This is a genomic window from Bradyrhizobium sp. BRP56 (genome assembly GCF_020194035.1).
In the GTDB taxonomy this organism is placed as follows: domain Bacteria; phylum Pseudomonadota; class Alphaproteobacteria; order Rhizobiales; family Xanthobacteraceae; genus Bradyrhizobium; species Bradyrhizobium australafricanum.
The window spans coordinates 1-42,856 of record NZ_JADYVV010000081.1; the positions used below are offsets into that span (position 1 = coordinate 1).

At 65.2% G+C, this 42,856-nt stretch carries 36 protein-coding genes and 1 pseudogene; 13 read left to right on the forward strand and 24 right to left on the reverse strand.

Going from position 1 to position 42,856, the window contains the following annotated elements; translation table 11 throughout:
- The first annotated feature begins 48 nt into the window (after positions 1 to 48).
- Both I6F38_RS37295 and I6F38_RS37300 read left to right on the forward strand, forming a co-directional pair.
- Complete coding sequence (locus I6F38_RS37295; protein ID WP_225163907.1) at positions 49 to 1,755, forward strand: methyl-accepting chemotaxis protein; 1,707 nt, start codon at positions 49 to 51, stop codon at positions 1,753 to 1,755.
- 165 nt (positions 1,756 to 1,920) lie between these two features.
- On the forward strand, positions 1,921 to 3,423 hold the full coding sequence (locus tag I6F38_RS37300) for a sensor domain-containing diguanylate cyclase (protein WP_225163908.1): 1,503 nt from the start codon (positions 1,921 to 1,923) through the stop codon (positions 3,421 to 3,423).
- Between the two features lie 46 nt (positions 3,424 to 3,469).
- Here I6F38_RS37300 and I6F38_RS37305 read toward each other — a convergent pair whose 3' ends face one another.
- The 12 genes from I6F38_RS37305 to I6F38_RS37360 all read right to left on the reverse strand — a co-directional run bounded on the left by I6F38_RS37305 (position 3,470) and on the right by I6F38_RS37360 (position 20,353).
- Positions 3,470 to 4,348 carry a transglutaminase family protein gene (locus tag I6F38_RS37305; protein ID WP_225163909.1) on the reverse strand — a complete coding sequence of 293 codons (879 nt, stop codon included), beginning with the start codon at positions 4,346 to 4,348 and terminating at the stop codon, positions 3,470 to 3,472.
- The gene (locus tag I6F38_RS37310) at positions 4,345 to 6,888 is read right to left on the reverse strand and encodes a circularly permuted type 2 ATP-grasp protein (RefSeq protein WP_225163910.1); all 2,544 of its coding nucleotides are present in this window, start codon (positions 6,886 to 6,888) and stop codon (positions 4,345 to 4,347) included. Before I6F38_RS37310 ends, I6F38_RS37305 begins: the two co-directional genes overlap by 4 nt.
- A 20-nt stretch (positions 6,889 to 6,908) precedes the next feature.
- Positions 6,909 to 10,166 carry a transglutaminase family protein gene (locus I6F38_RS37315; RefSeq protein ID WP_225163911.1) on the reverse strand — a complete coding sequence of 1,086 codons (3,258 nt, stop codon included), beginning with the start codon at positions 10,164 to 10,166 and terminating at the stop codon, positions 6,909 to 6,911.
- 224 nt (positions 10,167 to 10,390) lie between these two features.
- A complete protein-coding gene (locus tag I6F38_RS37320) occupies positions 10,391 to 10,894 on the reverse strand; it encodes a GDSL-type esterase/lipase family protein (RefSeq protein WP_225163912.1) in 504 nt (167 codons plus the stop codon).
- Between the two features lie 178 nt (positions 10,895 to 11,072).
- Positions 11,073 to 12,014: an IS481 family transposase gene (locus I6F38_RS37325; RefSeq protein ID WP_225163913.1), complete on the reverse strand. Its 942-nt coding sequence runs from the start codon at positions 12,012 to 12,014 to the stop codon at positions 11,073 to 11,075.
- A 125-nt stretch (positions 12,015 to 12,139) separates the two neighbouring features.
- Complete coding sequence (locus I6F38_RS37330; RefSeq protein ID WP_225163914.1) at positions 12,140 to 13,663, reverse strand: altronate dehydratase family protein; 1,524 nt, start codon at positions 13,661 to 13,663, stop codon at positions 12,140 to 12,142.
- Positions 13,664 to 13,819: 156 nt separating this feature from the next.
- A complete protein-coding gene (locus I6F38_RS37335; RefSeq protein ID WP_018270573.1) occupies positions 13,820 to 14,596 on the reverse strand; it encodes an aldolase/citrate lyase family protein in 777 nt (258 codons plus the stop codon).
- 41 nt (positions 14,597 to 14,637) lie between these two features.
- Entirely contained in the window at positions 14,638 to 15,723 is a 1,086-nt protein-coding gene (locus I6F38_RS37340) for a malate/lactate/ureidoglycolate dehydrogenase (RefSeq protein WP_225163915.1), read from the reverse strand.
- 36 nt (positions 15,724 to 15,759) lie between these two features.
- Entirely contained in the window at positions 15,760 to 16,488 is a 729-nt protein-coding gene (locus I6F38_RS37345) for an ABC transporter ATP-binding protein (protein WP_225163933.1), read from the reverse strand.
- The gene (locus tag I6F38_RS37350; protein ID WP_141339479.1) at positions 16,488 to 18,260 is read right to left on the reverse strand and encodes a branched-chain amino acid ABC transporter ATP-binding protein/permease; all 1,773 of its coding nucleotides are present in this window, start codon (positions 18,258 to 18,260) and stop codon (positions 16,488 to 16,490) included. The genes I6F38_RS37345 and I6F38_RS37350 overlap by 1 nt, the downstream gene beginning before the upstream one ends.
- On the reverse strand, positions 18,257 to 19,132 hold the full coding sequence (locus I6F38_RS37355) for a branched-chain amino acid ABC transporter permease (RefSeq protein ID WP_016841141.1): 876 nt from the start codon (positions 19,130 to 19,132) through the stop codon (positions 18,257 to 18,259). Before I6F38_RS37355 ends, I6F38_RS37350 begins: the two co-directional genes overlap by 4 nt.
- A gap of 75 nt (positions 19,133 to 19,207) precedes the next feature.
- On the reverse strand, positions 19,208 to 20,353 hold the full coding sequence (locus tag I6F38_RS37360) for an ABC transporter substrate-binding protein (RefSeq protein ID WP_225163916.1): 1,146 nt from the start codon (positions 20,351 to 20,353) through the stop codon (positions 19,208 to 19,210).
- Between the two features lie 289 nt (positions 20,354 to 20,642).
- Between I6F38_RS37360 and I6F38_RS37365 the strand changes: the two genes are divergently transcribed.
- On the forward strand, positions 20,643 to 21,638 hold the full coding sequence (locus I6F38_RS37365; protein ID WP_028331738.1) for a GntR family transcriptional regulator: 996 nt from the start codon (positions 20,643 to 20,645) through the stop codon (positions 21,636 to 21,638).
- Between the two features lie 25 nt (positions 21,639 to 21,663).
- On the opposite strand, the gene hpaR is transcribed toward I6F38_RS37365, so the two are convergent.
- Positions 21,664 to 22,197 (reverse strand): homoprotocatechuate degradation operon regulator HpaR, encoded by a 534-nt coding sequence (hpaR, locus tag I6F38_RS37370; RefSeq protein ID WP_225163917.1) that lies wholly within the window; start codon positions 22,195 to 22,197, stop codon positions 21,664 to 21,666.
- A 110-nt stretch (positions 22,198 to 22,307) separates the two neighbouring features.
- Between hpaR and hpaH the strand changes: the two genes are divergently transcribed.
- From hpaH to I6F38_RS37400, 6 genes are all read left to right on the forward strand, one after another.
- Positions 22,308 to 23,114 carry a 2-oxo-hept-4-ene-1,7-dioate hydratase gene (hpaH, locus tag I6F38_RS37375; RefSeq protein ID WP_225163918.1) on the forward strand — a complete coding sequence of 269 codons (807 nt, stop codon included), beginning with the start codon at positions 22,308 to 22,310 and terminating at the stop codon, positions 23,112 to 23,114.
- A gap of 21 nt (positions 23,115 to 23,135) precedes the next feature.
- Entirely contained in the window at positions 23,136 to 23,534 is a 399-nt protein-coding gene (locus I6F38_RS37380) for a 5-carboxymethyl-2-hydroxymuconate Delta-isomerase (protein ID WP_225163919.1), read from the forward strand.
- On the forward strand, positions 23,527 to 25,071 hold the full coding sequence (gene hpaE, locus I6F38_RS37385) for a 5-carboxymethyl-2-hydroxymuconate semialdehyde dehydrogenase (protein ID WP_225163920.1): 1,545 nt from the start codon (positions 23,527 to 23,529) through the stop codon (positions 25,069 to 25,071). The genes I6F38_RS37380 and hpaE overlap by 8 nt, the downstream gene beginning before the upstream one ends.
- A gap of 107 nt (positions 25,072 to 25,178) precedes the next feature.
- Positions 25,179 to 26,162 (forward strand): 3,4-dihydroxyphenylacetate 2,3-dioxygenase, encoded by a 984-nt coding sequence (hpaD, locus tag I6F38_RS37390; protein ID WP_225163921.1) that lies wholly within the window; start codon positions 25,179 to 25,181, stop codon positions 26,160 to 26,162.
- 175 nt (positions 26,163 to 26,337) lie between these two features.
- The gene (locus I6F38_RS37395) at positions 26,338 to 27,210 is read left to right on the forward strand and encodes a fumarylacetoacetate hydrolase family protein (RefSeq protein WP_225163922.1); all 873 of its coding nucleotides are present in this window, start codon (positions 26,338 to 26,340) and stop codon (positions 27,208 to 27,210) included.
- Between the two features lie 24 nt (positions 27,211 to 27,234).
- The gene (locus tag I6F38_RS37400) at positions 27,235 to 28,863 is read left to right on the forward strand and encodes a thiamine pyrophosphate-dependent enzyme (protein ID WP_225163923.1); all 1,629 of its coding nucleotides are present in this window, start codon (positions 27,235 to 27,237) and stop codon (positions 28,861 to 28,863) included.
- 90 nt (positions 28,864 to 28,953) lie between these two features.
- On the opposite strand, the gene I6F38_RS37405 is transcribed toward I6F38_RS37400, so the two are convergent.
- The 10 genes from I6F38_RS37405 to I6F38_RS37450 form a co-directional block, all read right to left on the reverse strand.
- Positions 28,954 to 30,168 carry an MFS transporter gene (locus I6F38_RS37405; protein ID WP_225163924.1) on the reverse strand — a complete coding sequence of 405 codons (1,215 nt, stop codon included), beginning with the start codon at positions 30,166 to 30,168 and terminating at the stop codon, positions 28,954 to 28,956.
- 26 nt (positions 30,169 to 30,194) lie between these two features.
- Entirely contained in the window at positions 30,195 to 30,848 is a 654-nt protein-coding gene (gene alkB / locus I6F38_RS37410; RefSeq protein WP_225163925.1) for a DNA oxidative demethylase AlkB, read from the reverse strand.
- Between the two features lie 13 nt (positions 30,849 to 30,861).
- Entirely contained in the window at positions 30,862 to 31,605 is a 744-nt protein-coding gene (locus tag I6F38_RS37415) for a 2OG-Fe(II) oxygenase (RefSeq protein ID WP_225163926.1), read from the reverse strand.
- Between the two features lie 255 nt (positions 31,606 to 31,860).
- Positions 31,861 to 32,547, reverse strand: a complete 687-nt coding sequence (locus I6F38_RS37420) for a DUF2848 domain-containing protein (RefSeq protein ID WP_225163927.1) — start codon at positions 32,545 to 32,547, stop codon at positions 31,861 to 31,863.
- Positions 32,540 to 33,889, reverse strand: coding sequence for an amidase (locus tag I6F38_RS37425; protein WP_225163928.1), 1,350 nt, complete (start codon positions 33,887 to 33,889; stop codon positions 32,540 to 32,542). The genes I6F38_RS37420 and I6F38_RS37425 overlap by 8 nt, the downstream gene beginning before the upstream one ends.
- A gap of 92 nt (positions 33,890 to 33,981) precedes the next feature.
- On the reverse strand, positions 33,982 to 34,701 hold the full coding sequence (locus I6F38_RS37430) for an ABC transporter ATP-binding protein (protein ID WP_057015727.1): 720 nt from the start codon (positions 34,699 to 34,701) through the stop codon (positions 33,982 to 33,984).
- Positions 34,691 to 35,419 (reverse strand): ABC transporter ATP-binding protein, encoded by a 729-nt coding sequence (locus tag I6F38_RS37435; protein ID WP_225163929.1) that lies wholly within the window; start codon positions 35,417 to 35,419, stop codon positions 34,691 to 34,693. The genes I6F38_RS37430 and I6F38_RS37435 overlap by 11 nt, the downstream gene beginning before the upstream one ends.
- Positions 35,409 to 36,329: a branched-chain amino acid ABC transporter permease gene (locus tag I6F38_RS37440; protein WP_092083308.1), complete on the reverse strand. Its 921-nt coding sequence runs from the start codon at positions 36,327 to 36,329 to the stop codon at positions 35,409 to 35,411. Before I6F38_RS37440 ends, I6F38_RS37435 begins: the two co-directional genes overlap by 11 nt.
- Complete coding sequence (locus tag I6F38_RS37445) at positions 36,322 to 37,245, reverse strand: branched-chain amino acid ABC transporter permease (RefSeq protein WP_225163930.1); 924 nt, start codon at positions 37,243 to 37,245, stop codon at positions 36,322 to 36,324. Before I6F38_RS37445 ends, I6F38_RS37440 begins: the two co-directional genes overlap by 8 nt.
- A 45-nt stretch (positions 37,246 to 37,290) precedes the next feature.
- Positions 37,291 to 38,538, reverse strand: coding sequence for an amino acid ABC transporter substrate-binding protein (locus tag I6F38_RS37450; RefSeq protein ID WP_225163931.1), 1,248 nt, complete (start codon positions 38,536 to 38,538; stop codon positions 37,291 to 37,293).
- 231 nt (positions 38,539 to 38,769) lie between these two features.
- Here I6F38_RS37450 and I6F38_RS37455 point away from each other — a divergent pair, with 231 nt between their 5' ends.
- The 4 genes from I6F38_RS37455 (at position 38,770) to I6F38_RS37470 (ending at position 42,654) form a co-directional block, all read left to right on the forward strand.
- On the forward strand, positions 38,770 to 39,183 hold the full coding sequence (locus tag I6F38_RS37455) for a Zn-ribbon domain-containing OB-fold protein (protein WP_016841161.1): 414 nt from the start codon (positions 38,770 to 38,772) through the stop codon (positions 39,181 to 39,183).
- A gap of 4 nt (positions 39,184 to 39,187) precedes the next feature.
- On the forward strand, positions 39,188 to 40,327 hold the full coding sequence (locus I6F38_RS37460) for a thiolase (protein ID WP_092083354.1): 1,140 nt from the start codon (positions 39,188 to 39,190) through the stop codon (positions 40,325 to 40,327).
- Positions 40,328 to 40,436: 109 nt separating this feature from the next.
- Entirely contained in the window at positions 40,437 to 41,351 is a 915-nt protein-coding gene (locus tag I6F38_RS37465) for an SDR family oxidoreductase (RefSeq protein ID WP_018270553.1), read from the forward strand.
- 190 nt (positions 41,352 to 41,541) lie between these two features.
- On the forward strand, positions 41,542 to 42,654 hold the full coding sequence (locus tag I6F38_RS37470; protein WP_225163932.1) for an SMP-30/gluconolactonase/LRE family protein: 1,113 nt from the start codon (positions 41,542 to 41,544) through the stop codon (positions 42,652 to 42,654).
- Here I6F38_RS37470 and I6F38_RS37475 read toward each other — a convergent pair.
- Positions 42,621 to 42,856, reverse strand: a pseudogene (locus I6F38_RS37475) (hypothetical protein); the annotation flags it as partial. The gene I6F38_RS37470 and the pseudogene I6F38_RS37475 sit on opposite strands and share 34 nt — an antisense overlap.

The window sequence follows — 42,856 nt, forward strand, 5'->3', positions numbered from 1 at the left end:
GCAATGCCCGCCCCCGTCACATTCCCCATCTCCATGTCCCGGCCTCCAATGGCATCCCGATTCTCGCTTGCTGCCAGGCTGTACTCGACGTTTGCACTGATTGCGGCGCTGACCGCGGCCATCACCTTCCTGTCCGAATACAATGCGCGGCGTAATGCCGAGCTGACCGAGGCCGTCGACCTCGCAAGCCGTGCCGCACTCAATGTCGAGCGGGTCAATTCACTGGTCTACGCCGTGGTGATGGAATCCCGCGGCATCTACATGTCGACCGATCCGGCAGCGGTGAAGAAATACGGCGACGGGCTGCTGGCGTTCAACGAACGCATTCTCGGCGTGGTCAAGAACTGGGAAACGCTGGTGCAGGCCGACGACGCCGCCCAGTTCGCGGTGTTCAAGAAGCGCATCGAGCAGTTCATCGATTTCCGCAAGGAGCTGGTACGCCGCGGCATCGAGATCGGCGCCGCAGCCGGGCGGGAGTGGGGCGACAACGACGCCAACCGCGACGTGCGCACCGCGCTGAACAAGGATCTCGAGGCGCTCTCCAAGGTCTATGCCGAGCGCAGCAAGAAGCTGGCGCGGGAGACCGACACCAACCGCACGATGGCGCTGGTGCTGACCGGCCTCGGCGCCGCGGCCTTGATTGTGGTGGTACTCGGCGTGCTGATCATCGCCCGCTCGGTGGCCCGGCCGCTGTCGCAGATCACCACGACGATCAAGCGCGTCGCCGAGGGCACCGACCATGTCGAAGTACCGCATGTCGGGCGCGGCGACGAGATCGGCGCACTGGCACGCGCCATCAAGGTCTTCCAGGAGGCGATGGACCGCAATCGCAGCCTCAACGCGCAGGTCGTACAGGATTCCGAGGCGCGCGACGCGCGCGGCCGGCATATCGAGACCTTCGTCGAAGCGTTCCGTGGCACGATCGGCGAGGTGCTCCGCGTGGTGCACGACAACGCCGCGACGATGCGTCAAACCGCGCAGACCATCGCAATCGTCGCGTCGGACGCCAGCGGCCGCGCGGTGGCGGCGGCAGGCGCCACCGAACAGGCCTCGAGCAACGTCTCCGCGGTGGCGGGCGCAGCCGAAGAACTCTCCGCCTCGGTCGAGGAGATCGGCCGCCAGGTCAAGCAGTCGTCCGGCGCAGTCGATCAGGCCGGTGCGCGCACCGACCGCTCGATCACCGAGATCGAGGGCCTTGCCGCCACCACCCAGCGCATCGACGGGGTGCTGAGCCTGATCCAGGCGATCGCCGAGCAGACCAACCTGCTCGCCCTCAACGCCACCATCGAAGCCGCCCGCGCCGGCGATGCCGGCCGTGGCTTCGCCGTCGTCGCGCATGAGGTCAAGGCGCTGGCCGGCCAGACAGCGAAGGCAACCGCCGAGATCAGCGAGAATGTGGGCCTGATCCAGGCCTCGACCCGCAACTCGGTGGCCGCCGTGCGCGAGATCGGTCAGGCGGTGCGCGAGATCAGCAACGTCACCGCGAACATCGCGAGCGCGATCGGCCAGCAGGACGCGGCGACGCGCGAAATCTCCGCCAATGCCCAGATGGCCGCCCAGGGCAACGAGACCCTGGTCACCAATGTCGGCTCGCTCCGTGACGATATGGACCAAACCAGTAAGGCGGCGGAATCGGTGCTCGCGGCCTCGAACGATCTGACCACAACCGCCGAGACGCTATCGCGCGAGGTCGAGCAGTTCTTCCGCAATCTGCGCGGCGACGCGGCCGACGGCCTGCAGCGGACCGGAACCTGAGCGGCGATGTGGCAGGGCCCTGCGACAGGGCCCCGGCAATCCGGATGGTTAAGACTCTCCCAACGCACGGACACAAATTGCCTCCGCTTCGGGTCGCATTTCTCAATTTGATGCCTCCATAGAAAAGCGTCGCTGCGCGAGGGCGCGGGGAAGTGGAAGCGAGCAATGAACGGGCTTTTGCCAAAGCCGAAGGCAGTGCCGACCAAACGGCTCCTCGCGCTCGGGATCGGCCTCGTTCTCTGCTTTTCGGCGATCTGCGCATCCATCCTCTGGGAGATGGCGGGCAAGGACTATCAGCATGCGAAGCAAGGTGCGACCAACCTCGTCGCCTCCATCGCCAGCGAGATCGACCGTAACATCGACCTTTATGACCTCTCGCTCCAGGCCGTCGCCGACGGCGTGAAGCTGCCGGAGCTCGGCAAGATCAGCCCGGAGCTTCGTCAGGTCGTGCTGTTCGACCGCGCCGCCACAGCCAAGGACCTCGGCTCGATCCTCGTGCTGAATGCGGCAGGGGACGTCACGCTCGATTCCAAGTCAGTGACGCCGCGGGCCGCAAATTTCGCCGATCGAGACTTCTTCCGGGCACATCAGACGCGAGCGGACAGCGGGCTGTTCATCAGCGCTCCGTGGATTACCTCTGACGGCGAATATCTGATCAGCCTCAGCCGCCGCATCAACAATGACGACGGCTCCTTTGCCGGCGTGGTCGCGGGCAGCATGCGGCTCAGCTATTTCCACAATCTGTTTCGCAAGCTGAACTTCGGCTTCGGCGACAGCATGGCGCTGTTCAACAGCGATGGCGTCATACTGATGCGCGCCCCGTTCGACATCAGCAAGATCGGGCAGAGCATCAAGGACTCTCTGGTCTTCAAGCAGTTTCCGGCACGGCAATCCGGCTCCTACGTCACGAAATCGATCGTCGATCATGTCAGCCGGCTCTATGTTTTCCAGGCGGTCGGACACAATCGCCTGCTCATCGCCGAGGGTCTTGCGCTCGACGGCATCTATGCCGACTGGTGGCAGCAGCTCTGGCTGATCGGCAGCGTGGTGGCAGCGCTCTGCGGCTTCTCGATCGTCCTGATGTTCTACCTGGTGGCCGCTCTCAAACGGCGGGCCGCTGCGGAAGACCGGCTCGCGCACCTCGCGAGCACGGATGCACTGACGGGCCTCGCCAACCGCCGCCGCCTCGACGATACCCTTGACGTCGAATGGCGCCGCGGCATGCGCGCAAAGGCGCCGGTCTCGCTTCTGATGATCGACGTCGATCATTTCAAGATCTACAACGACACCTACGGGCATCAGGCCGGCGACGCCGTGCTCACCACCGTGGGACGGTGCATCGCAAGCAGCGCCAAGCGTGCAACTGATCTCGGTGCCCGCTATGGCGGCGAGGAGTTTTCGGTGTTGCTGCCGGGCATCGGCAAGACGGGCGCCCTGGAAATTGCCGAACGGATTCGCACCAAGCTGGCGGCTGCGCGGGAATCCGAGCCTGAATTGCCGACCGTCAGCATCGGATTGTCCTGCCTCGTCCCGGACCACGAGCGCACGTCGCGCGATCTGCTCAAGGCCGCGGACCTTGCGCTCTATCAAGCCAAGCGTGAAGGCCGCGACCGCGTAATCGTCAGCCCGATCGGGTGGGACAAATCGGGCAAGCGGCACGTCGCCTGATCGCGACCGCATTGGCGCGGTCGAACGCTCAGCCCGCCAGTCTCGCTCACTCGACCGGGAGCACGTCAACCGCAACGGCGAGCTTTTGCTTGCGCGCACCAACGATGACGCCATCGACCGGCGAGACGTCGGCGAAGTCGCGGCCGACGGCAAGAATGATATGGTCGCTCCCGACCATCAGATCGTTGGTCGGGTCGAACCCGACCCAGCCGAGCGCGCTGCCGCACCAGACCGAGACCCAGGCATGGGTGGCGTCCGCGCCCTGCAGCCGCGGCCGGCCCGGCGGCGGAATGGTGCGCAAATAGCCGCTGACATAGGCCGCGGGCAGGCCGAGGCCGCGCAGCCCCGCGATCATCACATGGGCAAAGTCCTGGCACACGCCATGTCGCTTTTCGAACACGTCGCGAAGCGGCGTCGAGATCACGGTCGCCTTGGGATCGTATTTGAAGTCGTTACGGATGCGGCGCATCAGGTCGGCCGCCCCGGTGAGGATGCCGCCACCGGGCAAGAAGCTCGCGGAGGCGTAGGCCGTCACGGGTCGTAGCACCGGCACCAGCGCGCTGGCAAAGACGTAGCCGACCGGCGAGGCCGCATCGAGGCTCAACGCCTCGAACGCGTTGTCACGCACGTCTTCCCAGGGCGGACTGGCGGCGTCGCGCGCCGGCGGCTGCCGCGCCACCGAGACCCGCGAGCGGGCATCGATGCGCAGACTGCGATGCGCGGTCTCGATCAGGACGCTTTCAGTGAGCGTGCCGAAGAAGTCGCGCCTTGCGGTGCGTTCCGCGGGCCTCGGACGGATCTCGACCGAATGCGAGATCAACTGCTGCCCGTCGCCAGTGACCGGCTCCAGCCGCAGCGAGCAGCGCGCGAAGCTGACCTGGGTCTCGTAGCTGTAGGTCGTGACGTGACGGATGTCGTAGATCACGCCAACCCCGTGAGCTTCTCCGGCCGGCTGGCATTCGGTCCGTGCGGGAAATAATGCAGCCCGATCGCGTCGGCGAGGTTGAGCAGATCCTGCTCCAGCGCGAACAGCGTCTTGACGTCGAGGCTCGAGGCTTCAGCCGTTGTGAGCATTGCCTCGACCGCGACGGCAAGACGCTGCGGCCGCTCGATCAGGCCATGCTCCTTCAGGCTCGGCAGCGCGGCAATATGCTCGTTCAGCGCCGCGACCTGGAATGCGACCGAGCGCGGATTATAGGGGTCGAGCACCGCCAGATCGCGCACCGGTGCGAGCAGCGGCTGCACCAGATAGCGCGAGCGATAAGTGATCTGGCAGTCGACCAGCGTGAGCAGAACGTCGAGATCCTCATCACCGGCTTCGTCATAGGCGAACTGACGGGCAAAGCGCGTGGTGTTGACGGCGCGCTCGGCGCGGCGGCCCATCTCGAGGAAGCGCCAGCCGGCGGCGCGGTTCATGTTTTCCTGCGCGAGGCCGGCGAAGCTTGCGAGCTCCTGCAAGGTCAGTTCGGCGGCGCTGACGACGCCGTCATCGTCATGAACCTCGATGGCGAGCCGATCAGCCATCTCGGTGATGACCTGCCAGGCGTCCGGCGACAGCCGCTCGCGGAGCGAGGTCGCGGTGCGCTGCGCGGATCGCACCAGCGACAGCGCCGAGCCGAATTTCTCCTCGCTCTGCAACGCTTCGAGCGCGACCTTGGCGAGATTGGCGCGCGCGGTCTGCGAGGCCGCGCCCCAGGCGACCAGCATGCGCTGGATGCGCTCGGCCGAATGCATCGCCGGCGCCGAGCCGTTCGAATTCGCGCGCGCAGGATCGCGCAGCGGCGTGCACAGCGCGCGGATCAGCCGGATGGTGGCCTCGGCACGCTCCAGATAGCGGCCGAGCCAGAACAGATTGTCGGCGGCGCGGCTCGGCAGTACGCCGGCGATGCGGCGGATGCGGACGGTGTCGACCGCCGGCAGCAGGGTTGAGGTCTCAACCGCCTTGTCGGAGACCACCCAGACATCGGCGGACACCGCGCCATCGCCCATCGACACCGCGCGCGCATCGGCCCGATCGGCAATCCGGCAGAAGCCGCCGGGCAGCACGGTCCAGCCGCTCGGCGTCGCCGCCGCGAACACCCGCAACACGAACGGACGCGGCGCGATGCGACCGTTCTCCCATACCGGCGTGGTCGACAGCCGCACCAGCTCCTGACCGACATAATCGATGCCGCGATGGCTGATGGCATCCTTCAGGCGGTCGCGGTCCACGGCTGACAATTCGCCCGGGAGCACCGGTCCGTTGCCGGGAAAATCCGCAACGCCGCGGCCATAGGCGCCTTCGATCGCGAACTCGTCGAGCCGCGACAGCACATGCTCGCGCGCGGATTTCTGGCCGCACCACCAGGTCGCGATGTGCGGCATCATCAGGTCTTCAGAGAGCAGGCGCCGGCACAGATTGGGCAGGAAGCCGAGCAGCGCCCTCGCCTCCATCACGCCGGAGCCCGGCATGTTGGCGACCACGACGCCGCCCTTGCGCAGAACCTCGACAAGCCCGGGCACGCCGAGATAGGAGGACGCGTCGAGCTCGAGCGGATCGAGCATGTTGGAATCGACCCGGCGCAGCAGCACGTCGAGCCGCTTCAGCCCGGCGACGGTGCGGATGTGGACGCGATCGCCTGAGACCGCGAGATCGTCGCCCTCGACCAGCAGGAAACCGAGATAGCGCGCCAGCGTGGCGTGCTCGAAGTAGGTCTCGCTGAACGCGCCGGGCGTCAGCAGGCCGATCCGCGGCTCGTCGCGATCGGCGCTGGCGCGCAGCGAATCGCGGAACGCCTCGAAGAACGGCGCGACGCGCTCGACATTCATCGACTTGTAGAGATTGGAAAAGGCGCGCGACAGCACCAGGCGGTTTTCCAGCGCGTAGCCCGCGCCCGACGGTGCCTGCGTGCGATCGCCGAGCACCCACCAGCGGCCGTCAGGCCCGCGGCCGATGTCGGCGGCATAGAGATGCAGATAGCGGCCCCCCGGCGGCTTGATGCCGCTGACCGCGCGCAGATACTCGCTGCTGCCGGCGATCGCCGCGGCGGGGATGGCGCCGTCGGCAACGAGGCGGCCTTCGCCGTAGAGATCGGCCAGCACCATCTCCAGAAGCTGCGCGCGTTGCGCGACACCAGCGGCGAGCTGGCGCCAGTCCGCCGCGTCGATGATCAGCGGCAGATGGCTGAGCGGCCAGATCCGGTCGGAAGTGTCGCCCGGCGCGCGATAGGTGACGCCGGCCTCATGCAGATGGCGATCGGCGGAGGCGAAGCGGCGCTCGATATCGGCCGGCGACAGCGCGGCAAAGGCGTCGAAAAAGCGCGCCCAAGCCGGCCGCGGCGCGCCGTTGTCGGCAATATACTCGTCGGGAATGCCGGGCAGCCGGACATAGTCGCGGGTCCACTGCGCCATCCGGCGCTGACCGGGACGAGCCCTGCTCTCCTGACTGCTGCCTTGACTATTGCCTTGGCCACCCGATGCGGACATTCCACTTCCCCTTGACACAATTAGTGCAGGAGCGGCGTCCGCAAGTCGAGGGTCAAGGGAAACTCAATTGTGCGTTCCTCGGGCGGCGTCTCGATCTTGCCGGGGGTATGACCGTGCTCCTGGAAGCGCGCCAGCCGCCGCGCCTCGGCCTCGTAGGAATTGACCGGCTTGGTCTCGTAGTTGCGGCCGCCGGGATGGGCGACATGATAGACGCAGCCGCCGAGCGAGCGGCCGTTCCAGGTATCGATCAGGTCAAACGTCAGCGGCGCATGCACGGGAATGGTCGGATGCAGGCCGGAGGCCGGCTGCCAGGCCTTGAAACGAACACCGGCGACCGCCTCGCCGGCACGGCCGGTCTCGGTCATCGGCATCCGTCTGCCGTTGCAGGTGATGACATGGCGCCCCTCGACGAATCCGGTCGCCTTCACCTGCAGACGCTCGACCGACGAATCGACGTAGCGCACGGTGCCGCCCGAGGTGCCCTCCTCGCCCAGCACATGCCAGGGTTCGAGCGCCTGCCGCAGTTCGAGACCGACGCCACCATGATGAACGCGGCCGAAGGCGGGGAAACGGAATTCAAGTTGCGCCTGGTACCATTCCGGCTCGACGTCGTAACCGGATTGCTTGAGCTCGGCGAGCACGCCGAGAAAATCCTCCCAGAGGAAATGCGGCAGCATGAAGCGGTCATGCAGCGCGGTGCCCCAGCGCACGAACCGGCCCTGCTGCGGCTCCCGCCACAGCTTTGCGATCAGCGCGCGGATCAACAGTTGCTGCGCCAGCGACATCCGTGGGTCGGGCGGCATCTCGAGCGCGCGGAATTCGATGAGGCCGAGCCGGCCGGTCGGGCCGTCGGGCGAATAGAGCTTGTCGATGCAGATCTCGGCGCGATGGGTGTTGCCGGTGATGTCGACCAGGATATGCCGGAACAAGCGGTCGACCAGCCACAGCGGCGCGTCCATGCCCGGCGGCGGCACGTGCGACAGCGCGATCTCGAGCTCATAGAGGCCGTCATGCCGCGCCTCGTCGATGCGCGGCGCCTGGCTGGTCGGGCCGATGAACATCCCGGAAAACAGGTAGGACAGCGACGGATGCCGCTGCCAGTACAGCACGAGGCTCTTCAACAGATCGGGCCGGCGCAGGAACGGTGAATCCTCCGGCCTGCTGCCGCCGACCACGATGTGGTTGCCGCCGCCGGTGCCGGTGTGGCGGCCGTCGATCAGGAAACGGTTGGCCCCTAACCGCGTCTTGGCGGAGTCCCCATAGAGGCCGAGCGTGATGTCGACGGCCTCGCGCCAACTCTGCGCCGGCTGCACGTTGATCTCGATCACGCCGGGATCCGGCGTCACCTTGATCACCTCGATGCGCGGATCGAAGGGCGGCGCGTAACCCTCGACGTGCACCTGCAGCTGCAACTCTTCGGCGGCGGCTTCGATCGCTGCGATCAGGTCGAGATAATCCTCGACCTTCTCGACCGGCGGCATGAAAGCGCACAGCACGCCGTCGCGAACCTCGATCGACATCGCGGTGCGCACCGGCAGCGGCTCGGGAATCTCCTTCAAGGCTTGCTGCAGCTCGTCGGAAAGCACGTCGCGCGGCGCCATCGGATCGCGTTCGACGACGTAGGGATAATCGTCCGGCGGCACATATTCGAGCGAGGCGATCGGAAGCCGCAAGCCCAGCGGGGAGTCGCCGGGTGACAGGAACAGATGACTGCGCCGGATCTTCCAGCGCTCGCTGCGCCAGCGTGCCGGCACGCGATCGCCGAGCGGGCTCCAGCGCTGGATCGGCAGCACGTAACCTTTCGGCGTGGTCAGCCCCTCGTCGAACACCCGCGCCATCCGGGCGCGCTCTTCCGGATCGGTCAGCTTGGAATTCGCCGGGCTGACATTGGCCGGCAGGCCGGCCTCACGCTGCAGCCAGAAGGCGGGGTCTTCATAAGCCGGCATGGCATAGTCGGCGCCGAGACCAAGCTTGGTTGCTGTTACTTCGACGAAACGCTGGGCCTCCGCGATCTCGGCCCTGCGCGAATTCTCAATGCCGGCGATCAGCCCGGCATTCTTCCAGATCGGCTTGCCGTCCTTGCGCCAGTAGAGACCGAACGCCCAGCGCGGCAGGCTCTCGCCGGGATACCATTTGCCCTGGCCGTAATGCAGCAGGCCGCCCGGCGCGAACCGCGTGCGCAGCTTGCGGATCAATTCGTCGGCGAGCGCGCGCTTGGTCGGACCGACCGCGGCGACATTCCACTCCGGCGATTCCAGATCGTCGACCGAGACGAAGGTCGGCTCGCCGCCCATGGTCAGGCGCACATCGTCTTTCCTCAGGTCGGCATCGACCTGCTCGCCGAGCCGGTCGAGCCGCGCCCAGGATTCATCGGAGAATGGCTTGGTGATGCGCGGCGCCTCGCCGATGCGCCTGACGCTCATCTCAAAGCCGAACTCGACATTGGCAACGCCTGCGGTGCCGGTCACCGGCGCGGCCGAACGGTAGTGTGGCGTGGCACAGACCGGGATGTGGCCCTCGCCGGTCAGCATGCCGGAGGTGACGTCGAAACCGATCCAGCCCGCCCCCGGTAGATAGACCTCGGCCCAGGCGTGCAGGTCGGTGAAATCGCTCTCGACCTCGCGCGGCCCCTCGAGCGGATCGATGTCCGGCCGCAGCTGAATGAGATATCCGGAGACGAAACGCGCGGCGAGCCCGAGGTGGCGCAGCGTCTGGATCAAGAGCCACGCCGAGTCGCGGCAGGAGCCGGAGCCCGCGGCCAGCGTCTCCTCCGGCGTCTGGATGCCGGCCTCCATGCGGATGACGTAGCTGATCTTTTTCTGTAGCTGCGCGTTCAGCTCGACCAGGAAGTTGACGGTGCTGTCGGCCTGGCGCGGAATCTCCTTCAGGTAAGCCGCGAGCAGTGGCTCGGGCTCATCGGTCTCGAGATAGGACGCGAGCTCGGTCTTGAGATCGCCGGGATATTCGAACGGAAAGCTGTTGGCATAGGGCTCGACGAAGAAGTCGAACGGATTGACCACCGTCATGTCAGCGGTGAAATCGACCTCGACCTTGAGCTCGGTGGTCTTCTCGGGAAAGACGTAGCGCGCCAGCCAGTTGCCCTGCGGGTCCTGTTGCCAGTTCACGAAGTGGTTGGCGGGCGAGACCTTGAGCGAATAGCTCGTGATCGGCGTGCGCGTATGCGGCGCCGGCCGAAGCCGAATGGTCTGGGGCCCGAGATCGATCGGCCGGTCGTATTTGTAGTGCGTGACGTGATGCAGTGCGAATGATATCGACACGGACCGAGGGCTCCAGCAGCTTTTTTGAGCAGAACACTGCTGCCGGTCGACATCAAGCACTAACAACGGGCACGGGGTGCCCAAGGTAAGGGCGCGATCCGTAGCCCGGATGGAGCGAAGCGAAATCCGGGGTCTTCATCCGCAGGAAGAGTCCCGGATTGCGCGGAGCCTGTCCTCGGGCGCGCATTCGCGCGACCCGTGGCTTCATCCGGGCTACGCGATGGCTAGCGGCCGATCGCGCCGGATACCTGCGAAGCAAGCTGCTCGGCGAGCATGTGATAGCCCTCGGGGGTCAAATGCACACCATCGGGCTGATGGGGGAGTCCACCCAGCATCCCATTAGGGAGCATGATCACCGCGATGCCACGGGCGCTGAGCCGACTTTGAATATCCGCGGTCCGGTCAGGGCTGCCCTTGCGCCGGTCATTGCCGCCCGGCTGCAAGATCACCGCACGGGTCCCGTTCGGGACGGCGCGGTCCAGGCGTTGCAGCATCCCTTCCGTAGTGTCGCCATTGATGCCGGCATTCACGATGCGGACGCTCAATCCCTTCGCTCGCAAGATCGCTTCGAGCTGCGCGGGATAGGCCTGGTTGCGCGCCACGCCCTTGCCGTAGGTATTGCTCGCGCCAAGCGCGACTATGGTTGCGGCGTCAGCCGAACCGACGCCGAGACTCAAAGCGGCGAGAAATGCGATGCATCCAGCAATTTCCAACCGACGCGCGCGCATGCTTCCTCCGCCCCATCCGTAGCCCGGATGGAGGGCAGCGTAATCCGGGAAGCTTCATTCGCCAACGTACTTCCTTGTCGTCCCTGCGAAACCAGGGACCCATACCGCGTGATCTATCGATGAAAGACGGTGGCAGACACCTTCCACATAACCACAGCCGGTGGTTATGGGTCCCCGCCTACGTGTTTGGTCCCGTATGATTGGCGAGGGCCCGCATTGGGGCCTGGTAGCGGAGGCATTTGAGCCTGGTTCGATTGTAGTCGTGGACGAATTTGGCGATGAAGGTGTCTCGATCGGCGTGATCGATGAAGGTCCGCCGGGCGCTGCCACGCTTTGTTTCGCGGCCAATGGCTTCGGCGATGCGCCGGTTGAAACGTTCGACGAGTCCGTTGGTCTGCGGATGGTAGGGCTTGGTCAGGCGATGCTGGATGCCGCACTGTCGGCAGAGTTGATCAAAGGGGTGGTCGCCGGAAGGCTTCCCGGGCGGCTTGTTCTTCTTGTCGACGGCGAAGCGGTCGGTGAACTCGGCACCGTTGCCGGTGAGGATAGTGTGAACCTGGTGCGGAAAATCAGCCAGGAAGCGCTTAAGGAAACCGGTCGCGGTGGCCCCGTCCCGCTTGGAATGGACCTCGACAAAGACGTAGCGGGTGGCTCGGTCGATGGCGACAAAGGCATAGCTGGTGCGGCGCTGCAGTGCCGGCAGATACTTCACGTCGATATGGATGAAGCCGATACTGGCATTCTCGAAGACGCCGGCTTTGGGCTTGTCAGGCTTGGCAAGCCGGCTGATGCCATTGCGCTGCAGGCAGCGGTGAATGGCACTACGGGACAGCTTGGCGTTGATGCATCGCCGCATCACCTCAACGATGTCGTCCAGCGGCAATTGGAGCGACGTCCGCAGTTCACAAACGGCCCTTTCTTCAACCGCGGAGAGGCTGGTCGTGAGGTTCTTCGGCCGGTGCGAGCGGTCTTCGACCGTCGTGCGGCTGCGCCAGCGATAAATCGTGGTCTCGCTGACCCCCAATTCGGCCGCCAACTGAGCGACCGACTTCCGGCTGCGCTGGATGTAGGCACGTGTCTTCGGCGTCGTCGTGGCGTTCGCGTGCAAGCTCAGTTCCATGACACGAGGCGCTCCCTAACAAAGGCCACGCCTCGTTCTACACCGATTCCATCCAACCAATCTGCAGGGACCAAACACGAAAGCAGGGACGACGGCGGAGTGTAAGGCTAGATCGTGGCCCAATTCTACATCGTCGCGCCGAGCACCCACGGCGCGAATTCGGCGCCGCCGAAGTCAAAGCTCTCGCTCTTGGTCGGCTGGCCCGAGGCGGTCTTGAGGATGAGGTCGAAGATGCGCTGGCCGCATTCCTGCACGCTCTCCTCGCCGTCGAGGATGGTGCCGCAGTTGACGTCCATGTCGTCTTCCATCCGCTTGTACATCGGCGTGTTGGTGGCGAGCTTGATCGACGGCGCGGGCTTGCAGCCGAACACGCTGCCGCGGCCGGTGGTGAAGCAGACGAGGTTGGCGCCGCCCGCGACCTGCCCGGTCGCGGCGACCGGGTCGTAGCCGGGCGTGTCCATGAACACAAAGCCCTTCTTGGTGACGGGCTCGGCGTAGTTCAGGACGTCGACGAGATTGGTGCTGCCGGCCTTGGCCATCGCGCCCAGCGACTTCTCCAGGATGGTGGTGAGACCGCCGGCCTTGTTGCCGGGGCTCGGATTGGCGTTCATTTCAGCGCCCTCACGCTGGGTGTACTCCTCCCACCAGCGCATCAGGCCGACCAGCTTCTCGCCGACTTCGCGGCTGACGGCGCGGCGAGTCAACAGATGCTCGGCGCCATAGGTCTCGGGCGTCTCCGAGAGGATCACGGTGCCGCCGTGACGGACCAGCAAATCGCTCGCCGCGCCGAGCGCCGGATTGGCAGATACGCCGGAGTAACCATCCGAGCCGCCGCATTGCAGCGCCACGGTGAGCTCGCTCGCCGGCACCGCTTCGCGCTTGACCTTGTTGGCATCGGCGAGAGCCTCCTTCACGAAGGCAACGCCGGCTTCCACCGTCTTGCGGGTGCCGCCGACCTCCTGGATGTCCATCGCGCGCAGACGACCGGCGAGCTTCTGCTCCTGCATCAGGCCGCCGATCTGGTTCACCTCGCAGCCGAGGCCGAGCACGATGACGTTGGAGAAATTGACGTGCCGCGCATAGCCGCCGAGCGTGCGGCGGAGCAGCGCCAAGGGCTCGTCCTGGGTCATGCCGCAGCCGGTCTTGTGGGTCAGCGCGACGACGCCGTCGACATTCGGGTAATCGGCGAGCGGATTGTCGCCGGTGAACGGATTCTTCTTGAACATGTCGGCCACGATGCCGGCGACATGGGCGCTGCAATTCACCGAGGTGAGGATGCCGATATAGTTGCGGGTCGCGACGCGGCCGTCGGCGCGGCGGATGCCTTCGAACGTCGCCGGCAGATCGAAGTTCGGCACCGGCTTGACGTCGACGCCATAGGCATAGTCCTTGGCGAAATCACCCATGCCGCAGTTCTGCGTATGTACGTGCTGGCCGGGCGCGATCGGCTGGGTCGCAAAGCCGATGATCTGGCCGTAGCGCCGGATCGGCTCGCCTTGCTCGATCGGCTTGATCGCGACCTTGTGGCCCGCGGGGATCCGATCGACCGTCGTGACGCCCTCAGTCACCTCAAGCCCCGGCGGCAGGCTCGCGCGCGCGATCAGGACGCTGTCGTCGGCGTGCAGGCGGATCACTTGTGCCGAGGCCATGGGAGTTCTCCTTTGGACTTAGTCACCTCTCCCCGTCCTTTACGGGGAGAGGTCGAATTCTCGCACAGCGAGAATTCGGGTGAGGCGCGAGGCACATTGCCAATTACACCCCGCAAAAGCGGGGCGAGGGAGCAGAGCTAACATCGCGGACAGAACTTACGCCTTGCCGCCGGACTTCTCGCGGGTCGCGTTGACCTGCATCTTGGCGTAGACCTGCATCAGGCCGACCTCGTTCGACAGCGTCACGAGCTTGAAGCCCATGTTGATCGCGCGCACCGCGCCCTCGGCGCCCGAGCAGTGGATGCCCGGATTGAGGCCACGCTTGCCGCACTCCTTGATGATCTTCTCGTAGATCTTGAGGATCTCCGGCTCGTCGCGATCGAGCTTCGGCACCAGGCCGTAGGAGAAGCCGAGATCGGACGGGCCGATATAGACGCCGTCGATGCCTTCGACATCGAGGATCGCTTCCATGTTCTCGACCGCGGTCTTGGTCTCCATCATCGGCAGCAGCACGATCTCGTCGTTGGCGGTCTGCTGATAGGTGCCGGCCGAGCCGTACATGCCGGCGCGGATCGGGCCGTTGGAGCGCACGCCCTTCGGTGGATATTTGGCGTAGGAGACGAGGTTCTTGGCTTCCTGCGGTGTGTTGACCATCGGGCAGATCACGCCATAGGCGCCGCCGTCCAGCACCTTGCCGATGATGCCGGGCTCATTCCAGGGCACGCGGACCATCGGCGTCACCGGATGGGCGTGCATCGACTGAAAGCACTGCACCATCGACTGATAATCTTGCACACCGTGCTGCATGTCGACGGTGACGCTGTCGAAGCCGCATTGCGCAATCACTTCGGCGGAGAATCCCGAGGGGATCGCGAGCCACGCGTTCACCACCGCCTTGCCCGATGCCCAGACTTGCTTGACCTTGTTTGCCATTGATCGCGTTTCCCTTTGCGGTTTATTGGGGGGACGAGCTTTCAGCTGGTCGCCCGCTGGATAGAAACTTCGCTGACGCCGACTTCGCGCGCGGTATTCACTATCGCCGCCCAGGTGTCGTCAGGCAAGGGGATGCCGTTCCTGGTGCGATCGGCACGGGTTTTCCGCTCGGGATCGCCCGGAACCAGCACGGACTCCGTGCCCGCGATCGGCTTGGTGGCGCGGATGAAATCGGTGTAGCGGGTGATTTCGTCGTCGAAGAAATTGCTGGTGTCGATCACCTTGGGGTCGATGTAGAACGCCATCATGCCGTTGGCGAAGCGCCGGTCCGACGACGTCGCGCCGGTGCCGGTCAACGCGCCACCGAGCAGTTCGCAGATGAAGGCGAGACCCGAGCCCTTGTGATCGCCGAAGGCGCGGATCGCGCCAGTTCCCTTGGTGTGGTCGCGCGGTCCGTCCGGCGTGTACGGCCCATACAGCACGTGCGGATCCTCGCTCAGCGTGCCGTCGGCATCGACGAGCGCGCCGATCGGCAGCTTCTTGCCGCCGCGGCTTGCCACCAAGCACTTGCCCTCAGCGACAACCGAGGTCGCAAAATCGAGCACGATCGGATCCTGGCCCTGGCGCGGAATGCCGACGCAATACGGCGCCGTGGACAGGCGCTTCTCGACGCCGCCGTAAGGTGCAACCAGCAGCGAGCCGGCCGCGGTCACGAAATGAATTGAAACAAGACCTTCGGCGGCGGCCATCTCGGCCCAGTCGCCGACGCGGCCGAGATGACCGGAGTTGCGCAGCGCGACCGCGGCGAGCCCCGCCTTCTTACACTTCTCGATGCCGAGTCTGACCGCAACCGGCGTGACGGTCTGGCCATACCCGAACTTGCCGTCGACCACCGCGAGCGACGGCGTGTCGACCACCACCTCGGGAGTCTGGTTCGGCACGATCGAGCCCATCTTCTTCCACCTGACATAGACGGGCACACGGATCACGCCGTGGCTGTCATGCCCGGTGAGGTTCGCTGTCGTCAGGTAGGTCGCGATGCGCTTCGCCTCTTCCGGAGAGGACTCCGAATGGGAAAACACCTCGGAGACGAAGTTGATGAGGTTATCGACCTTGATGGTGACCATGAAAAACCAGCTCGCTCAGTAAAGCACGGGACGTTGTCAGGCGTGGGTCTTGGCGTGGCCGCCGAGATAGGCCGCGGCGATGGCTTCATTGCCCCACAATTCGTCGGGCTTGCCGCCCAGCACAATCCGCCCCGTTTCCAGGACGAAGCCATGATCGGCGACCGAAAGTCCCATGCGCGCATTTTGCTCGACGAGCAAGACCGTGGTGTCCTTCCTGATCTGCGAAATGATGCGGAACACCGCCTGCACGATTACGGGCGCCAGCCCGAGCGACGGTTCGTCGAGCAGCAGCAGCCGCGGCTTGGCCATCAGGCCGCGCGCCACCGCGACCATCTGCAGCTGGCCGCCGGACAGCGTCCAGCCGAGCGCGTTGGAAAAGGCGCGGATGTCCGGAAATAGGTCGAACATCGCGTCGGCCTCGCGCGAGATCTGCGACGCCGGCACCTTCCGGTTCGACGCGCCGAGCATGATGTTTTCTTTCACGGTGAGGCCCGGAAACACGCGGCGGCCTTCCGGCACATGCGAGATGCCGAGCCGGACGATCGCTTCCGGCCCGAGGCCGGCGATCGAGTGGCCGTCGAACATAATGTCGCCTGAGGCGGGCTTGGCGAGGCCTGAGATCGCGCGCAGCGTGGTCGACTTGCCGGCGCCGTTGGCGCCGAGCAGCGTGACCACCTGGCCCTGCTCCACGGCGATGGTGATGCCGCGCAGCGCCTCGATCTCGCCGTAGCGGACCACGAGATTACGGATTTCGAGCAGCGGCATCATTCGCTCCCGAGATAGGCGGAGACGACGTCGGGATGGCGCAGCACCGCCATCGACTCGCCGTCCGCGATGCGGCGTCCGAAGTTCAGCACGGTGATGTGCTGGGCGGCTTCCGACACCAGCGTCATGTCGTGATCGATGATCAGGATGGTGAGGCCCTGGGCAGCGATGCGCTTCAGCAGCTCATGCAACTCCAGCTTCTCGGTCGAGTTGAGACCGGCGGCCGGCTCGTCGAGCAGCAGCAGCGTCGGGTTCGACGCCAGCGCCCGCGCGATCTCGATCAGGCGCTGGTGGCCGTAGGAGAAGCTCGAGATCAATTCGTTGGCGCGGTTGCCGAGGCCGACGAAGGTCAGCGCCTCCATCGCGCGCTCGGTCAGCGCGTCCTCGCCCTTCCCGATCATGGTGTTGCCGGGACGCTCGGCGCCGATCTCGACATTCTCCAGCGCGGTCATCGAACGGAACAGGCGGATGTTCTGGAAGGTGCGTCCGAGGCCGGCCGCCGTGCGCTGGTGCGGCGCCATGTTGGTGATGTCGGTGCCGTCGAGCACGATCCTGCCCGCGGTCGCCTTGTAGAGACCGGACAGCACGTTCAGCGTCGTGGTCTTGCCGGAGCCGTTGGGTCCGATCAGCGCATGCACGCTGCCGCGCTTCACCGCGATATCGACGCCGTCGACCGCCTTGAGGCCGCCGAAATGCTTCGAGAGCCCGGTCACTTCGAGCACGATGTCGCCGCCTGACGTCGCCGGCTTGAGCTGCAAGGCCGCCGCGGCCGGCGGCGCCTTGGTGTGCGCACGCCAACGCGTGAATGCGTCCGACACAAAACCCCAGATACCGTCGGGCATGAAGCGGATGATCAGGATCACGAACAGGCCGTAGATCGCCAGATAAAGTCCCGGCACGCTCTTCAGGAAGCGCAGCCATTCCGGGATCAGGATCAAGAGGCCCGTGCCGATCACCGAGCCGATCGGCGAGGCCACGCCGCCGAGCAGCGACATGGTCAGGAACACGATCGATTCCGCGAACGAGAACTGGTCCGGGCTGACATAGGCGAAGCCGCCGGCGAACAGGCCACCGGCCAGACCGCCGAGCAACGCGCAGAGGCCGAACGCGTAGATCTTGGTGCGGAACACGTCGATGCCGTTGACGCCGGCCGCAAGCTCGTTGTCGCGCACCGCGCGCATGGCGCGGCCAAGCTTGGTGTCCGGTAGATGCCAGACCAGGTAACCGACGATCGCGAGCATCGCGACGCAGAAGGCCAGATAGCTCTGCGAGGACTGGAACAGCTCCGGCCGGCGAATGTTGGCGACGCCGTCCGGCCCGTGGGTCACGCCGATGGCATTGATCATCACCAGCGTCACGATCTGCTGGAACGAGATCGTCACCATCGCAAGGTAGTGCCCGCCCAATCTGAGCGTCGACATGCCGAGGAACGCGCCGGCGATCAGCGTGATCGCGCATGCGCCAACCAGGCAGAGCCAGAAGTTCAGGTGCAGGTCCGCGGTGCCGAGCCCGACCACATAGGCGCCGAAGCCGAAGAACGCGGCCTGCGCCAGGTTGATCTGGCCGCACAGGCCGAGCACGACCGACAGCCCGAACACCGCGATCGAGAAGGTCGTGGCCTGCAGCAGGATGTTGAGGATGTAACCGTCGAACCGCATGCCGGCGGCGAGCGCCACCAGCACCGCGGCGCCGATGAAATACGGCAGATGACGGATGATCAGCGGCTTCGAGCGCACGGCCGGCGCGGGGATCATGTTGTCGGTGGCGCTCATGCTTTCTCCGCGACACGTTCGCCGAAGATGCCCTGCGGCCGGAACACCAGGAAAGCGATCAGCACCAGGAAGGCAAAGCCGTCCTTGTACGGCACTGAAATATAGGCGGCGCCGAACGTCTCGATGACGCCGAGCGCGAGGCCACCGACGATAGCGCCGGCAACGTCACCGAAGCCACCGATGATGGTCGCGGCAAACGCCTTCAGCGCAATCGTCGAGCCCATCTGGATCGAGACGAACAGCACCGGCGCCACAAGGATGCCGGCGAGACCGCCGAGCACGGCCGAATAGATGAAGGTGATCATGATCATGGTGGAAACGGAAATGCCGAGCAGCGAGGCCATTTCCTTGTCCTGCGAGGTCGCCTGCAGCTTCTTGCCGAGCAGCGTCTTCTCGAAGAACCAGAAATTGAACAGCACCAGGAGGATCGTGACGCCGATGATCAAAAGATACTGGCTGTCGAGATAGACCGGGCCGAGCTGGATGCCGGGCGTATCGAACCAGCCCTGCAGCACCTGCGGCTGCGGGCCATAGATCGCAAGCACCGAGTTCGACAGCAGGATCGAGGCGCCAATGGTGGCGATGATCACGGGCAGATAGGTACGATTGCGCAGCGGATAATAGACGCCGAGATTGAAGATGACGCCGAACAACGCCATGCCGGCGAGCGCGATCAGGAACGACAGCCAGTAAGGCCAGCCGAGATCGACCGAGAACACCACCATCAGATAGGCGGCGACCATCGAGAACTCGCCTTGCGCGAAGTTCACCACGTTGGTGGCACGGAAGATCAGCACGAAACCGAGCGCGACCAGCGCGTAGACCGCGCCGATGCCGATTCCGGTAAAAAGCAGTTGGAGGACGAGATCCATGACGAGCGCTCGATCTGAGAATTGTGTCGCGAACGAACGGCCTCTCCGAGGTGGCCCGGAGAGGCCGAACCGCTATCAATCGTTGAAGTCGATATGCTTGTCGTAGACGATCTTGCCCTTGTCGTTCTTCACGACGTTGTAGCCGTGCAGACCGTCGCCGTTCTTGTCGAAGTTGTATTCACCCTCGGCGCCGGCGAATTTCTGCGTCGCAAGGATGGCGTCGCGGATCTTGTTCGGATCGGTCGAGCCCGCCTTGTTGATTGCCGCCGACAGGATGGTGATCGCATCGTACGGCCAGGCGCTCTGGTTGTCGGGCGCGGTCTTGTAGGCATCGCGATAGGCCTTGCCGAACGCCTTCGCGGCATCGCTCGAATCTTCGGCGAAGTCGGCGACGCCGTAGGTGTTGAACAGCGCGGGGCCGGCAAGCTTGGTCGAGGAGACCGCCACCACCGAGGGCGAGCCGATCCAGGGAATGTTGACGCCGAGCTGGCGCAGCTGCCGGGCAAAGATGCCGAGATCGTTCTCGAAGGTGAAGTAGGTGCCGAGCACGTCAGCGCCGGACTGCTTCACGGCCAGCACGACCGGCGTGAAGTCCTGGCTCTGGTTGGCGTAACCCTGGTCGAGCACCGGCGGCGCGCCGAGCTTGGTCAGCGCTTCCGAGAGTGCCTTGCCGCCCGCGGTGCCGAAGGCGTCGGTGGAATGCACGATCGCCCATTTCTTCTTGCCGAGCGTGTTGACGCCGAAGTCGGCGATCACCCGGCCGGAATAATTGTCGTTCGGACGGAAACGGAACAGCCAGGGATTGCCGGAATGGGTGAGATCGGGATTGGTGCCGCCGATCATCACCGGCTTGCCGACCTTGATCACGTCGGGCGCCATCGCCTGCACCTGGGTCGAGCGGATCGAGCCGAGGAAGGCAACGATGTCGGATTGCGCGGCGAGCTTGGAGAATGCCAGCACGATGCCCGGATTGGTGGTCTGATCGTCCTCGATGACGAGCTCGACCTGCTTGCCGAGCACGCCGCCGGCCTTGTTGACCGCGGCCAGTGCCAACTTGGCGCCATTCTGGGCCCACAGCCCCTGCTCCGCAGCGGGTCCGGTCACCGGCACGCACATGCCGATCTTGATGGTCGCACCCTGCGCCCAAGCGCTGCGCATCAGCGCGGGTGCAGCGAGACCTGCCGCCAAGCCAGCGGAAAACTCACGTCTCGTCAGTTTCATTCCATCCTCCCTGTGATGCGCCGAACTTGCTGTCGGCTGCGTTGAGACGAGCTGACGCGTCGATCTGTCGACCCGTCCGCAGCCATCAAACGGCGCGACGAGCAAACGTGAGCACCGCTGCAGCGCACAAGCCGTGCAACGGCGACCATCAATCTGGCGTTTGACCCAGCTAAACATGATTGCACATTGCACGCAATAGTCAAAAGTTCGCTGGCAGAGGTGCGTAAATGCCTGCTACGAGCGACCATGACGCGATCACGTGATAGTGTGGCCAGCGGGCAGCCATTCCATGTCGATTCCACGAGCGAAATCGCAGACCAGACGAAAACAGCCGGCCTACGCGCTGATCAAGAGCGCATTGGCAAAGCACATCCGCGCCGGTGACGTGCCACCTGGCACGGTTCTTTCCGAATCGGCGATCGCGACCTTGTTCGGCTCCAGCCGCTCTCCGGTGCGGCAGGCTTTCGAACAGCTCGAGCATATCGGCCTGGTGCGGCGGTTCGACGGTCGCGGCGTCATCGCCGGCAAGCGCAAGGTCGACCCTCGGCGCGTCCCGATCACACCGGAAATGTTTGGGCTGACCGACGGCCCCGTCGATGCCGTGCGCAGCGACGCCTGGGATACGCTCTACTACAAGCTCGAACGTGAGATCATTTACCGGTCGCTGTTCGGACGCTTCCGCGTCAGCGAGCTCGCATTGGCGCGGCATTTCCGGGTGGGGCGCACGGTGGCGCGCAACCTGCTGCTGCGCGCGCAGGCGATCGGCATCCTCGAGAAGGGCGCCAAGGCGCACTGGTACGTGGTGCCGTTGGACGAGGACCGCCTCCGCGACATCTTCGAGGTGCGCGCAACGCTCGAGCCGCTGCTCCTCAAATCCGCGACGGCGACGATTCCTGCCGCCCTGCTCGACCGCATGGCGGAGCGGCTGCGCGAGGGAATCCAGCACCGCGACCGCGTCGGCGTCGGCGAACTCGATGAGATCGAAGGCGACCTCCATATCCGCTGCCTGGGTTACGGCGCCAATCGCGAGATGATCGAAGCGCTCAAGCGCACCCACTGCGCGTTCGTGATCGGCAAGCACATCCAGGTCGCCCTGACCGCGCCGCAGATCGATTCCTTCATGGACGAGCATCTGGTGATCATCGAGGCCTTGCGCGCGCGGGACGGCGACGCGGCGGCAGCCATCTTGCGCCGCCATATCGAATGGTCCCACTCGAAGGTCGCGGGCTGGATTGCCGAATTCCGCGCCATCAACGTGATTTCGCGCGTGCCCTACATGGCCTGAGGGCGAATGCCGCGCATGATCGCAGCTACTCGTCAGCCTCGATTTCGGCGTCATCGGCCGAGCCCATTCCGGCCAGGCTCGCTTCGAGCGCGCCCAGCATCTCCTGCAATTCGGCAAGCTTGCGCGCCCCGAAGCGCCGGGTGATCTCGGCATAGATCGTCTCCGACGTCGGCGCCACCGCCTCGATCAGCTTCAACCCCTTCGCGGAGATCGAGACCACCGCGCGCCGCGCGTCGTTCTCAGCCGCCTTGCGCTCGATCAACGCGCGGCCCTCGAGATCGCGCAGGATTCGCGACAGGCTCGGGCCAAGCAGAAACGCCATGCGGGCGAGCTCGGTGACCTCGATCTCGTCGACCGCGGTGAGTGCGCGCAGGATTCGCCATTGCTGCTCGGTCAGCCCGTGATTGCGCAGCGACGGACGGAATTGCCGCATCACCGCCTCGCGGGCGCGAAGCAGCGACATCGGCAGCGAGCGCGAGAACTCGCGCATCGGGGTCCGTCGCGCCGCCGCGTCGTCGCCCTGCCCGGGCCGAATGTCGTTCGAATTTTTGCGCGCCATTACCTAATCCTGCGCAACGAAATTTTGCGTCGCAGCATGCCCCGATTCAGTTTGCGGGAATTCATTTAACATGTTAATCATTTCCCGACATCCACTTTTGTGTAGCACGCATGGCCCTCTCCAAGGACGATATCCGCGCTGCCGCCGAACGGCTCGACGGCGCGGAAAAGACCCGCAAGCAAATCCGCCAGCTCTCGCTGGAATACCCCCGCATCACCCTCGAAGACGCCTACGCGATTCAGAAGGCCTGGGTCGAGATGAAGGTGGCGCAGGGCCGCGTCGTCAAGGGTCACAAGATCGGCCTGACCTCGAAGGCGATGCAGAGCGCGCTCAATATCGACGAGCCCGATTCCGGAATCCTGCTCGACGACATGTTCTTCGCCGATGGCGGCCTGGTCCCGACCGACCGCTTCATCGCCACCCGCGTCGAGGCCGAGCTTGCCTTCGTGATGAAGCATCGTCTGGCCGGGCCGAACTGCACGCTGTTCGATGTGCTGAACGCCACCGATTTTGTGGTACCGGCGCTGGAGATCCTGGATACCAGGGTCGAGCGCGTCGATCCCGAGACCAAGGCGACGCGGAAGATCTTCGACACCATCGCCGACAACGCCGCCAATGCCGGTATCGTGCTCGGCGGCCGGCCGATCCGCCCGCTGGAAGCCGACCTGCGCTGGATCGGCGCGCTGTGCTTCCGAAATGGCCAGCTCGAGGAAACCGGTCTGGCCGCCGGCGTGTTGAATCATCCGGCGACCGCGGTGGCGTGGCTCGCCAACAAGATCGCGCCGAACGGGCTGGCGCTGGAGGCCGGCCAGGTCGTGCTGGCGGGCTCCTTCATCCGTCCGATCGAGACCCGCAAAGGCGACACCATCCAGGCCGACTACGGACCGTACGGTTCCGTAAGCTGCTACTTCGCCTGACGCCTTCAGCAGGAGCGCTGCATGCCGCATTTCACGCTTGAATACTCCGCCAATCTCGACGATCTCGTCGACATGAGCGCGACGGTCGAACTGGTCCGCAAGGCCGCGGTCGAGACCGGCATCTTCCCGCTCGGCGGCATCCGCGTCCGTGCCGTCAGATGCGAGCACTATGCGATCGCCGACGGCCGCAAGAATTACGGCTTCCTCGACATGGTGCTGCGGCTCGGCGCAGGCCGCGATCTCGCCACCCGCAAGAAGGCCGGCGAGCACATCTTCAAGGCGCTATCGGCTCATCTCGATCCGGTCTTCGCCAACAGCAAATTCGCGTTGTCGTTCGACATGCAGATCAACGACAAGGAAACCAGCTGGAAACGCAACAACATCCACGACGCACTGAAGGTGGAGACGGTCAATGGATAAAGCGACAGCGAAATCGCCAGCCGACGTGTTCCAGGCCAACCGCGATCGCGCCGGCCCACTGCTTGCAAGCTTGAAAGCCGAAGGCATCGGCCATGTGATCGACGGCAAGATCGTGCCGGCGGCCTCCGGCCAGACCTTCGAGACGAGATCGCCGATTGACGGCACGGTGCTGGCGACGGTCGCACGCGGCAATGCCGAGGATATCGACCGTGCCGCAACCGCGGCGTCCAAGGCCTTCAAGGCCTGGCGCGACATGCCGGCGGCGCAGCGGCGCAAACTGCTGCATCGCGTCGCCGATGCGATCGAGGCACGCGCCGACGACATCGCCGTGCTCGAATGCATCGACACCGGCCAGGCGCACCGCTTCATGGCCAAGGCCGCGATCCGCGCCGCTGAGAATTTCCGCTTCTTCGCCGACAAATGCGGCGAGGCCCGCGACGGCCTCAACACGCCTTCGGACGAGCACTGGAACATCTCGACCCGCGTGCCGATCGGCCCGGTCGGCGTGATCACGCCGTGGAATACGCCGTTCATGCTCTCGACCTGGAAGATCGCGCCGGCGCTCGCCGCCGGCTGCACCGTGGTGCACAAGCCGGCGGAATGGTCGCCCGTCACCGCCGATCTGCTGGTCAAACTCGCAAAACAGGCCGGCATCCCCGACGGCGTGCTCAACACCGTGCATGGATTCGGCGAAGAGGCCGGCAAGGCGCTGACCGAGCACCCCGCCATCAAGGCGATCGGCTTCGTCGGCGAGAGCGCTACGGGCTCAGCGATCATGGCGCAGGGCGCGCCGACCTTGAAGCGCGTGCATTTCGAGCTCGGCGGCAAGAACCCGGTGATCGTGTTCGACGACGCCGATCTCGATCGCGCGCTCGATGCCGTCGTGTTCATGATCTACTCGCTCAATGGCGAGCGCTGCACGTCGTCGAGCCGGCTGCTGGTTCAGGAGAGCGTCGCCGGCAAGTTCATCGAGAAGCTGACCGCGCGCGTCAAGGCGCTCAAGGTTGGCCACCCCCTCGATCCCGCCACCGAGATCGGGCCGCTGATCCATGAGCGGCATCTCGCCAAGGTGTGCAGCTATTTCGACGTCGCCAAGAACGACGGCGCCACGATCGCGGTCGGCGGCAAGCCGCATGACGGTCCCGGCGGCGGCCACTATGTGCAGCCGACGCTGGTGACCGGCGCGAACGCCAAGATGCGGGTCGCGCAGGAGGAGGTGTTCGGCCCGTTCCTGACCGTGATCCCGTTCAAGGACGAGCGAGAGGCGATCGAGATCGCCAACGGCGTGCAGTACGGCCTGACCGGCTATGTCTGGACCGGCGACATGGGCCGCGCGCTGCGCGTGGCGGATGCGCTGGAAGCCGGCATGATCTGGCTCAATTCGGAGAACGTCCGCCATCTGCCGACCCCGTTCGGCGGCATGAAGTCGTCCGGCATCGGCCGCGACGGCGGCGACTACTCGTTCGACTTCTACATGGAAACCAAGCACGTCTCGCTCGCGCGCGGGACGCACAAGATTCAGAAACTGGGAATTTAGCCAGCCGTCGTTCCGGGGCGATGCGCAGCATCGAACCCGGAACCTCGAGATTCCGGGTTCTCGCTTCGCGAGCCCCGGAATGACGATAGAATTGAGGGGAAACACCGATGCCCGTTCCAACGCACGTTTTCGATCCGCCGTTCAACATCATCCGCTGCAGCCATGCCGTGCTCGACGTCACGGATCTCGACAAGAGCGCCGCCTTCTACGAGAAGACGGTCGGCCTCCACATCGAGAACCGCGACGACAAGTCGGTGTATCTGCGCGCCAGCGAGGAGCACCAGCATCACTCGGTGGTGCTGCGCAAGGCGCCGAAGGCGGCCTGCAACCGGCTTGGCTTCAAGGTCGGCAACGACGGCGACCTCGACAAGGCGGCCGCCTTCTTCTCCGAGAACGGCATCGCCTACGCTTTCGTCGACCAGCCGTTCCAGGGCCGCACCCTGCAATTCACCGATCCGTTCGGCTTCCAGATCGAGCTTTACGCTACGATGGAGAAGCGCCCCCATCTCTTGCGCCGCTACGATCTCTACAAGGGCTGCCATCCGCAGCGGCTCGACCATTTCAACGTGTTCGCCGCCGAGGTGCAGGACACAGTCGATTTCTACGCCCGGCTCGGCTTCCGCCTCACCGAATATGCCGAGGAGGACGGCGACAACGGCCGCATCGCAGCCGCCTGGATGCACCGCAAGGGCAACGTCCACGACTTCGCGATCACCAACGGCCGCGGCCCGCGCCTGCACCACATCGCCTATTGGGTACCGACCGCGATGAACATCGTGCATCTCTGCGACGTGATGGCCTCCTCCGGCTACCTCAAGAACATCGAGCGCGGCCCTGGCCGGCACGGCATCTCCAACGCCTTCTTCCTGTACATCCGCGATCCCGACGGCCACCGCATCGAGCTCTACACCAGCGATTATTTCACCGGCGATCACGACCATGAGCCGCTGCGCTGGTCGCTGCGCGATCCGCGCCGCCAGACGCTGTGGGGCGCACCGGCGCCGCGATCCTGGTTCGAGGAAGGCTCGACCTTCGCCGGCCAAGTGGTGCGCGAGCCGCGCTTCGTCGCCGACGTGCTGGTCGCGGACTAGTGAACAGGACTCCGTCCCCTCGTCGTCCCGGCCGAGTGCGCGATTGCGCATGGAGCCGGGACCCATAACCACCGAATAGGGTTGCCGAAAGAATGTCTGGCCGCGTACCCATTCCGATGGCCGCGGCGTATGGGTCCCGGCTTTCGCCGGGACGACACCAATGAATGGATTTCCGATGTCAGCCCCTCGGCTCGCCACCTATTCCTTCAACGGCGCCACCAGCTATGGCGTCGTCACCGACACCGGCATCGTCGACCTCTCGTCGCGCTTCACCAAGGACTATCCGACGCTGCGCGAGGCGATCGCCGCCGGCGCGCTGAGCAGGCTCGTGGAGGACGCCGCCAGGCGCGCGCCCGACCACGCGCTCGACGCAGTCGCGTGGCAGCCGCCGATCCCGGCGCCGGAAAAAATCATCTGCATCGGCGTCAACTACCCGGACCGCAATGCCGAATACAAGGACGGCTCGGACGCGCCGAAATACCCCAGCATGTTCCTGCGGGTGCCGCGTTCCTTCGTCGGCCACAACACGCCGGTGGTGCGGCCGCGCATCTCGCCGCAGCTCGACTATGAGGGCGAGCTGGTGCTGGTGATCGGCAAGACCGGCCGGCACATTGCGGAGAGCGCCGCGCTCGATCACGTCGCCGCGATCACGCTCAGCAATGAAGGCACCATCCGCGACTGGGTGCGCCACGCCAAGTTCAACGTCACCCAGGGCAAGAACTTCGATTCCACCGGCAGCCTCGGCCCGTGGATCGTACCCTACACCGGTGAGGCGCAGATCGCCGATATCCGTCTGACCACGCGGGTGAACGGCGAGACCCGCCAGGACGACCGCACCTCGCGCTTGATCTTCGGCTTCCGCTACCTCATCAACTACATCTCGACCTTCACGACGCTGGTTCCCGGCGACATCATCGTCACGGGCACCCCAACCGGCGCAGGTGCGCGGTTCGATCCGCCGCGCTATCTGAAGCCCGGCGATGTCGTCGAGGTCGAGGCCGAAGGCGTCGGCGTCCTGCGCAACAGCGTCGTCGACGAAGCCAACTAACCTCACCAGCAAGTGGACAGTGCCATGACCTCAACATCCGGCGGCGAAGCGATCGTCAACGGCCTCGTCGCCCACGGCGTCGACACCGTGTTCGGCCTGCCCGGCGCGCAGATCTATGGCCTGTTCGATGCGTTCCACCAAGCCCAGCTCAAGGTGATCGGCGCCCGGCATGAGCAGGCCTGCGGCTACATGGCGTTCGGCTATGCGCGCTCCAGCGGCAAGCCCGGGGTGTTCAGCGTGGTGCCCGGCCCCGGCGTGCTCAACGCCTCGGCGGCGCTGCTCACCGCATTCGGCTGCAACGAGCCGGTGCTGTGCCTGACTGGTCAGGTGCCGACCCAGTTTCTGGGCAAGGGCCGCGGCCATCTGCACGAGATGCCGGACCAGCTCGCGACGCTGCGAACCTTCGTGAAGTGGGCCGACCGGATCGAATATCCCGACAACGCGCCCGCGCTGGTGTCGCGCGCGTTCCAGGAGATGCTGTCGGGCCGGCGCGGCCCGGCTTCGCTGGAGATGCCGTGGGATGTCTTCACCCAGCGCACCCAGGTCGCCCCCGTCAAGCGGTTCGATCCGTTGCCGGCGCCGCAGCCCGATCCGGACCGCATCAAGGCCGCCGCCGACCTGATCGCCGGCAGCAAGGCGCCGATGATCTTCGTCGGCAGCGGCGCCATCGAGGCGCGCGAGGAGATCCTCGAATTGGCCGAGGTGATCGACGCACCGGTCGTCGCATTCCGCAGCGGCCGCGGCATCGTCTCCAACGCGCATGAACTCGGGCTCACCATGGCTTCGGCCTACAAGCTCTGGCCGAAGACCGATCTGATGATTGGCATCGGCACACGCCTCGAGCTGCCGACGATGTCGCGCTGGCCCTACCAGCCGGCCGGACTGAAATGCGTGCGCATCGACATCGATCCGATCGAGCTGCGGCGCTGGCCGGCTGATGCTGGTGTGATCGCGGACGCCAGGGCCGGCACCGCCGATCTCGTCGCCGCCGTGCGCAAGGTGGGCTACCGCAGGACTTCTGGCCGCCGCGCCGCGATCCGCGAGGCAACGGCCGCGACCGAGCAGGAGATCCAGCGCATCCAGCCACAGATGGCCTATCTGAAGATCCTGCGCGAGGTGCTGCCGGCGAGCGCCATCGTCACCGACGAGCTGTCTCAGGTCGGCTTCGCCTCCTGGTACGGCTTTCCGATCTACGAGCCGCGGACCTTCGTCACCTCGGGCTATCAGGGCACGCTCGGCTCGGGTTTCCCGACCGCGCTCGGCGCCAAGGTCGCCAACCCGAACAAGCCGGTGGTCGCGATATCAGGCGACGGCGGCTTCATGTTCGGCGTGCAGGAGCTTGCCACCGCCGTGCAGTTCAAGATCGGCGTGGTGACGCTGGTGTTCAACAACAACGCCTATGGCAATGTCCGTCGCGACCAGCGCGAACGCTTCGACGGTCGCGTCGTCGCCTCCGACCTGGTGAATCCGGATTTCGTGAAGCTTGCAGAATCCTTCGGTGTCGGCGCCGCGCGGGTCACCTCGCCGGATCACTTCCGCCCCGTGCTGGAGAAGGCGCTGGCCGACGGCGGGCCTTACGTGATCTCGGTGGAAGTGCCGACGGATTCGGAAGTCTCGCCCTGGGCGTTCATCCATCCGGCGCGGAATAACTAAGCCAAACGCTCGTCATTCCGGGGCGATGCGCAGCATCGAACCCGGACTCTCGAGATTCCGGGTTCGTTTCGCGCCACGGGAATGACGACGCTAAGCGCTCTTCACCCCGCGTTGCAGCCGTGACGCGGCGATCACGAGCAGGCCGGCGCCGGCGACCGACCAGCAGGCGACCGGCGCCCAGTGCACAAGCGGCGCATAGTCCGGCATCTTCTGCAGGCCGCCGGCGACGGCCGCCATCCGCGCAAAGGTCGCAAGCGCCAGCGCCGAGAACACGAGGCCGGTGACCTTGCCTTCCGCGCCGGTCTCCCCGATCGCGAGCGCCGCGGACACCGCGCTCATCAGCATGCAACCCCAAGCGGCCCCCGCCATGAATTGCGCCACGATCAGGACGTTGAGACTGCCGGCGATCTCGGCGGCGATGATCGCAAAGGCGCCGAGCAGTCCCGCCGCGCCCATCACGATCAGGCCGCCGCGATGCTTGACGACGATGCTTGCCGGAAACATCGCGATGTTGAAGCCGATCCAGAATACCGGCATCAGCCATTGCAGCTCGTCCGCCTTGGCAAAGCGCAAATAGAACGGCGCGCTGTTGATGTTGAAGTGCAGCTGGTAGCCGAGCGACAGCAGCACCATCGATCCGATCAGGAACATCGGCACCGCCCCGAGCCGCTTCGACGGGAGCGCCAGCCGCGCCGGCTGCGCCTCCGCCGCGATGCGGCGCTCGATCCCCGAGAAGGCCAGCGCGGTCAGCAGCAGCACGACGCCCGACAGCACGAACGGCAGCCGAGCATCGTGGTTACGCAGTACGACGCCAAGATAGGGTGAGACCGCACCCGCAATGCCGTAACCCAGCATCGCCAGCGCCGCGAGGAACGGGACCGAGGGTTGCGCGCGATATTTGCCGAGCAGCGTCAGCGGCGGCGCCCGCAAGGCCGACGACGTCACGGCCCAGATCACGATCAGCACGATCAGCCAGACCTTCGCACCGGGCCCGGTGCCGGCGACGTAAGGCAATGCGATGAAGGCGGCGCAGGAGATGGCGGCAAGGATACCGACAAACAAGCCAAGGCGGCCGACCAGGCTCGAGATCCTGTCGGCAGCCATGCCCATCGCCGTGTCGGTGACGGTGAAGATGCCCTGATCCATCATCAGGATCAGGATCACGGTCGACGGCGCGATGCCGACATCGGCGCACAGCTTCGGCAGATAGATCAGATAGGTGGTCCAGCCCAGCGTGAACACGAGCTGCAGCGCGGCGAGATAGACGCCGGTGCGGTTGACGGCGCGGTCGGCCTTAGTGGTCATCCGCCAAGTCTAGACCACCCGGCGCTTCAGCGCACCTTGCGGAAGGTCAAATTGATGCGCTGGCGGCCGAGCACGCTGTGCTCGCCATCGGCGAGCGGTGCCACGCCGTGATAAAATAGCCGTGACGGGCCGCCCCACACCGCAACGTCGCCATGTTCGAGTCGATAGCGGCGCGGCGTATCGCTGCGCTTCAGGCCGCCGAACAGGAAGATCGCCGGCAGCCCGAGCGAGATCGACACGATCGGTGCGCGGTAGTCGAGCTCGTCCTTGTCCTGATGCAGCGACAGTTTTGCGCCGGGGACGTAGCGATTGATCAGGCAGGCCTCAGGCGTGAAGCCGTTGAAGCCGGCCTCCACAGCGGCGCCGGCGGCAAGCCTGCGCAACACCTCCGGCATTTCAGGCCAGGGCTGTCCCGAGTCGGGGTCAATCGGATCATAGCGATAGCCGCTGGGATCGGAGACCCAGCCGAGGCTGCCGCAATTGGTCATCGCGACCGACATGCGGTGGCCACCCGGCGTGATCAGATGCCGGAACGGCGCCTGCTTGACGATCACGCGCAATGCCGGGATCAGCTCGGCCTCGAACGGCCGGACAAAGCCGCACAGCAGCACCGCGCCATCCGCGATCGTCTCGCGCGATGGCCGGGCATCGCCAATGGTCTCGAACAGATCGGAGGCCACGCCTCTCTCGCACTCACTTCGCGTCGTGGAAGATCACACCAACGGTGTGGCGATGGCCGGAGCGAATCCTGCTGACGCCGTGGCGCAGATTGACACGATACGGTCCGCGCGTCCCCTGCACCGGGCGATGATGCACGGCAAAGGCCACCGCATCGCCCTTGGTGAGCGGCACCACCTCGGGCCGCGACTGCATCCGCGGCCGCTGCTCGGTCAGCACGAATTCGCCACCCGTAAAATCGCGCCCGGGCTGCGACAGCAGGATCGCGACCTGGATCGGGAACACATGCTCGCCATAGAGATCCTGGTGCAGGCAGTTGTAGTCGCCCTCGCCATATTGCAGCAGCAGCGGCGTCGGCCGCGTCTGTCCGGCGTCATGGCAGCGCTTCAGGAACGCCGCATGCGACGCAGGATATCGGATATCGATCCCCATCGTCTCGTTCCAGCGATTGGCTGTCGCGGTCAGCCGCGTATAGAGCGCCGGCCGCAGCTCCGCGATCAGGTCCGGCAGCGGATAGGAGAAGTATTTGTACTCGCCGCGACCGAAGCCGTGACGGCCCATCACGATCCGGCTACGGAACTGGCTGTCGTCGGGATACAGCGCGGCGATGGCATCGCATTCCTCAGGCGTCAGCAGGCCGTTGAGGACGGCGCAGCCCTGCCCGTCGAGATCGGTCGTGATCCCGTCCCAGTCGAGCCCGTCGACGCGGGCCGGGATGCCGGTGGGTGGACGGGTGATGGTTTTGGCTGTTGCTGTCATGGGACGGAATCTGGCCCCTGATTGCGGCCAGCGCCACCCGATTTCCGATCGAAAAGATGCAGAGAACGTCACCACAATTACGGTGTCGTCCCGGCGAAAGCCGGGACCCATAGCCACCGTCGTCAGTTGTTGAGATCGCTGAGGCCACAGCGTGCCAACCACAACACTCTGTGGTTATGGGTCCCGGCTTTCGCCGGGACGACGCACGTGGAGAAAGCGTCGGTCATCTCCCTCACAACAACGCGCGGCGAGCGATCAGCCCCTTACCGGCAGCGTGATCACGTCGTAGCCGTGGCTAATCTTCCGCTTCGCCACCGGGTCTTCCAGCTCGAACTCGAACCGGCTGGCCGGGCGGATGCCGCCCTTGGCGGCGAAGGTGCCGCCGAACATGGCGCAGCCATCCGGCAGCGCGCCCTGATCGAAGCCGCGCGCGATCAGGTCCTTCACCGGCAGCATGTGATCGAGCGTGCCTTCCTGGTAGAGCACGCGCTGGCCGCCGATCACCGCCCAGGAGCGCAGCACCAGCTGGTCCCAGTGGCCGATGACGTCCTCGAGCTCCCACAGCTCCGACGCCATCGGCTTGTCGCACATCTGTTTCGACACGGTGACGCTGTAGCTCTCGACCTTGCGGTCGGTGTGGTCGGAGCCGCAGCCGACGAAGGTGCGGCCCTGCCAGCCGATCAGCACGAACTCGACCTCGCCGCTGGAGTCCTCGCCGCAGACTTCGATGGCATCGGCGAAGGTGAGCCGGCGCGCCGAGCAGCGGTAGTAGATCGGCGTGGTCGCCGGCCGTGCAATGCCGAGCGCCTCGAGCTCGGCGATGTGCTTGTCGCGCGCCACCGGATCGCGGCCGGTCCAGCCGGCGATCACGGCCTGCCTGATTTCTAGTGTGAGCGGAGTGGCGACGCCTTTGTCGTCGACATTGAAGGTGAGATCAAACACGGATCACGGTCTCCATTCCGGCAGCGAGCTCGAAAATGCGCCGATCCGAACCGCCCGCGGCGGCGAGCATCAGGCCGACCGGTGCCTCGCCCTCGCGATGCGCGGGCAGCGAGATCGCGCAGCCGTCGAGCACATTGATCAGCGTGCAATTGCGCAGCGCGCGCAAATTCTCGGTGGCGAACGCCTTGTCGTCGGTGAGGCTGGTGATCGTTGGCGGCAGGTTCGCCGTGGTCGGCAGCACCATCGCATCATAGGGCGCGATCCGATTCTCGGTGCGGGCGATGAAGGAGCGGCGCGCGTTGAGCAGATCGATATAGTCGGCGGCAGGAAAGCCCTCGCCGCGCTGGATGCGCACGGCGACGCGCGGATCGTAGATGTCGCCCTTGCTGGCCAGCAGGAAGCGATGCCAGGCATAGCTTTCGGCGGCGGCAAAGCCACCCTTGGCGTTCATGACGCCGACATCGAGCAATTCGGGCACCTCGATCCGCTCGATCAAGGCGCCTGCGCGCGACAGCGCCGCAAGCGCGCGCTCGAAGGTTTTCGCGACGGCATCATCGAGGTCGTCGAGCGCGACCGTGGTCGGCACCGCGAGCCGCATGCCTTTCACCGGGCGCGGCGAGACCGGCGTCACCGGCTGATCCGCCAGCACCGCGTCGAGCGCGGCGCAGCAGGCCACCGAATTGGCCAGCGGGCCGTAGCTGTCGAGCGTGAACGACAGCGGCACGCCGCCATCGAGCGGAATCCGGCGTTGCGTCGGCTTGTAGCCGACGATGCCGTTGAAGGCGGCGGGAATCCGGCAGGAGCCGCCGGTATCGGTGCCGAGCGCGCCGAACGCCATGCCGTCCGCGATCGAGACCGCCGCCCCCGAGGACGAGCCGCCCGGCACGTGGCCGACGCTCCGGTTCCAGGCGCTCTTCGGCGTGCCGTAATGCGGATTGATGCCGATGCCGGAATAGGCGAACTCCGTCATGTTGGTGCGGCCGATCACGATGAAGCCGGCGCGCTTGAGCCGCGCCACGACAGGTGCATCGGCATCCGCCGGCGCCGAATCCTCCAGCGCGCGCGAGCCCGCCCGCGTCACCTGCCCCTTGATGTCGAACAGGTCCTTGATCGAAACCGGAATGCCGGCAAATGGCGACGGCGCGGCATTGGCCTTGCGCAGCCGGTCCATGGCGTCGGCGGCCTCGAGCGCGGCGTCGCGGTCGACATGGATGAAGGTGCGTTGGCCCTCGCCTGAGGGATCAGCGATTTTGGCGATGCACTGCTCGACGAGCTTGCGGGCAGAGGTCGCGCCGCCGGCGAGATCGGCGGCCAGGGAGGCGAGTGTCGGATTCTTGGGCATGGTTTTCACTTCACGGCTTGCACTTCATGGCTTGCAGCTGATTGTCGCGCGAACCGGGGCCGATTTCCAGCCCGCCGGCGCCTCACCTCGCATCACTTCAGCCCGAAATAGGCGCGGTGCAGCTCTTCATTGCCGCTCATCTCGGCAACCGTGCCGGAGAAGCGGATCCGCCCGCCTTCCAGCACGAATACGCGGGTGGCAATCTCGAGAAAACCGATATTTTGCTCCGCGATCAAGAGTGCCAGTCCGCGGCCCTGCAGGCTCGACAAGGCGCGCAGCACCTCCTTGACGAACAGCGGCGACAGCCCGGCCGAGGGCTCGTCCATCACCAGCAGCTTCGGCTCGGCCGACAACGCCTTGGCGATGCCGAGCATCTTGCGCTGACCACCGGACAGGCTGGATGCGGGGTCGCGGCGCTTGTCGCGCAGCACCGGGAACAGGCCGTACAGTTCGTCGACCCGCGCCCCCGGATTGGCATGGCCCAGCGCCTGCGCGCCGACGCGGATATTTTCCTCGATCGACAGGTCGGGAAACACCGCAAGCTCCGACATGTAGGTCATGCCGCGCTTCATGCGATCCGACGAGCGCATCCTGGTGATGTCCTCGCCGCCGAGCTTGATGTGGCCGCTGCGGGCCTCGATCAGGCCGACCAGCGACTTCAGGAACGTGGTCTTGCCCGCGCCGTTGGCGCCGAGCAGCAGCACGGTCTCGCCGGGGCGGACGTCGAGATCGACGCCCCACAGCACCTGCATGGTGCCGTAGCCGGCATCGACGCCCCTCGTGTCCAGAAGCGACACCGCATCAGTGGGCATGCTCGCCTCCCAAAAATACCTCGATCACCTGCGGCTCGCGTACCGCGGTCGCCAGCGTGCCCTCGAAGATCTCCTTGCCCGCATTGAGCACGATGACGCGGTCGGTGATCTGTTCGATGAAGCCCATCAGATGCTCGACCACGATGATCGCCATGCCGGTCGCGGCCAAGGCCTTGATGCGGCCGGCGATCCAGTCGAGCTCCGCCGGGTTGAGGCCGGCCGCGAGTTCGTCGAGCAGCAGCAGCCGCGGCCGCGTGGCGAGCGCACGGGTCAGATCGAGCATCTTCTGCTGCGCGCTGTTGAGATCGGCGGCCGGACGGTCGGCGACCTCCTTCAGCCTGAAATCCTCGAGCAGTTCGGCAATCGACGGCGCACCGGTGGCACCGCCATAAGCCAGCGCCACCTGGATGTTCTCGCGCACCGTGAGCGAGAGGAACGGCTTCGGCACCTGGAAGGTGCGGTTGATGCCGCGATGAACGAGCTTGTGCGAGGCGACGCCGCCGGCGGACGCGCCGTCGAACACCACCTCGCCGCCGTCGGGCGCATAGAGACCGGAGATCACGTTGATCGCCGTGGTCTTGCCGGAGCCGTTCGGGCCGACCAGCCCGAGGATCTCGCCCGGCACGACGTGAAAGCTGAGGCCGTCGAGCGCATGGAAACCGCCGAAGCGCTTGACCAGCTTGGAGACCTCAAGGATCGGGCTTTTCTCAGGGGACATACCACCCCCTGCGCGTTGCCAGCGACACCAAGCCTGCGGGCAGGAACAGCACCAGGCCCATAATCAAAAGGCCATAGATCAGCTGGAAATATTGCGGCGTGGTGAAGCCGATCAGATTGTAGATGCCGTAAAGGATCAGCACGCCGACGATCGGGCCGGTGATAGTGGCGACTCCGCCGAACAGCGCGAACACGATCGCGAAGATCGAGAACTCGCCGGAGAACACGTTGTCCGGATAGAACACCGAGACGTACCAGGCGTAGATGCCGCCGGCGAGGCCGGCGACCAGCGCCGAGGCGAGCCAGGCAATCACCCGCATCTTCACGATATTGACGCCGGCCATCGAGGCCGACACCGCATCCTCGCGCACGGCCTGCAGCGCCAGCCCGAACGGCGAGTTCTTCAGATAGACCACCGCACCGACCGTCAGCGCCATCACGACGACGGCCGCATAGTACGCGTGGGTCGGGTTGAACGTGCCGGTGAGCGACACGCCGTAGGGGCCCTTGGTGATGCCCTCCAGCGCCGGATTGGCGACGAAGTGCAGCACCGCGAGCGAGGCCGCGAGGTTGGCGATCGCGAAATACGCACCCGACAGCCGCAGCAGCGGCGTCAATAACAGGCCGAGCGCCACCGCCACGACGCCGCCGACCAGCACGGCGAGCGGTGCCGGCGTCTGCAGATGCATCACCATGATGGCGAAGCCATAGGCGCCGGCGCCGAAGAAGCCGACATAGCCGAACGGCAGATAGCCGGTGAAGCCATAGATGATGTTCACGCCTTGCGCGAGGATCAGGAAGATCACGAAGTTGAACAGCAGCAGATGGTTTTGATAGACGCCGGGCAGCAGTGCGAACACCACCACCAGCGGCGCCAGGATGAACAGCAGGTGTTTCGAGGCGTTATGCAACGCGCACCCGCCTTCCGAGCAGACCGCTCGGGCGCAACAACAGGATCACGATCAACAACACATAGGGCAGCAGGTCGGCCCAGGAACTGAGATAGGTCTGCACCAGCATGTAGCAGAGACCGTAGACGACACCGCCGAGCGCGGTGCCGAGCGGATTGCCGAGCGAACCCAGCACGACGATCGCAAACGACGTCACGGTCGCGTCGGCGCCGAACGCCGGCGTCACCGAGCCGAACATGAAGGGCGCGAACACGCCGGCGACCGCCGCGATGCCGAGCCCGATACCGAACGCCGCCGCCGAGACGCGATCGACATCGATGCCGGTCGCCAATGCCTCGTCGCGGCGTGACATCACCGCGCGGGTCAAGGTGCCGAGCCTTGTGTGGTAGAGATAGAGGTAGACCAGCGCGATCGCGATCAGGCTGGTGATGGCCGCGATCACCCAAGGCGCGGGAAAACCCTGGCCGAAGATCTGGATCGGCCCTGCCCCGCCCGCCTTGCCGCCGAACCACTTCACCTTGATGGTCGTGAACACGGTGCCGAGCAGCCGGCTCTGGATCGAGCGCTCGCTGGTGCCGGCGAAGATCGTGGTGACGGCCTCGATCACCTGCGACAGGCCGAAGAACAGGATGATCGACAGCATTTCCGGATTGGCCGAGCCCTGCAGCCGCGGCACCAGCACCCAGTACAGCAGCACGCCCACCAGCACGAAGACCACGAAGGCCAGCGGCACCGCGAACAGCGGGTCGATGCCGGCGAGGCCGACCACGCCGAGCGCGATGAAGGCGCCGAGCATCAGGATGTCGCCATGCGCTAGGTTGACGATGCGTATGACGCCGAACACGAGATTGAGACCGATGCCGACCAGGCTGAAATACAGCCCGAACAGCACGCCGGCAACCAGCGCATAGGTCATGCTACCGCTCGCCGCCGAAGGTTACGCCTGCCGCACTCACCTGCATCACGGCGCCGGATAGATCGGCTTGCCGTTGGCGGTGTCGTGCGGATAGATCGAGACGAACTTGATGTGATCGTGCTCGTCGACCGTGAGCTGGCCGAGCGGCGTCAGTTCACCGATCTGACCGCCGGTCTCATCCAGCGCGAAAGTGCCGTCCAGCGTCTTGAGCTGGCCGCTGAGCGAGAACACCGCGCGGCGCAGCTCCATCTGGTCGAGGCTGGTCGCAACCGACAGCGTCTTCTCGATCACCAGTGCAGTGGTGTAGCCGGCCACCGCATTGAAGCCGAACTCCATCTTGCCGTCGTTGTACTTCTTGGTCCAGGCGGCGCGGAAATCCTTCATGTTCATCCCGAAATTGACGGGATAGTCCAATTCGGACGGCGGCACATAGGTCCAGATGTGCTCGAGGCCCTTGGCGCCGACATTCTTCTCGAGCAACTCGGTCTCGAGGCCGGCATAGATTGCGAACAGCATCTTGAACTTGGTGCCGACGTCCTGGACGTTGCGCAGGAAGGCGATGTCGTTCGGCGCATAGCCGAAATGGATCACCGCGTCCGGATTGGCGTTGCTGATGTTGTTGATGATGACGTTGTAGTTGGTGGTCTCGGTCGGAACGCCCTGGTCATAGACGATCTCGATCGGCGCGCCGGACTCCTTGACGAACTTGCGGAACGCGTTGGCCTGGGTGCCGGTGAACTCGTTGGTCGAATAGAGGATCGCGACCTTCTTGATGCCGAGGCCAGGGCCGTCATGGCTGATGAAGTCGGCGACCGGCTTCGGCCACACCGTCGATACCGGATCGGCCATCAGCGCGATGTAGGGATTGTCCTTGGAGAAGAAGCTCGCGCCGGTGCCGGTCTGGTCGAACAGGAACATCTTGTGATCGCGCGCGATCGCAACCGCGGGCGCCGTCAGCACCGATCCGGAATCGGCGACCAGGAGATCGACCTTATCCTGGGTGACGAGCTGATTATAAAGCGTCGAGGCGGTCGCGGTGTTGCTCTGGTCGTCATAGGAGACGAGCTTGATCGGGATCTTCTTGTCGAACGCCTTCACGAACACGCCGCCCTCGGCGTTCTTCTGTTCGACCCATAATTTCAGCGAGCTGTAGACCGGCATCGAGATCGAGGCGTAGCGCCCCGACGACGCATAGAGCGTGCCGATCTTGATCTCCGACGGTGCGTCGGCGGCCATCGCCTGCGTGGCAAATGCGAGGCTGGCAGCGAGTGCCGCGCCGATGATCCTCAGCATGATATGTTCCTCCCGGCTATCTTGAACGTGTCTTGGACGTATCTTGGACGCGGCCCTTCTACGCGCCGGATCGGAGCGACACAAGCATCGCGGCCTTAGCAATTGTGCGAGGGGCGGAATATGCGGCATGCGCGGGACACAGGCCGCTGCGCGGAGCATGGATGGACCGTTGACGCGCCTTGGTTCAATATCGCATCAAGATCGTAACGATTTCGGGAGGAGACATCAGACATGGCCGAGCCCGCGCGCGCGAAACCAAAGCCGACACCGGAGACCCAGCATTTCTGGGATGGCACCAAGGCCGGCGAGCTGCGCCTGCAGCGCTGCGATGCCTGCGCCAATGTCTACTTTCCGCCGCGGCCGTTCTGCCCCTCCTGCGCCTCGCGCAAGGTCTCGATCTTCAAGGCCAGCGGCAAGGGCAAGCTCTACAGCTACGTCATCAACCACCGTCCCGCCGCGCCCGGCTTCACGCCGCCTTACGCGATCGCCGTCGTCGAGCTCGACGAGGGCCCGCGCATGATGAGCAACATCATCGATTGTCCGCAGACGCCGGAAGCGCTCGAGCTCGACATGCGGCTCGAGGTCGCCTTCGAGGCGCTCGACGACAAGATTACGCTTCCTTTGTTCCGTCCGGCAAAGGGATAACGCAATGCGCAGGAACCAGGTTGCCGTCGTCGGCGCGGCCGAAACCACCGAACTCGGTGTCATCCCGAACATGTCGCAGATCCAGCTGCACGCGGACGCGGCGCTGAATGCGATCGCGGACGCCGGCCTGAAGCTGTCGGACATCGACGGCTTCGCTACCGCGGTCGAGACCCCGCAGCAGATGGCGCACTATCTCGGCATCACGCCGACCTGGGTCGATGGCACCTCGGTCGGCGGCTGCTCCTTCATGCTGCACGTCCGCCACGCCGCCGCCGCGATCGAGGCCGGCCTCTGCAAGACCGTTCTGATCACGCATGCCGAAAGCGGCAAGTCGATGATCGGCAAACAGCCGCGCTTCACGCCCGCCGACAGCCTCAACGGCCAGTTCGAGGCACCGTTCGGTGTCTACGGGCCGCCGAGCATGTTTCCGATTCCCGTGCTGCGGTTCATGAAGACCCACGGCATCACGCATGAGCAGCTTGCGATGGTCGCCGTCGTGCAGCGCGAATGGGCGGCGAAGAATCCGCGCGCGACCATGAAGGATCCGATCACCGTCGCCGACGTCCTGAACTCGCGGATGATCGCCTATCCGTTCCGGCTGCTGCAATGCTGCCTCGTCACCGACGGCGGCGGCGCGCTGATCCTCACCTCGGCCGACCGCGCCAAGGATTTTCCGAACAAGCCGGTCTACATCCTCGGCACGGGCGAGAGCGTGGAGACGCCGATGGTCAGCCAGATGAAGACGTTCGACTCGTCACGCGCCTTCAAGGTGGCGGGTCCCCTGGCCTTCAAGGAGGCCGGCATCACCCACAAGGACGTCGATCATCTGATGATTTACGACGCCTTCGCGCATCTGCCGCTCTACGGCCTCGGCGACCTCGGCTTCATGCCGTATGAGGAGACCGGCAAGTTCATCGCCGACGGCAACACCCGCCCCGGCGGCAAGCTGCCGCTCAACACCAATGGCGGCGGCCTCAGCTACATGCACTCCGGCATGTACGGCATGTACGCGCTGCAGGAGAGCGTGCGGCAGATGCGCGGCATCGCGCCGGCGCAGGTGCCGAACGCGAAGATCTCGGTCTGTCACGGCGTCGGCGGCATGTTCGCCGCAAGTGGCACGATCATCTTTACGAACGAGAAGTAACAACTCCGTCGTTCCGGGGCGCGCGAAGCGCGAGCCCGGAACCTCGAGATTCCGGGTCTGGTGCTTCGCACCATCCCGGAATGACGGAGAGCAAACCAGGAGAACCAACATGGCAAAATCACTGCAGGATAAAGTCATCATCGTCACCGGCGCGGGGCGCGGCATCGGCCGCGAGATTGCGCTGCTCTGCGCGGCGGAAGGCGCCAAGGTCGTGGTCAACGATCCCGGCGGCGCCGCCGATGGCGCCGGCACGAGCGCCGCGCCCGCCGAGGAGGTAGTCGAGGAGATCAAGAAGCGCGGCGGCACCGCGGTCGCCAATTTCGAGTCGGTGGCGGAAGCGATCCCCGCCAGCAAGATCGTCAAGACCGCGACCGATCATTTCGGTCGGCTCGACGGCGTCGTCAACAACGCCGGCATCCTGCGCGACATGATCTTCCACAAGATGAGCGTGGAAGCGTTCGAGGCCGTCATCAAGGTGCATCTGATGGGCTCGTTCTATGTCAGCCACGCCGCGGCGCGGATCTATCGCGAGCAGGAGTCGGGCTCCTTCGTGCACTTCACCTCGACCTCCGGCCTGATCGGCAATTACGGCCAGGCCAACTACGCCGCCGCCAAGCTCGGCATCGTCGGCCTGTCGAAATCGATCGCCCTCGACATGGGCCGCTTCAACGTGCGCTCGAACTGCGTGTCGCCGTTCGCCTGGACCCGCATGATCGGCACCATCCCGACCGAGACCGACGCCGAGAAGGCGCGCGTCGAGAAGATCAAGCAGATGGGACCGGAGAAGATCGCGCCGGTCTGCGCCTATCTGCTCTCGGACGCGGCCAAGGACGTCACAGGACAGATCTTCGGCGTGCGCATGAACGAGATCTTCCTGTTCGGCCAGCATCGTCCGGTGCGCTCGGTGCATCGCGGCGAAGGCTGGACGCCCGAGACCATTGCCGAACACGGCATGCCGGCGCTGAAGGGATCGTTCGCCAAGCTCGACCGCTCGGCCGACGTCTTCACCTGGGATCCGATCTGAACTTGATCTGATCCTCCGATCCGATCTGACAGATTTATGAACTAGTCGCCTCCGCGAACTCCGCGCGCAATCGCGCGCTAGGCGGGGGCGACACACTCTTTGGTTGTTTCATCATTGCGTGCCCGCATTGTGCCAGAATTGCGGGGGTATGATCGTCCTCCCGATAACAAAAAAGCCTGGGAGGACTTTCGTGACAAATCCAAGCAACATTCAGAAACACGAGGGCGACGGTGCGAAGGCGTTCGACCGTCGGACAATCTTGCGCGGCGCAACCGCGCTTGCTGCAACCGCGATGGTGGCATCCGATGCCGCAGCGCGCGACTTCGGCCCCAACGCGGAGCCGCAGCGCTATCCCGATCCAGACATCGTCGTGATCGACGACAAGCGCTTCAAGGCCAAGGTCGGCAACACCGCGATCAAGCGGCTCTACACCGGCTGCCTGTGGGCGGAGGGCCCGGCCTGGAACGCGCAGGGCCAGTATCTGGTCTGGAGCGATATCCCGGCCAACCGGCAGTTGCGCTATCTCGACGATGACGGCCACATCTCCGAGCAATTCCACAAGCCGTCAAACGAGGCCAACGGCTCGACCTTCGATTTCGAGGGCCGCCAGATCACCGCCGAGCGCACCCGGCTGGTGCGCTACGAGCACGACGGAACCGTCACGCCCTTGGCGGAGCAGGCCAATGGCAAGCAGCTCAACGGGCCGAACGACATGGTCGTGCATCCCAACGACAAGTCGATCTGGTTCACCGATCCCGGCTATGGCGCGATCTCGATCTATGAGGGCCAACTGGCCAACACGGGATCGAAGCAGCCCTACCAGAAGGAAGCCGTGTATCGCATCGATGCTGCGACCGGTCAGATCACCAAGGTTGCCGACGAGCCGTTCAAGCCGAACGGCATCGCCTTCAGCCACGACTACAAGAAGGTCTATGTCTGCGACACCGGCATCACGCACTATCCGAATGCCAAGAACATCGTCTGGCAGTACGACCTCAACGGCGACAAGCTCTCCAACCCGCGCACGCTGATCGACATGACGCTGGACGGCAAGTCAGGCTTCCCGGACGGCCTGCGTGTCGACATCGACGGCAATATCTGGGTCGGCGCCGGCTGGGTCGGACCGGGCTACGACGGCGTGCAGGTGTTTGCGCCCGACGGCCAGCGGATCGGCCAGATCCTGCTGCCGGAGACCTGCGCCAACCTCACCTTCGGCGGCAAGAAGCGCAACCGCCTGTTCATGACGGCAAGCCAGTCGCTCTACGCCGTCTATGTCGAGACGAAGGGCGCGCACAACTGCTGATCTAACCGTCGTCCCGGCGAAGGCCGGGAGGTGGATTCACATTCGAAGTGCAACACTTGAGCAAAGGACTCGGCAGGCGTGCGGTAGTCAAGGCATTTGCGCGGGGTGTTGTTGTAGGCGGCGATGAACTGGCGGAATCTGGCGGTCGAGAGGGTTACGAGATCCGTCTTGCGGGGAATAAAGCGGCGCATCCTGCCGATGG

Coding starts and splice junctions, on each gene's coding strand:
- hpaE (WP_225163920.1), top strand. CDS start 23,527: ATGGATAAAGCGACAGCGAAATCGCCAGCCGACGTGTTCCAGGCCAAC.
- I6F38_RS37300 (WP_225163908.1), top strand. CDS start 1,921: ATGAACGGGCTTTTGCCAAAGCCGAAGGCAGTGCCGACCAAACGGCTC.
- I6F38_RS37380 (WP_225163919.1), top strand. CDS start 23,136: ATGCCGCATTTCACGCTTGAATACTCCGCCAATCTCGACGATCTCGTC.
- I6F38_RS37295 (WP_225163907.1), top strand. CDS start 49: ATGGCATCCCGATTCTCGCTTGCTGCCAGGCTGTACTCGACGTTTGCA.
- I6F38_RS37400 (WP_225163923.1), top strand. CDS start 27,235: ATGACCTCAACATCCGGCGGCGAAGCGATCGTCAACGGCCTCGTCGCC.
- hpaD (WP_225163921.1), top strand. CDS start 25,179: ATGCCCGTTCCAACGCACGTTTTCGATCCGCCGTTCAACATCATCCGC.
- I6F38_RS37330 (WP_225163914.1), bottom strand. CDS start 13,663: ATGGCCTCGGCACAAGTGATCCGCCTGCACGCCGACGACAGCGTCCTG.
- I6F38_RS37320 (WP_225163912.1), bottom strand. CDS start 10,894: ATGCGCGCGCGTCGGTTGGAAATTGCTGGATGCATCGCATTTCTCGCC.
- I6F38_RS37345 (WP_225163933.1), bottom strand. CDS start 16,488: ATGCCGCTGCTCGAAATCCGTAATCTCGTGGTCCGCTACGGCGAGATC.
- I6F38_RS37355 (WP_016841141.1), bottom strand. CDS start 19,132: ATGGATCTCGTCCTCCAACTGCTTTTTACCGGAATCGGCATCGGCGCG.
- I6F38_RS37425 (WP_225163928.1), bottom strand. CDS start 33,889: ATGCCCAAGAATCCGACACTCGCCTCCCTGGCCGCCGATCTCGCCGGC.
- I6F38_RS37335 (WP_018270573.1), bottom strand. CDS start 14,596: ATGGCAAACAAGGTCAAGCAAGTCTGGGCATCGGGCAAGGCGGTGGTG.
- I6F38_RS37365 (WP_028331738.1), top strand. CDS start 20,643: ATGTCGATTCCACGAGCGAAATCGCAGACCAGACGAAAACAGCCGGCC.
- I6F38_RS37445 (WP_225163930.1), bottom strand. CDS start 37,245: ATGACCTATGCGCTGGTTGCCGGCGTGCTGTTCGGGCTGTATTTCAGC.
- I6F38_RS37340 (WP_225163915.1), bottom strand. CDS start 15,723: ATGGTCACCATCAAGGTCGATAACCTCATCAACTTCGTCTCCGAGGTG.
- I6F38_RS37455 (WP_016841161.1), top strand. CDS start 38,770: ATGGCCGAGCCCGCGCGCGCGAAACCAAAGCCGACACCGGAGACCCAG.
- I6F38_RS37395 (WP_225163922.1), top strand. CDS start 26,338: ATGTCAGCCCCTCGGCTCGCCACCTATTCCTTCAACGGCGCCACCAGC.
- I6F38_RS37405 (WP_225163924.1), bottom strand. CDS start 30,168: ATGACCACTAAGGCCGACCGCGCCGTCAACCGCACCGGCGTCTATCTC.
- I6F38_RS37435 (WP_225163929.1), bottom strand. CDS start 35,419: ATGTCCCCTGAGAAAAGCCCGATCCTTGAGGTCTCCAAGCTGGTCAAG.
- I6F38_RS37310 (WP_225163910.1), bottom strand. CDS start 6,888: ATGTCCGCATCGGGTGGCCAAGGCAATAGTCAAGGCAGCAGTCAGGAG.
- I6F38_RS37430 (WP_057015727.1), bottom strand. CDS start 34,701: ATGCCCACTGATGCGGTGTCGCTTCTGGACACGAGGGGCGTCGATGCC.
- hpaH (WP_225163918.1), top strand. CDS start 22,308: ATGGCCCTCTCCAAGGACGATATCCGCGCTGCCGCCGAACGGCTCGAC.
- hpaR (WP_225163917.1), bottom strand. CDS start 22,197: ATGGCGCGCAAAAATTCGAACGACATTCGGCCCGGGCAGGGCGACGAC.
- I6F38_RS37460 (WP_092083354.1), top strand. CDS start 39,188: ATGCGCAGGAACCAGGTTGCCGTCGTCGGCGCGGCCGAAACCACCGAA.
- I6F38_RS37465 (WP_018270553.1), top strand. CDS start 40,437: ATGGCAAAATCACTGCAGGATAAAGTCATCATCGTCACCGGCGCGGGG.
- I6F38_RS37360 (WP_225163916.1), bottom strand. CDS start 20,353: ATGAAACTGACGAGACGTGAGTTTTCCGCTGGCTTGGCGGCAGGTCTC.
- I6F38_RS37350 (WP_141339479.1), bottom strand. CDS start 18,260: ATGAGCGCCACCGACAACATGATCCCCGCGCCGGCCGTGCGCTCGAAG.
- I6F38_RS37450 (WP_225163931.1), bottom strand. CDS start 38,538: ATGCTGAGGATCATCGGCGCGGCACTCGCTGCCAGCCTCGCATTTGCC.
- I6F38_RS37415 (WP_225163926.1), bottom strand. CDS start 31,605: ATGACAGCAACAGCCAAAACCATCACCCGTCCACCCACCGGCATCCCG.
- I6F38_RS37325 (WP_225163913.1), bottom strand. CDS start 12,014: ATGGAACTGAGCTTGCACGCGAACGCCACGACGACGCCGAAGACACGT.